General features: G+C 71.0%; 50 protein-coding genes (2 of these 50 only partly in view). 25 read left to right on the top strand and 25 right to left on the bottom strand.

Annotated features, from left to right (window positions below; translation table 11 throughout):
• A protein-coding gene (locus AC068D_RS31180) for a pseudouridine synthase (protein WP_478826456.1) crosses the window boundary here: on the top strand, positions 1-131 show its final stretch. The gene continues 805 nt to the left of window position 1, outside the view; only the last 131 of its 936 coding nucleotides appear in the window; the start codon falls outside the window, past its left edge; it ends in the stop codon at positions 129-131.
• Positions 132-140: 9 nt separating this feature from the next.
• Here AC068D_RS31180 and AC068D_RS31175 read toward each other — a convergent pair whose 3' ends face one another.
• The 3 genes from AC068D_RS31175 to AC068D_RS31165 all read right to left on the bottom strand — a co-directional run bounded on the left by AC068D_RS31175 (position 141) and on the right by AC068D_RS31165 (position 3,773).
• Positions 141-1,238, bottom strand: a complete 1,098-nt coding sequence (locus AC068D_RS31175) for an S-(hydroxymethyl)mycothiol dehydrogenase (protein ID WP_478826455.1) — start codon at positions 1,236-1,238, stop codon at positions 141-143.
• A 147-nt stretch (positions 1,239-1,385) separates the two neighbouring features.
• On the bottom strand, positions 1,386-2,849 hold the full coding sequence (locus AC068D_RS31170; RefSeq protein ID WP_478826454.1) for an amino acid permease: 1,464 nt from the start codon (positions 2,847-2,849) through the stop codon (positions 1,386-1,388).
• A gap of 222 nt (positions 2,850-3,071) precedes the next feature.
• Positions 3,072-3,773, bottom strand: coding sequence for a FadR/GntR family transcriptional regulator (locus tag AC068D_RS31165; RefSeq protein ID WP_478826453.1), 702 nt, complete (start codon positions 3,771-3,773; stop codon positions 3,072-3,074).
• A gap of 162 nt (positions 3,774-3,935) precedes the next feature.
• Between AC068D_RS31165 and AC068D_RS31160 the strand changes: the two genes are divergently transcribed.
• Positions 3,936-4,445 (top strand): gluconokinase, encoded by a 510-nt coding sequence (locus AC068D_RS31160; protein WP_478826452.1) that lies wholly within the window; start codon positions 3,936-3,938, stop codon positions 4,443-4,445.
• A gap of 9 nt (positions 4,446-4,454) precedes the next feature.
• Positions 4,455-5,852, top strand: a complete 1,398-nt coding sequence (locus AC068D_RS31155; RefSeq protein ID WP_478826451.1) for a GntP family permease — start codon at positions 4,455-4,457, stop codon at positions 5,850-5,852.
• 30 nt (positions 5,853-5,882) lie between these two features.
• Here the strand turns inward: AC068D_RS31155 and AC068D_RS31150 are convergent, their stop codons facing one another.
• From AC068D_RS31150 to AC068D_RS31130, 5 genes are all read right to left on the bottom strand, one after another.
• Complete coding sequence (locus AC068D_RS31150) at positions 5,883-6,554, bottom strand: cytochrome b/b6 domain-containing protein (protein WP_478826450.1); 672 nt, start codon at positions 6,552-6,554, stop codon at positions 5,883-5,885.
• Positions 6,496-7,233, bottom strand: a complete 738-nt coding sequence (locus tag AC068D_RS31145; protein ID WP_478826449.1) for a molybdopterin-dependent oxidoreductase — start codon at positions 7,231-7,233, stop codon at positions 6,496-6,498. The genes AC068D_RS31150 and AC068D_RS31145 overlap by 59 nt, the downstream gene beginning before the upstream one ends.
• Before the next feature lie 63 nt (positions 7,234-7,296).
• Positions 7,297-8,868, bottom strand: a complete 1,572-nt coding sequence (locus tag AC068D_RS31140; protein WP_478826448.1) for an APC family permease — start codon at positions 8,866-8,868, stop codon at positions 7,297-7,299.
• 20 nt (positions 8,869-8,888) lie between these two features.
• Entirely contained in the window at positions 8,889-9,848 is a 960-nt protein-coding gene (locus AC068D_RS31135) for a hypothetical protein (RefSeq protein WP_478826447.1), read from the bottom strand.
• 174 nt (positions 9,849-10,022) lie between these two features.
• Positions 10,023-11,678, bottom strand: coding sequence for an FAD-binding dehydrogenase (locus AC068D_RS31130; protein WP_478826446.1), 1,656 nt, complete (start codon positions 11,676-11,678; stop codon positions 10,023-10,025).
• A gap of 177 nt (positions 11,679-11,855) precedes the next feature.
• Between AC068D_RS31130 and AC068D_RS31125 the strand changes: the two genes are divergently transcribed.
• The 3 genes from AC068D_RS31125 (at position 11,856) to AC068D_RS31115 (ending at position 13,294) form a co-directional block, all read left to right on the top strand.
• Complete coding sequence (locus AC068D_RS31125; RefSeq protein ID WP_478826445.1) at positions 11,856-12,404, top strand: NUDIX hydrolase; 549 nt, start codon at positions 11,856-11,858, stop codon at positions 12,402-12,404.
• A 186-nt stretch (positions 12,405-12,590) separates the two neighbouring features.
• Positions 12,591-12,980, top strand: a complete 390-nt coding sequence (locus AC068D_RS31120) for a YidH family protein (RefSeq protein WP_478826444.1) — start codon at positions 12,591-12,593, stop codon at positions 12,978-12,980.
• On the top strand, positions 12,977-13,294 hold the full coding sequence (locus AC068D_RS31115) for a DUF202 domain-containing protein (protein WP_478826443.1): 318 nt from the start codon (positions 12,977-12,979) through the stop codon (positions 13,292-13,294). The genes AC068D_RS31120 and AC068D_RS31115 overlap by 4 nt, the downstream gene beginning before the upstream one ends.
• Positions 13,295-13,321: 27 nt before the next feature.
• On the opposite strand, the gene AC068D_RS31110 is transcribed toward AC068D_RS31115, so the two are convergent.
• A complete protein-coding gene (locus AC068D_RS31110; protein WP_478826442.1) occupies positions 13,322-14,257 on the bottom strand; it encodes an NADP-dependent oxidoreductase in 936 nt (311 codons plus the stop codon).
• Between the two features lie 580 nt (positions 14,258-14,837).
• Between AC068D_RS31110 and AC068D_RS31105 the strand changes: the two genes are divergently transcribed.
• The 4 genes from AC068D_RS31105 to AC068D_RS31090 all read left to right on the top strand — a co-directional run bounded on the left by AC068D_RS31105 (position 14,838) and on the right by AC068D_RS31090 (position 18,875).
• Positions 14,838-15,134 (top strand): hypothetical protein, encoded by a 297-nt coding sequence (locus AC068D_RS31105; RefSeq protein WP_478826441.1) that lies wholly within the window; start codon positions 14,838-14,840, stop codon positions 15,132-15,134.
• A gap of 98 nt (positions 15,135-15,232) precedes the next feature.
• A complete protein-coding gene (locus tag AC068D_RS31100; protein ID WP_478826440.1) occupies positions 15,233-16,144 on the top strand; it encodes an MBL fold metallo-hydrolase in 912 nt (303 codons plus the stop codon).
• Positions 16,145-16,630: 486 nt separating this feature from the next.
• Positions 16,631-17,653 carry a phosphotransferase family protein gene (locus AC068D_RS31095; RefSeq protein ID WP_478826439.1) on the top strand — a complete coding sequence of 341 codons (1,023 nt, stop codon included), beginning with the start codon at positions 16,631-16,633 and terminating at the stop codon, positions 17,651-17,653.
• Positions 17,654-17,660: 7 nt separating this feature from the next.
• Positions 17,661-18,875, top strand: a complete 1,215-nt coding sequence (locus AC068D_RS31090) for an acyl-CoA dehydrogenase family protein (protein WP_478826438.1) — start codon at positions 17,661-17,663, stop codon at positions 18,873-18,875.
• A 510-nt stretch (positions 18,876-19,385) separates the two neighbouring features.
• On the opposite strand, the gene AC068D_RS31085 is transcribed toward AC068D_RS31090, so the two are convergent.
• Genes AC068D_RS31085 through AC068D_RS31075 form a run of 3 tightly spaced genes read right to left on the bottom strand, consistent with a single transcriptional unit; the run spans position 19,386 to position 22,470 of the window.
• A complete protein-coding gene (locus AC068D_RS31085) occupies positions 19,386-19,979 on the bottom strand; it encodes a TetR/AcrR family transcriptional regulator (protein ID WP_478826437.1) in 594 nt (197 codons plus the stop codon).
• A gap of 38 nt (positions 19,980-20,017) precedes the next feature.
• A complete protein-coding gene (locus AC068D_RS31080; RefSeq protein WP_478826436.1) occupies positions 20,018-21,709 on the bottom strand; it encodes a class I adenylate-forming enzyme family protein in 1,692 nt (563 codons plus the stop codon).
• A complete protein-coding gene (locus AC068D_RS31075; protein WP_478826435.1) occupies positions 21,706-22,470 on the bottom strand; it encodes an SDR family oxidoreductase in 765 nt (254 codons plus the stop codon). The genes AC068D_RS31080 and AC068D_RS31075 overlap by 4 nt, the downstream gene beginning before the upstream one ends.
• A 162-nt stretch (positions 22,471-22,632) precedes the next feature.
• On the opposite strand from AC068D_RS31075, the gene AC068D_RS31070 reads away from it, so the two are divergent.
• Both AC068D_RS31070 and AC068D_RS31065 read left to right on the top strand, forming a co-directional pair.
• On the top strand, positions 22,633-23,874 hold the full coding sequence (locus tag AC068D_RS31070) for an exo-beta-N-acetylmuramidase NamZ family protein (protein ID WP_478826434.1): 1,242 nt from the start codon (positions 22,633-22,635) through the stop codon (positions 23,872-23,874).
• A gap of 583 nt (positions 23,875-24,457) precedes the next feature.
• Entirely contained in the window at positions 24,458-25,651 is a 1,194-nt protein-coding gene (locus AC068D_RS31065; RefSeq protein ID WP_478826490.1) for an alpha/beta fold hydrolase, read from the top strand.
• Positions 25,652-26,102: 451 nt separating this feature from the next.
• On the opposite strand, the gene AC068D_RS31060 is transcribed toward AC068D_RS31065, so the two are convergent.
• Positions 26,103-28,928, bottom strand: coding sequence for a penicillin acylase family protein (locus AC068D_RS31060; RefSeq protein WP_478826433.1), 2,826 nt, complete (start codon positions 28,926-28,928; stop codon positions 26,103-26,105).
• 246 nt (positions 28,929-29,174) lie between these two features.
• Between AC068D_RS31060 and AC068D_RS31055 the strand changes: the two genes are divergently transcribed.
• The 3 genes from AC068D_RS31055 to AC068D_RS31045 all read left to right on the top strand — a co-directional run bounded on the left by AC068D_RS31055 (position 29,175) and on the right by AC068D_RS31045 (position 31,978).
• On the top strand, positions 29,175-29,786 hold the full coding sequence (locus AC068D_RS31055) for a hypothetical protein (RefSeq protein ID WP_478826432.1): 612 nt from the start codon (positions 29,175-29,177) through the stop codon (positions 29,784-29,786).
• Between the two features lie 275 nt (positions 29,787-30,061).
• Positions 30,062-31,129, top strand: coding sequence for an RNA ligase (ATP) (locus AC068D_RS31050; RefSeq protein WP_478826431.1), 1,068 nt, complete (start codon positions 30,062-30,064; stop codon positions 31,127-31,129).
• A 126-nt stretch (positions 31,130-31,255) separates the two neighbouring features.
• Entirely contained in the window at positions 31,256-31,978 is a 723-nt protein-coding gene (locus tag AC068D_RS31045) for a YoaK family protein (protein ID WP_478826430.1), read from the top strand.
• A gap of 22 nt (positions 31,979-32,000) precedes the next feature.
• Here AC068D_RS31045 and soxR read toward each other — a convergent pair whose 3' ends face one another.
• Positions 32,001-32,480, bottom strand: a complete 480-nt coding sequence (soxR, locus tag AC068D_RS31040; RefSeq protein WP_478826429.1) for a redox-sensitive transcriptional activator SoxR — start codon at positions 32,478-32,480, stop codon at positions 32,001-32,003.
• A 130-nt stretch (positions 32,481-32,610) separates the two neighbouring features.
• Between soxR and AC068D_RS31035 the strand changes: the two genes are divergently transcribed.
• Positions 32,611-33,072 carry a MaoC family dehydratase gene (locus AC068D_RS31035; RefSeq protein ID WP_478826428.1) on the top strand — a complete coding sequence of 154 codons (462 nt, stop codon included), beginning with the start codon at positions 32,611-32,613 and terminating at the stop codon, positions 33,070-33,072.
• Here the strand turns inward: AC068D_RS31035 and AC068D_RS31030 are convergent.
• From AC068D_RS31030 to AC068D_RS31020, 3 genes are all read right to left on the bottom strand, one after another.
• Positions 33,060-33,698 (bottom strand): TetR/AcrR family transcriptional regulator, encoded by a 639-nt coding sequence (locus AC068D_RS31030; protein WP_478826427.1) that lies wholly within the window; start codon positions 33,696-33,698, stop codon positions 33,060-33,062. The genes AC068D_RS31035 and AC068D_RS31030 overlap by 13 nt on opposite strands.
• Positions 33,699-33,765: 67 nt before the next feature.
• A complete protein-coding gene (locus AC068D_RS31025; protein WP_478826426.1) occupies positions 33,766-34,053 on the bottom strand; it encodes a YiaA/YiaB family inner membrane protein in 288 nt (95 codons plus the stop codon).
• A gap of 72 nt (positions 34,054-34,125) precedes the next feature.
• Positions 34,126-35,277: an acyl-CoA dehydrogenase family protein gene (locus AC068D_RS31020; protein WP_478826489.1), complete on the bottom strand. Its 1,152-nt coding sequence runs from the start codon at positions 35,275-35,277 to the stop codon at positions 34,126-34,128.
• A gap of 65 nt (positions 35,278-35,342) precedes the next feature.
• Here AC068D_RS31020 and AC068D_RS31015 point away from each other — a divergent pair, with 65 nt between their 5' ends.
• The 3 genes from AC068D_RS31015 (at position 35,343) to AC068D_RS31005 (ending at position 37,936) form a co-directional block, all read left to right on the top strand.
• Positions 35,343-36,020: a TetR/AcrR family transcriptional regulator gene (locus AC068D_RS31015; RefSeq protein WP_478826425.1), complete on the top strand. Its 678-nt coding sequence runs from the start codon at positions 35,343-35,345 to the stop codon at positions 36,018-36,020.
• A 207-nt stretch (positions 36,021-36,227) separates the two neighbouring features.
• Complete coding sequence (locus tag AC068D_RS31010) at positions 36,228-36,920, top strand: ArsR/SmtB family transcription factor (RefSeq protein WP_478826424.1); 693 nt, start codon at positions 36,228-36,230, stop codon at positions 36,918-36,920.
• Positions 36,921-36,967: 47 nt separating this feature from the next.
• Positions 36,968-37,936, top strand: a complete 969-nt coding sequence (locus AC068D_RS31005; RefSeq protein WP_478826488.1) for a DMT family transporter — start codon at positions 36,968-36,970, stop codon at positions 37,934-37,936.
• Here AC068D_RS31005 and AC068D_RS31000 read toward each other — a convergent pair.
• From AC068D_RS31000 to AC068D_RS30965, 8 genes are all read right to left on the bottom strand, one after another.
• Complete coding sequence (locus AC068D_RS31000; RefSeq protein ID WP_478826423.1) at positions 37,899-39,230, bottom strand: MFS transporter; 1,332 nt, start codon at positions 39,228-39,230, stop codon at positions 37,899-37,901. The genes AC068D_RS31005 and AC068D_RS31000 overlap by 38 nt on opposite strands.
• 197 nt (positions 39,231-39,427) lie before the next feature.
• Positions 39,428-40,507, bottom strand: a complete 1,080-nt coding sequence (locus tag AC068D_RS30995) for a zinc-binding dehydrogenase (protein WP_478826422.1) — start codon at positions 40,505-40,507, stop codon at positions 39,428-39,430.
• Positions 40,508-40,660: 153 nt separating this feature from the next.
• Positions 40,661-42,052, bottom strand: a complete 1,392-nt coding sequence (locus tag AC068D_RS30990) for an aldehyde dehydrogenase family protein (protein ID WP_478826421.1) — start codon at positions 42,050-42,052, stop codon at positions 40,661-40,663.
• Between the two features lie 189 nt (positions 42,053-42,241).
• Positions 42,242-42,610, bottom strand: coding sequence for a hypothetical protein (locus AC068D_RS30985; RefSeq protein WP_478826420.1), 369 nt, complete (start codon positions 42,608-42,610; stop codon positions 42,242-42,244).
• A complete protein-coding gene (locus tag AC068D_RS30980; protein WP_478826487.1) occupies positions 42,607-43,806 on the bottom strand; it encodes an MFS transporter in 1,200 nt (399 codons plus the stop codon). The genes AC068D_RS30985 and AC068D_RS30980 overlap by 4 nt, the downstream gene beginning before the upstream one ends.
• A gap of 70 nt (positions 43,807-43,876) precedes the next feature.
• Entirely contained in the window at positions 43,877-45,316 is a 1,440-nt protein-coding gene (locus AC068D_RS30975) for a CitMHS family transporter (protein ID WP_478826419.1), read from the bottom strand.
• A gap of 134 nt (positions 45,317-45,450) precedes the next feature.
• Positions 45,451-47,670: a molybdopterin-dependent oxidoreductase gene (locus AC068D_RS30970; RefSeq protein WP_478826418.1), complete on the bottom strand. Its 2,220-nt coding sequence runs from the start codon at positions 47,668-47,670 to the stop codon at positions 45,451-45,453.
• Between the two features lie 110 nt (positions 47,671-47,780).
• Positions 47,781-48,431 carry a TetR/AcrR family transcriptional regulator gene (locus AC068D_RS30965; RefSeq protein ID WP_478826486.1) on the bottom strand — a complete coding sequence of 217 codons (651 nt, stop codon included), beginning with the start codon at positions 48,429-48,431 and terminating at the stop codon, positions 47,781-47,783.
• A gap of 110 nt (positions 48,432-48,541) precedes the next feature.
• Between AC068D_RS30965 and hmgA the strand changes: the two genes are divergently transcribed.
• From hmgA to AC068D_RS30935, 6 genes are all read left to right on the top strand, one after another.
• Complete coding sequence (gene hmgA / locus AC068D_RS30960; RefSeq protein ID WP_478826417.1) at positions 48,542-49,870, top strand: homogentisate 1,2-dioxygenase; 1,329 nt, start codon at positions 48,542-48,544, stop codon at positions 49,868-49,870.
• Between the two features lie 24 nt (positions 49,871-49,894).
• Positions 49,895-50,644, top strand: a complete 750-nt coding sequence (locus AC068D_RS30955) for a GntR family transcriptional regulator (protein WP_478826416.1) — start codon at positions 49,895-49,897, stop codon at positions 50,642-50,644.
• A gap of 6 nt (positions 50,645-50,650) precedes the next feature.
• Complete coding sequence (locus AC068D_RS30950) at positions 50,651-51,817, top strand: type ISP restriction/modification enzyme (protein WP_478826415.1); 1,167 nt, start codon at positions 50,651-50,653, stop codon at positions 51,815-51,817.
• Between the two features lie 104 nt (positions 51,818-51,921).
• Entirely contained in the window at positions 51,922-52,509 is a 588-nt protein-coding gene (locus AC068D_RS30945) for an ABC transporter permease (RefSeq protein WP_478826485.1), read from the top strand.
• Positions 52,510-52,543: 34 nt separating this feature from the next.
• A complete protein-coding gene (locus AC068D_RS30940; RefSeq protein ID WP_478826414.1) occupies positions 52,544-53,746 on the top strand; it encodes a CaiB/BaiF CoA transferase family protein in 1,203 nt (400 codons plus the stop codon).
• A 324-nt stretch (positions 53,747-54,070) separates the two neighbouring features.
• Positions 54,071-57,055 carry the 5' portion of a Pls/PosA family non-ribosomal peptide synthetase gene (locus AC068D_RS30935; protein WP_478826413.1) on the top strand. The gene runs 1,461 nt beyond the window's last position, so only the first 2,985 of its 4,446 coding nucleotides appear in the window; the start codon lies at positions 54,071-54,073; the stop codon falls past the right edge of the window.

The raw sequence follows: 57,055 nt of genomic DNA, 5'->3' as shown, positions 1-57,055 counted from the left end.
CGGAAGAGCCCGCCGGAGGCGCGGAGTTCGCGCGGCCGTTGCAGCTCCTCGCGCGAACGCTGGAGTTCACCGATCCGCTCACTGGGCGGGAGTGCCGCTTCGAAAGCGGGCGGCGGCTGGCCGCCTGGTGATCCCGCTGATCACAGCAGCACCACCGAGCGCAGCACATCACCCTCGTGCATACGGGCGAAGGCCTTCTCCACGTCGCCGAGGCCGATCGTCTCGGTGACGAACGCGCCCAGGTCGATGCGGCCCTGCCGGTGCAGGTCGATGAGCATGGGGAAGTCCCGGGACGGCAGACAGTCGCCGTACCAGGAGGACTTGAGCGCGCCGCCGCGGCCGAACACGTCCAGGAGCGGGAGTTCGAGCTTCATCTCGGGGGTGGGCACACCGACCAGGACGACCGTGCCGGCCAGGTCCCTCGCGTAGAAGGCCTGCCGGTAGGTCTCGGGTCGGCCGACGGCCTCGATGACGACGTCGGCGCCGAAGCCTCCGGTGAGCTCGCGTACGGCCTCGACAGCGTCGGTCGACCGGGAATTGACGGTGTGGGTGGCGCCCATGGAACGGGCGGTCTCCAGCTTGCGGTCGTCGATGTCGACGGCGATGATGCGGGCGGCTCCGGCCAGGCGGGAGCCGACGATCGCCGCGTCGCCGACGCCGCCGCAGCCGATGACGGCCACGGAGTCACCGCGGCCGACGTTCCCGGTGTTGAGGGCGGCGCCGATACCCGCCATGACGCCGCAGCCCAACAGGCCGGCGACGGCCGGGGCAACGGAGGGGTCGACCTTGGTGCACTGACCGGCGGCGACCAGGGTCTTCTCCGCGAAGGCACCGATACCGAGCGCCGGGGACAGTTCCCTGCCCGCCCCCGGGCCGGAGGCCAGGGTCATCTTCTGGCGGGCGTTGTGGGTGTCGAAGCAATACCACGGCCTGCCGCGCAGACAGGCACGGCAGCGACCGCAGACCGCACGCCAGTTGAGGATCACGAAGTCCCCGGGGACGACGTCGTTGACACCCGGGCCGATCGATTCCACGAGGCCGGCGGCCTCATGACCCAGCAGGAAGGGGAAGTCGTCGCTGATGCCGCCCTGTTTGTAGTGGAGGTCGGTATGGCAGACCCCGCAGGCCTGGATCTTCACCACGGCCTCACCTGGACCCGGGTCGGGAACCATGATGTCCACGACCTGAACGGGTTCGTTCCTGCCGGGGGCGACGACCCCCTGGACCTGCTGCGCCATCGCAGTGCTTCCCTTCCTCGGGGCAGGTGTGTACTCCATGTGTACGGCACCACCATGCCCGTGCGGGTGCTCCACGGCGAGGCCCCCCGCCGGAAGTCTCCTGCGGGGGGCCTGCGAGTGGACGGCCCGATGGAGGGCCTGCGGGCGTCAGCCCTTGGCGTGGCCTGCGGCGATCTTCTTGACCTTGCCGCGCACCAGGTACCAGCCGCCGACGAGCGCCAGGGCGATCAGCGGCAGGAAGTTGATCGTGGTGCGGCTGATGCCGCCGTCCATCCACATCAGGACCAGCACGGAGGCCAGGAAGGCCAGCGTGACGAGCTGTGTGTACGGGGCCCAGGGCAGCCGGTAGCCCGGGCGGGTGACCCGGCCGTCCTTGGAGCGGTTCCAGAACAGCAGGGAGCAGACCATGATCATGCCCCAGGTGCCGATGATGCCGATGGACCCGAAGTTCAGCATGAGCTCGAATGCGTCACCGGGCATGACGTAGTTGAGGAAGACGCCCGCGACACCGAAGCCCGCGGTGAGCAGGATGCCGCCGTAGGGGACTCCGCCCTTGTTCATCACGCCGGTGAACTTGGGTGCGGAACCCGAGAGCGACATCGAACGCAGGATGCGTCCGGTGGAGTAGAGGCCGGAGTTGAGGCTGGACATCGCGGCGGTGAGCACGACGAGGTTCATCACGCTGGCGGCACCGGGGATGCCGAGCTTGTTGAAGACGGTGACGAACGGGCTCTGGTCGCCGGTGAAAGCGGTGTAGGGCAGCAGCAGGGCGAGCAGGACGACCGAGCCGACGTAGAAGATGCCGACGCGCCACATGATCGAGTTGATCGCCTTCGGCATGATCTTCTGGGGGTTCTCGGTCTCGCCCGCGGCGACACCGCAGAGCTCGACGGAGGCGTAGGCGAAGACGACGCCCTGGATGAGCAGCAGCATCGGCATCATGCCGTTCGGGAAGATGCCGCCGTTGTCCGCGATGGTGGACAGACCCGGGGTATGGCCGCCGACCTCGTGCTGGGTGACGACGAGGAAGATGCCGATGAGCATGAAGATCACCAGTGCGGCGACCTTGATGATCGCGAACCAGAACTCCATCTCACCGAAGTACTTCACCGAGATGAGGTTGGCCGCGAGGACCACGGCGAGCGCGATCAGGGCGAGCACCCACTGCGGGATGTCGCTGAACATGGACCAGAACTGGGCGTAGATCGCCGCCGCGGTGATGTCCACGATGGCGGTGGTCGACCAGTTGAGGAAGTACAGCCAGCCGGCCGTGTAGGCACCCTTCTCGCCCATGAACTCGCGGGCGTACGAGACGAAGGCACCGGAGGACGGCCGGTAGAGGACGAGCTCGCCGAGCGCGCGCACGACGAAGAAGGCGAAGACACCGCAGACCGCGTACGCGATGAACAGCGAGGGGCCGGCGCTGGCCATGCGGCCACCTGCGCCGAGGAAGAGGCCCGTCCCGATGGCGCCGCCGATGGCGATCATGTTGATGTGCCGTGACTTGAGGTCCTTGCGGTACCCGGCGTCACCGGCGTCCACATGGGGGGTGCCCGTGGCCGGGGTGCCGGCCAGGGGCGTATCGGCCGCAGTCAGGGTGCGGTCACTCATAGAGCTGTTCGCCTTCGTGAGGGGATGTGCGGTAGCCGGTCGGATGCCGGCGGCCTTCCCGGGGTGAGGAAGACAGTCACCACGGCCGGCCTGGGGCGCAGAAGGGCCCAGAAGCTCATAGTCACGGCAACCCTGGGATTTTGGCAGTGGTGCACCTCACTCAGACATAGATCTGAGGTATTTCAGAGGTTTCAACAAGGTGAAGCAAGGAAGCCTTGATCATCAAGGCGCGAGTACGTCCAGCTCGTGGAGGGCCCCTACGGCGATCTCGCGCGTGAGCCGCTCGGCCCGCTCGGCATCGCCTTCGCGAACGGCCTCGGCGACCTGGACATGAAGGGTGACGGCCGCCGGATCCGGGTCCTCGAACATCACATGGTGGCGGGTTCTGCCCGTGAGGACCTCGGCGACGACATCGCCGAGCCGGGCGAACATCTCGTTGCCCGAAGCGTTGAGCACGACACGGTGGAAGGCGATGTCGTGCTTCAGGTAGCCCTCCAGCTGGTGGCCGCGGGAGGTGGCGACCATACCCAGGGCGCACTCGGTGAGCTCGGCGCACTGCTCGGGCGTCGCACGACGGGCCGCGAGGCCGGCGGCGACCGGCTCGATCGCGGAGCGCAGCACGGTGAGGGAGCCCAGCTGGCGGGGGCGGTCGGCGCCGGCGAGCCGCCAGCGGATGACGCGGGGGTCGTAGACGTTCCAGTCCGCAGTGGGACGTACGGTCACGCCGACGCGCCGCCGCGACTCGACCAGATGCATCGACTCCAGGACGCGGACCACCTCACGGACGACGGTGCGCGACACGTCGAAGCTCTCGGCCACCTCGTCGGTGCGAATCACACTGCCCGGCGGATACTCACCGGCGGTGATCGCAAGGCCGAGGCTGTCGAGGACGCGTGTGTGCAGCCCGTGGCCCTCTGTGGTCATGAAGGCAAGAGTACGGTGCACGATCAACGTTCAAAAAGTATGACGTTTATATCTCGGACTCTTGAATAAGTCATACCTAATGCGTTTCAGTGGCGCGACGGCTCGACGTCGGACCGATGTCGATGGCGTCTGACCGATGTCGATGAAGACAGCGAGGCACCGATGAGCACCCCTCATGTCGTTGTGGTGATGGGCGTGGCAGGGACCGGCAAGACCACGATCGGCTCCCTGCTCGCCGGACGCCTGGGCGTTCCGTACGCCGAAGGAGACGACTTCCACCCCGCGGCGAACGTCGCCAAGATGTCGGCCGGCGTTCCGCTGGACGACGCGGACCGGCGTCCCTGGCTCGATGCCATCGGCCGGTGGGCCCGGGGAAGGGCCGGGCTCGGCGGTGTCGTCTCCAGCTCCGCGCTCAAGCGGAGCTACCGGGACCGGCTCCGCGCCTCCGCCCCCGGGATCGTGTTCCTGCATCTGACGGGCGACCGCGCGCTGATCGAGCGGCGGATGACGGAGCGCCGGGGCCACTTCATGCCCACCAGGCTGCTCGACTCGCAGTTCGCCGTCCTGCAGCCGCTGCAGGAGGACGAGGCCGGCGTCTGCGTCGACGTGTCCGGCTCCCCCGAAGAAATCACCGACCGGGCCGTCGCCGCGCTGCGCCGGCTCGAGGACTGAGGAAGCACCGTGACCCGTCTCAGCGTCCAGACGGCGGCAGCGGACGCCGTCGAGCCGATCACCTCGGCGGGCAACGCACAACTGGGCATAGCCGTCCTGGCGGGCATCGCCGTCATCGTCCTGCTCATCACCAGGTTCAGGCTGCACGCCTTCCTGGCACTGACCATCGGTTCGCTGGCGCTGGGTGCCTTCGCCGGGGCCCCGCTCGACAAGACGATCACGTCCTTCTCCACGGGCCTCGGCGCCACGGTCGCGGGCGTCGGTGTGCTCATCGCTCTCGGGGCGATCCTCGGCAAGCTGCTGGCCGACTCCGGCGGCGGCGACGAGATCGTCGACACGATCCTCGCCAGGGCGAGCAAGCGGTCCATGCCCTGGGCCATGGTGCTGATCGCGTCGATCATCGGGTTGCCGCTCTTCTTCGAGGTCGGCATCGTCCTGCTGATCCCGGTCGTGCTGATGGTCGCGAAGCGCGGCAATTTCTCGCTGATGCGGATCGGCATCCCGGCGCTCGCCGGACTGTCCGTGATGCACGGCCTCGTCCCGCCGCACCCCGGCCCGCTGGTCGCCATCGACGCCATTGGGGCCAACCTGGGCGTCACCCTGGCTCTCGGCCTTGTCGTCGCCGTACCGACCGTGATCATCGCCGGTCCGGTGTTCTCGAAGTACGCGGCCCGCTGGGTCGACGTCCCGGCGCCCGAGCGCATGATCCCCCAGCGCGCCTCGGAGGATCTGGAGAAGCGGCCGAGCTTCGCCGCCACCGTCTCCACCGTGCTGCTCCCCGTCGTGCTGATGATGGCGAAGGCCCTGGTGGAGATCGTCGTCGACGACCCGGAGAACCATGTCCAGCGGGTCACGGACGTCATCGGCTCACCGCTGATCGCACTGCTCGCGGCCGTGATCGTCGGCATGTTCACGCTGGGCCGCGCAGCCGGCTTCACCAGGGAAAGGATCGCCTCGACCGTGGAGAGGTCCCTCGCCCCGATCGCGGGCGTGCTCCTCATCGTCGGCGCCGGCGGCGGTTTCAAGACGACCCTGATCGACATCGGAGTGGGCCAGATGATCCTGGACTACTCCAGGAACTGGTCCATACCCACGCTGCTGCTGGCCTGGCTGATCGCGGTCGCCATCCGGCTGGCCACCGGCTCGGCGACCGTGGCCACGATCTCCGCGGCCGGTCTGGTGGCCCCGCTCGCCACGGGCATGTCGACGCCCGAGGCAGCGCTGCTGGTGCTGGCGATCGGTGCCGGTTCGCTGTTCTTCAGCCATGTCAACGACGCCGGATTCTGGCTGGTGAAGGAGTACTTCGGGATGAGCGTCGGCCAGACGGTCAAGACCTGGTCGGTGATGGAGACCATCATCTCGGTGGTCGGCATCGTCTTCGTCCTGCTGCTCTCCCTGGTCTTCTGAGCGTCGACCGGTCGCCCACGCTCCGGGGGATCAGCCGTCGTCCCCGTCGGGGTCCCACAGCGGGTGCTCCCGCCGGGCCCAGGGCCGCCCGACCGACCCGGTGCGCATGCCGCGGCGTGCCTCCGGGTCGGCGAACGCCATCCCGATGTGGCCGAGGAGCACCAGACCGATCGTCAGCGCCAGCCAGTCGTGCACGAAGGTCGCGCTCGTGCGCCACACGAGCGGGGTCAGATGCGTGAACCACATCAGCAGACCTGTACCGAGCATGACCAGCACCGCACCGGCGATCCAGGCTGCGTAGAGTTTCTGGCCGGCGTTGAACTTGCCCGCCGGGCGCTCGTGCGGGCCGTACTCCCTGCGCCGTACGGCCCGCAGCCATTTCCGGTCGTGGGGCCCGAAGCGGTTCAGCCGTCGCAGATCGGCCCGGAAGGCGGGCGAGGCCAGTCCCACCAGGAACGGTACGGGGAGCAGCAGTCCGGACCACTCGTGCAGCATCACCACGAGATGGCGTCGTCCCACGAGTTCGGCGAGCCCGGGCACGTAGAGACAGGCCGCGGTCACCACGCACATCAGCATCAGGGCGGCGGTCGTACGGTGGATCCAGCGCTCGGCTCGACTGAACCTCCGTACCGATGAGGGGGGTTCAGACGGTGGGGGCGTCGTCTCGGCCGTTCGACCGGCCGACCCAGGCGTCGACGTCATAACCTCGCTCCTCCCAGTACCCGGGCTGCACTTCGGAGGTCAGGGAGATTCCGGAGAGCCATTTCGCGGACTTGTAGAAGTACATGGGCGCGACATAGAGACGCACCGGGCCGCCGTGCGCATGGCTGAGCGGCTCGTCCTGCATGCGCAGACAGACCATGACATCGGAGCGGCGGGCCTGGTCGAGGCTGAGGCTCTCGCTGTAGGTGCCGTCGAAGCACGTGAAGCGGATCGCCCGGGCTTGGGGCCGTACGCCTGCCGCATCGAGCAGGGCAGACAGCCGCACGCCCTCGAAGGCGGTGTCGGGAACACGCCAGCCGGTGACGCACTGCACATCGCGCACCACGCGGGTCTGCGGCAGTGCACGCAGGTCGTCCAGGGTGTACGTCGTGGGCCGCTCGACCAGTCCGCCGACGGTGAGGCGGTAGCCCGCGGCGCTCTTGCGCGGTACGGAGGCGGCCACCGAGTAGTAGCGGAATCCGCCGCCGTTGGGGAGCAGTCCGGTGAGTCCGGTGGGGTCCTTGTCGGCGGCCGAGCCGAGGAAGGCTTCAAGACCGCGCTGGAGATACGGCGCGGCGGCAACGCCTGCGGCGCCGAGACCGAGCACGGACAGCACGACGCGCCGTCCGACGGGCGCGCCGTCCGAGTCCGGTGACGGGGCTGGGGTCGGATCGTTCACACATCGATTCGAGCACCCGCGGCCGCCGGACACCAGTGGCCGCGGGTATTCGTCAGACTTCCGTCACACCTGCTCGGCAGCCGGGTCCGCGGACTCGGCCGCGCGATCGAGCTGGAAGGCCTCGTTGCCCAGTCCGATACGCGCGTGCACCTCGGGACGGGTTGCCCGGAGGACTGCCCCGTACAGCAGCCCGCCGGCCAGCGCGACCCCGATGATGCCCGGCAGGAACCAGCTCAGCGAGGAGCCGGGGCCGGCACCGATCAGGACGTCGAAGTCCTTGACGGTGTAGACGGCGATCGCCAGGAGGGCGATGCCGGCGAGGGCGGCTGCGACGAGCCGCCAGGCCTGCGCTCCTGCAGCGCCGCGGCGTACGAAGAAGGCGATCACCGCGAACGAGGCCGCGGCCATCAGCAGGATGACGCCGAGGGCGCCGACGTTGCCCATCCAGGTGAAGAGGCGCAGCACGGGTGTGGTCGGGTCGCCCGCCGGCTGGCCGTCGGTGGCCGCGAAGACCACGACGACCAGTACGGAGACGCCGGACTGGAGCAGGGATCCGGTCGCGGGGGCGCCGCTGGCCCTGTTCGTCCGCCCGAAGACGGCCGGGAGCAGCCCCTCGCGGCCCATGGCGAACGCATACCGCGCGACGACGTTGTGGAAGCTGAGCAGGGCCGCGAACATACCGGTGACGAAGAGGACGTGCAGGACGTCGGTGAAGGTGCCGCCCAGCCTGGTCTCCGTGAGCGCGAAGAGCAGACCCGGTCCCTTCTCGCCCGCCTCGCCGACGATGGCGCCGGGCCCCGTGGCCACGGAGAGCGCCCAGGCACTGAGCGCGAGGAACAGCGCGACGAACCCGACCGCGAGGAACAGCACCCGCGAGACGACGACATGGGGGCGGCTGGTCTCCTCCGCGTACACCGGGGACTGCTCGAAACCGGTGAAGGCGGCGATGCAGAAGCACAGGGCGGTACCGAGGCCGGCGCCGGCGAGTGTGTCCGGGTTGAAGGCGGCGAACGACAGTCCCTCGCGGCCCGGTTCGGCGATGGCGCCGAGGTCGAAGATGACGACGAGCGAGCACTCGACGACGAGCAGGACGCCGAGGACCCTTGCGTTGAGGTCGATCTTGAGCCAGCCGAGTACGGCGACGATCGCGGCGGCGGCGAGGGCGGGTATCCACCAGGCGACCGTCAGCTCGAAGTGGGTGGCGAGCAGGGCGGAGATCTCGAACCCGAGAATGCCGTAGATGCCGACCTGCATCGCGCTGTACGCGACGAGGGCGACGAGCGAGGCCCCGGCGCCGGCGGTGGGGCCGAGGCCACGGGCTATGTAGGCGTAGAAGGCGCCGGCGTTGTGGACATGGCGGCTCATCTCGGCGTAGCCGACGCTGAACAGCATCAGGACGATGCCGAGGATGACGTAGAGAAGCGGCTGGCCGACCATGCCCATGACACCAAACACGGTGGGCATCACCCCGGCGACGACCATCAGTGGTGCACTGGCGGCCAGCACGGAGAGCAGCAGGCCGGCGGTGCCGAGGCGGTCGGCGCGAAGGGCGCGTTCCTGTCCCTTGTAGGTGCTGATCTCGCTGGTGCTCGTGCTCGTGCTGATGGCGCTCGTACTCGAACTGCCCGGCGACATGGCGGGTTTGTCCTCTCGGATCAGGCGGTGCCGAGCGCGGCGCTGCGCGCGGCATGGAACGCGTCGTGCGGGTCCTGGTCCGGGTACGACCAGGGGGCCGGGGTGGCATGCGGGCCGATGCGGTGGAAGAGCGCTGCGGCTTCGGCCGGCCTGCCCTCGCAGAACTTTGCGTGTGCGAGGAAGTTGAGGTCGATACGGTTGCGGGGGTGGTCCTCGCTCTCCCACTCCAGCCACCAGTCGAATGCGGCCTTCATGACCTGCCGGGCACGCCGGCCGGTCCAGTGGCCCGAGGCGATCGGGTCGGCGCTCTCGTGTCCGGCAGCCGCCAGCACCCGGTAGCGCTCCGCGTGGGCGACCACGGGGAGGACGGCGAGCGGGGAGTCCGCGGGCGCCTGTTCGGCGGCCCAGGCCGCGAAGTCGTACACCTCGTGCAGTGGGTCCTGGCCGGCGCCGGGGTGGCGCTCGGCGAGTCTGGCCGCCATCAGATGGTGGGCGTGATGGTGTTCGGGGTGGCGGACGCGCACTTCGTCGAAGAGTCGTGCGACCTCGTCCTCGGTGCCGAGGGAGCGGGCGAGGAGCAGCAGGGCGAGCCACGGTGTCGGATCGTGGGGAGCGAGGTCGGCCGCCGCCCGGCATGCCGTACGGGCCCGGTCCGGGCGCTCCTTGCCGCGCAGCGCACGGCAGACGGTGGCACAGGCGAGGAGTGCGGTGGCGTCGGGGTTGCCGGGGTCGGCGACCAGCCAGTCGTGTGCCCAGGCGGCCGTCGACGGGGGTTCACCGAGCACCATGAGGCGGTGCCCTCGGCGATCCCAGTCGTCCTCCGTCGCGGCGAGCAGCGACCGGGCAGCGGTCCATCTGCCCTGGGCCAACTTGGCCCGCACGGAGATGAGTTCGGAGTCACCGAGGGCCGGATCGAAGGTCTGCCCGGAACGCGCGCCGCGACGTCGGGCGCGGCCGAGCGGCGGCGGAGGTGGGGGCATCCGCGGGCTTCCTTCACTGCGATGTGTGCGCGGGACGTGATCGAACGGTCGCGCACAGCAAAGCGGTAGGCAATGCTCCGCGTCAAGGCCGGACCTCCGGGGTGGACTGCACAGGCCGGTTCTCGGTCAACTCCGCACAGCCGGACCGGGTTTCGGCATGGTTGCCGTGGTGCTTCAGGAGACCGCCTTCGCCGCGGCCCGGCCCGCCGCACGTCCCGAGAAGATGCAGCCGCCGAGGAACGTGCCCTCCAGGGCACGATAGCCGTGGACACCGCCGCCTCCGAAGCCGGCCGCCTCGCCTGCCGCGTACATCCCCGGCAGTGGTTCGCCGCCCTCCATGAGGACACGCGAGGACAGATCGGTCTCCAGACCGCCCAGGGACTTGCGGGTGAGGATGTTCAGCCGGACGGCGATGAGGGGCCCGGCCTTGGGGTCGAGCATGCGGTGCGGGGCGGCGGTGCGGATGAGCTTGTCGCCGAGATAGGTGCGGGCCCCTCGGATCGCCGTGATCTGGAGGTCCTTGGTGAAGGGGTTCGCGATCTCCCGGTCACGCGCGGTGATTTCGTCGCGCAGCCTCGCCTCGTCGATCAGCGGCTCCTTGGTGAGCGCGTTCATCCCGCGCACCAGCGCACCGAGATCCTTCTCGACGACGAAGTCCGCACCCTTGTCCATGAACGCCCGGACGGGCCCCGGCACTTCGGTGCGGGCGCGTCCGATGACCCCGCGCACCGACCTGCCCGTCAGGTCGGGGTTCTGCTCGGAGCCGGAGAGGGCGAACTCCTTGCCGATGATGCGCTGGTCGAGGACGAACCAGGTGTAGTCGTGGCCCGACTTCATGATGTGCTCCAGCGTCCCCAGGGTGTCGAAGCCGGGGAAGAGCGGCACGGGCAGCCGGTGCCCGCGTGCGTCCAGCCAGACCGAGGAGGGGCCGGGCAGGATACGGATGCCGTGCCGAGCCCAGATGGGGTTCCAGTTCTCTATGCCCTCGGTGTAGTGCCACATACGGTCGCGGTTGATGTGGTGGCCGCCTGCTGCCTCCGCGATGCCCAGCATCAGTCCGTCGACGTGCGCGGGCACGCCGGAGAGCATTTTCTCGGGCGGGGTGCCGAGACGCTCGGGCCACTGGGCCCGCACGAGATCGTGGTTGCCGCCGATGCCTCCGGAGGTGACGACGACCGCCTGGGCGCGCAGTTCGAAGGAGCCCGTGACCTCGCGGCTGCTCGCCTTGCCCCGCTCGACGCCGGAGCGCTCCAGGATCTCGCCGGTCACGGTGTCCACCGCCCCCGCGGTCCGGCCCAGTCCGGTCACCCGGTGCCGGAAGCGCAGATCGACGAGGCCACGCGCAACACCGGCCCGCACGCGCCGCTCGAAGGGCTCGACGATCCCGGGCCCGGTCCCCCAGGTGATGTGGAAACGCGGCACCGAATTGCCGTGCCCGGTCGCTCCGTAGCCACCGCGTTCGGCCCAGCCGACGACGGGGAAGAACCGCACGCCCTGCGCATGGAGCCAGGCCCTCTTCTCTCCGGCCGCGAAGTCGACGTACGCCTCGGCCCAGCGGCGCGGCCAGCGGTCCTCCGCGCGGTCGAAGCCCGCCGTGCCGAGCCAGTCCTGGAGCGCCAGGTCCCTGCTGTCCTTGATCCGCATCCGGCGCTGCTCGGGCGAGTCGACGAAGAAGAGCCCGCCGAACGACCAGTGGGCCTGACCCCCGATCGACTGCTCGGGTTCCTGGTCCAGCAGAATGACGCGGCGTCCGGCGTCGACGAGCTCCGCGGTGGCCACGAGCCCCGCGAGGCCGGCCCCGATCACGATGACATCAGCGTCGTACGCCATGGGTCGTCTCCCTCTCGGAGCGGGCGCGCGGCAGCGCGGACCTTCTCGGTTGGCTCGGGTCGGTCCGATCTTCGGTACGCGGCGGTAACTCGTCAACCGTTGCGACGGTCCCGACGGAATCGCCGTCGGGATCACACCGCGGGCCGGCCACGACGTGATCCTGATTGGATGGGCGGTATGACTGCCCCTTCGAGTCCTTCCGACGAGATCCTCGACATCGTCGACGAGAACGACGAGGTCGTCGGGCAGGCCCCGCGCGGCGAGGCCTACGCCCGGGGTCTGCGCCACCGCTGTGTGTTCATCCAGGTCCGCGACGCGGAGGGCAGGGTGTTCGTCCACCGCCGCACCGCGGGGAAGCTCGTCTTCCGTTCGCTGTACGACATGTTCGTCGGCGGTGTCGTCGGCGCGGGCGAGTCGTATGACGATGCGGCCCTGCGCGAGGCCGAGGAGGAACTCGGGGTGACGGGGCTCCCCCGGCCCGAACCGCTCTTCACGTTCCTGTACGAGCCCGACGCCGCCGAGCCCGGACAGCCCCGGGGGACCTGGTGGTCGGCGGTGTACGAGGTCCGCTGCGAGCCGGCCGTGAACCCGCAGGCCGAGGAGGTCGCCTGGCATGCCTTCGTCACCGAGAAGGAGCTGGAGCAACTGCTCGGGCAGTGGGAGTGGGTCCCGGACGGCCTTGCGGCCTACGAGCGGCTGCGCGCCCACCGGGAGGCGTCGGGCTGAGCCGCGCCGGGGGCAGGGCCAGGGCCTCGGTCCGGTCCGGGAGGACACCCCGGGCCGCCGGTCGACCGGCGGGTTCCTCGGTCACGGCCAGCTCGAACTCCTGCTCGCATGCGGGCGTGTGCGCGTCTTCGGCCCTGTGGGGATGCCGTCCGCCGGCAGCGAGACCTCGCGGGTAGGGTGCGACGCGTGAGCGAATGGGTACGGAGTCTGCGGCTGTGGGCCTCGCCCCAGCGGATCCGGGACGAGGGCGAGACCCCCGACTACCGCTTCTCGCTCGCCAACGAGCGCACGTTCCTCGCCTGGATCCGTACCGCGCTCGCGCTGATCGCCGGGGGCTTCGCGGTCGACCAGTTCCTGCCGGATCTGCGCTGGGGAGTGCGCGTCGGCCTGTCGCTCGCGCTGATCGGCGCGGGGGTGCTCTGCGCCTTCCGGGCGGTCAACCACTGGGTGCGGTGCGAGCGGGCGATGCGACGCGGCGAGGATCTGCCCGTGTCGCGCTTCCCGACGGTGCTGGCGCTGGTCGTGGCGGCCGTGTCGGTGACGATGGTGGTCGTCGTGGCCTGGGGGCGTGCATGAGTGGTGACGGCCGGGACCCGGGGCTGCAGCCGGAGCGGACGAGGCTCGCTTGGCGACGCACCACCCTGGCCTTCACGGTCGCCGCCGTACTGGCGGCGCGGCAGATCGTGCACCATGACGACGTTTCCGGGGACGACCTCGTCGCGTTCGCTCTGAGCGCGCTGGTCTGGCTGGGCTTTCTGTCGGTGGCCCACCGGCGCATCGAGGCGATGGCCACGCGGCGCCCGCCGGGCGCCATGCCGCTGCGGCAGGCATGGGCAGCCACGCTCTGCACCCTGGCGCTCGCCGTGTTCGCCGTGGCGATCGTGTGGTGAACCGCCGGGTGGGCGGCGCCCGGCGGTTCAGGCCTCCCAGTCGACGGTGACGACGATCTTCCCGCGGGTGTGCCCCTCCTGATTGAGCCGGTGGGCGTCCGCCGCCTGCTCCAGAGGGAAGCTGCGGGCCACGTGGACAGAGATGACTTCCTCCTCGGCGAGTTCGCTCAGCCGGTACAGATCCGCGGTGTTGGGCCGGACGAAGACATAGCGCCCGCCCAGGGTGGTGACCGCCGGATCGGCGATGGACGCGATCCGGCCGCCCTCGGCGAGCAGCTCCGCGGACACGGTCAGCGTCTCGCCGCCGACCGTGTCGAAGACCGACTGGACACCGTCGGGCGCCAGGGCCCGTACGCGTTCGGCGAGGCCGTCGCCGTACGTCACCGGCTCCGCTCCCAGGTCGCGCAGATACTCGTGGGACGACTCGCTCGCGGTCCCGATCACGCGCGCTCCGAAGTGGCGGGCGAGCTGCACCGCCATCGAACCGACCCCGCCGGCCGCGGCGTGCACCAGGAGGGTGTCGCCGGATCCCACGCTCAGCGCGTGAGTGAGCACCTGATAGGCGGTGAGCCCGGTGAGGGGCAGCCCGGCGGCCTCCTCGAAGCTCAGATTGCGCGGTTTGCGGGCGAGCGTACGGACCGGGGCGGCCACGTACTCGGCGAAGGTTCCGCGGGACAGGAAGTCCTCCCGGACATAGCCCATGACCTCGTCACCGACGGCGAACTCCGGAACGGAGACCCCGGGCTGCACGACGACCCCGGAGACGTCCCAGCCGGGGACGACCGGGAAAACGGAGTCGAGCACCCCGTCCAGGTAACCCTCGCGCGCCTTCCAGTCCACCGGGTTGACGGCAGCCGCCCGTACCTTGACCAGGACGGTGTCGGGGCCGACCTTCGGCTCCGGGAGCTCGCCGTACTCCAGGACCTCGGGGCCGCCGTAGCTGCGGTAGCTGATCGCCTTCATACGTCCGACCCTCCGGCGCTGCCCCGGCTTCCGCAAGCCGGGGCAGCCCGGCCGCTGCTCAGGGCCGTTGCGCCGGCCGCGGGCGGAGCGCTGTGCGCGGGGCCAGGGATGCCGCCCTCGGGCCGGTCAAGGCGGTCCCGGGCCCCGGACGGCCGCCGGGCTCGACACCGTCCGCGTCCAGTGGAACGCAGCCGGTGCCACGGGCCGGGGCGGCGGAAGGGCGCATGCTCCTCGTGGCCGTCCTCGCCCAGCGGACGGGCCGGGCCCTCCGCCGGGGCCGGGGGGCATGCGCCGTCCCTCCCCGGCGGGTGGCCGCAGATCTCGCCCCTCGGGCGACCGCACCGGCGGTCCGCCGGGTGCGCCCGGGCCACCCGCCGCCGTCGGGGCGAACCCCGGGGCGGGGGCGCCCCCTCGACGGGGCGAACCCCAGGGCCGGGGCCTCGGGCCCGCTGGTCGGAGGAATACGCAGACGCCTTTGCCACGGCACAGCACCGGAACGCCGGAGAATCGGACATTTCAGACTAGTCTGAGCGGCCCAGGGCTACCTGGGGACCCTTGAACCGCCTCGAAGGTGAGCGCCATGACCGTTCTCCACCAGGAACACTCCACCCACGAGCACGCCCATGGACCGGCATGCGGACACGCCGAGTTCGTGCACGGCGACCACATCGACTACGCACACGACGGGCATGTGCACCGCTCACATCAGGGCCACTGGGACGAGTGCGAGCCCAGCGGCCATGTCACCCACACCGACCACTCCCACCAGCACGGCGCGGGCTGCGGGCACACGGCGGTCAGACACGGGGACCATGTCGACTACATCCACGACGGCCACCGTCACGCCGCCCACGCCGGGCACTGGGACGACCACTGACCCCCGCCCAGGGACCCGGTCCGGCCCCGGCTTCCCCGGAGACACGGCCAACTGGCAGTCTTTCACCACCAGTTCGTCCATTCTCCCGGGAGAGCAAGGTGCCTGCCAGCGATCCGTACACCGTTCAGCTCGCCCCGTCCGTGCATGCCTATGTGCAGCCGGATGGCGGCTGGTGCCTCAACAATGCCGGATTCGTCAGCGACGGTGGGTCCACGATCCTCGTCGACACAGCCGCCACGGAGCAGCGGGCCCTGCGACTGCGCGAGTCGCTGCTCGCCACCGGGGCTCCGCTGCCGCGGACACTCGTGAACACGCACCACCACGGGGACCACACGTACGGCAACGCCGTGTTCCGGCCGGATGCGACCGTCGTCGGTCATGACGCCTGCCGCGAGGAGGTCCTGGCCGCCGGGCACCAGCTGCATCTCATCTGGCCGGAAACCGACTTCGGCGACATCACGATCACCGCGCCGGACATGACGTACAGCGAACGGCTCACGTTGCACGCGGGCGGGACGGAAGTGCGTCTGATCCATCCCGGGGTGGCACACACCACCGGCGACACGATCGTGCACCTCCCGGAGCACGGGATCGTCTTCACCGGCGACCTGATCTTCAACGGCGGTACCCCGTTCATCCCGATGGGCTCGCTGAGCGGATCGCTACGGGCACTGGAGCTGCTGCGCTCACTGGACGCGGGCATCGTCGTACCGGGACACGGCCCGGTCGGCGACCCGTCGGCGTACGACGCGACCGAGCGCTACTTCCGGTTCGTCACCGAACTCGCCGAGACGGGCCACACCAAGGGGCTGACACCGCTGGAGACCGCCAAGGGTGCCGATCTCGGCGAGTTCGGTGAACTCCGCGAATGCGAGCGGCTGGTGGCGAATCTCCACCGCGCCTACGCCGAGCTGGAGGGGCGCCCCGCGGGCTCACCGCTCGACCCGGTCGCCGTCTTCGGGGACATGGCCGTCATGAACGGCGGCGTGCCGGTGGCCTGTCACGCCTGAGCACCACCGAACCGCCGCGGTGCCCGCTCACCAGCGCGGCACTGCGGCACGCCGGCGCGGGTCCACCCCTGCGCATCGCCGCCGCGCCGCCGCATCGGCTCGGCGGCGCGCTCGTCCGCCGTTCCGCGGTTCCGTCCTTCCGTCGCCCAGCCGGTGCAGTGCCGCCGACCGCTCCCGGTCGAGGGCTGCACGGAGGCCCCGTGCACCGGAGACGTACAGCCGCCTCCGCTCGAAGGCGCGGCGCGGTGGGGACGCCCGCGGCCCCCGGCGCAGCGGGTGAAGCACGTGCCGCCGTCGGTCCGGGGCGACGGGAAACCACCGGACCGGGGTGATGGGCAGCCCGGAATACATACATGAACGCCGTGCATGCACGGAGCCGGCGGGCCGTCGGCCGAAGCCGGCCCCCGGCGCACCCTGGACTACATACCGACTGGTCGGTCATCATGAGCGGGAACCGAATCGCCGCCCCCACCGGAGGTGCCCCGAATGAGCTCAGTCCACCCCCCGGGCCTCGACCCCGAGCAGTTGCGCGGCCGTCTCGACCGCGAGCGGCCGGGCCTGGTGAGCGGACCGCTCAGCGCCAGGCTGATCCAGGGCGGCCGCTCCAACCTCACCTACGCCGTCTCCGACGGCACGCGCCGCTGGGTGGTCCGCCGGCCCCCGCTGGGGCATGTGCTGGCCACGGCGCACGACATGAAACGCGAGCACCGGGTCATCAGCGCACTGCACCCCACGGCCGTGCCGGTGCCCGAGCCCGTACTGCTGTGCGAGGACGAGTCCGTGCTCGGCGCGCCCTTCTACGTCATGGAGTTCGTCGAGGGCACGCCCTACCGCACGGCCGAGGAGCTCGCCCCGATCGGCCCCGAGCGCACCCGGAACGCCGTGCTCGGCCTCGTCGACACGCTCGTCGAGCTGCACGCCGTGGACCCTGAGGCAGTCGGCCTGGGTGATTTCGGCCGCCCGGAGGGCTTCCTCGACCGGCAGCTGCGCCGCTGGGGCAAGCAGCTCGACGCATCCCGCAACCGGGAGCTCGGGGGCATCGACGAGCTGCACGCCTCCCTCGGCCGCTCGCTGCCGGCCTCGCCCCGGCCCTGCGTCATCCATGGCGACTACCGCCTCGACAACGTCCTGATCGGCGACGACGACCGGATCAAGGCCATCCTCGACTGGGAGATGTCCACGCTCGGCGATCCGCTCACCGACCTCGGGCTGCTCGTGATGTACAGCCGGAAGCTGGAACTGCCCGACTCCCCCATCAGCACGACGGCCGGGGCCGCCGGGCACCCGGACGCCGCCGAACTGGTCGAGCGGTACGCGGCCCGCTCCGGCCGCGACACCTCCGCCATCGCCTGGTACACGGCGTTCGCCTGGTTCAAGCTGGCCGTGATCCTGGAGGGCATCCACTACCGCTACACCCTCGGTCAGACCGTCGGCCCCGGCTTCGACCGCATCGGCGATCTCGTCCCCGTCTTCATCGAGCACGGTCTCACCACCCTCCAGGAAGGCTGATCACCCCATGGACTTCGCATTCGACGCACGCACCGAGGAGTTGCGGGCCAAGCTGCTCGCTTTCATGGACGAGCACGTGTATCCGGCCGAGGCGGTCGCGCACGAGCAGCACGCGAAGCTCGCGTCCCCGTGGGACACCCCGGAGGTCATCGAGGAGCTCAAGGCCGAGGCCCGCAGGCAGGGTCTGTGGAACCTCTTCCTGCCGGATGCGCAGTACGGCGGCGGGCTGACGAATCTCCAGTACGCACCGCTCGCCGAGATCACAGGCCGGTCCCCGCACCTGGCACCCACCGCACTGAACTGCGCGGCGCCGGACACCGGCAACATGGAGGTGCTCGCCCTCTTCGGGTCCGACGAGCAGAGGAAGCAGTGGCTGGAGCCGCTGCTCGCCGGTGAGATCCGCTCGGCCTTCGCGATGACCGAGCCCGACGTGGCATCGTCCGACGCGACCAACATCGAGACACGGATCGAGCGGGACGGCGACGAGTACGTCATCAACGGCCGGAAGTGGTACATCTCCGGTGCGATGAATCCGAACTGCAGGATCTTCATCGTGATGGGCAAGACCGACCCGGACGGCGACGACGTCCGCCGCCAGCAGTCGATGATCCTCGTCCCGCGCGACACCCCGGGCCTGGAGGTCCGTCGCGCGATGCAGGTCTACGGCTACGAGGACCACCTGCACGGCGGCCACGCCGAGGTCGTCTTCGACGACGTCCGCGTTCCCGCGTCGAACCTGATCGGCGAGGAGGGCGGCGGCTTCGCAATCGCGCAGGCCCGGCTCGGACCGGGTCGTATCCACCACTGCATGCGGCTGATCGGCATGGCCGAGCGGGCGATCGAGCTGATGTGCCGCCGCGCGGTCTCCCGCACCGCCTTCGGCAAGCCGATCGCCCACCAGGGTGTCGTACAGACGTGGATCGCGGACGCCCGTGTCACCGTCGAGCAGCTGCGGCTGTTGGTCCTCAAGACCGCCTGGCTGATGGACACGGTCGGGAACCGGGGCGCACACACCGAGATCCAGGCCATCAAGATCGCCACGCCGCGTGCGGTCGTCGACATCCTCGACAGGGCGATCCAGGTGCACGGCGCCGGCGGTGTCAGTCAGGACTTCCCGCTGGCCGAACTGTGGTCGGGGGCGCGGACGCTGAAGCTGGCGGACGGACCGGACGAGGTGCACCAGCGGTCGCTGGCGCGCCAGGAGCTGAAGAAGTACCTCTGAGGGCCGTACCGCCGTGAGGTGATCGTCGGTCGTCGTGCGACAGCTGCCGCCGGCGCCGGTTCACCGGCGCCGGCCTGCTCCGTCGGGGCCTGTCGCCGACGGAGCAGGCCGGCGCCTCGGTTGTGCGACAGCTGCGCCACGGACGACGACCGCGGGGCTGCTCCCTGCCGCCGCGCCGGTGCTCCTGCTCGGTCCATGCACCATCGGCAGGACGCGCCTCAGCGGTCTGCCGGCCGATTTCGTCGTCCACGGGCACCGGGCTCTCTCCTACGGCCTCCGGCCACGGCGACAGCCCCTGCCCCGTCGAAGGGCTCGGCCTGCGGCCCCGCGCCTCCGGGCCAGTGCCGCGATCGACGAGTACGTCCCCCGTCGGCCGCGGTCCGCTGCCGGCCGGATGCGGCATGAGCGGGCGCACGGTGGCGCGGACCTGAAGGCGCACTCCTGCTCACGGGTGGCGGATCGCCGGCGCGCCGCGCGTGCGGGCCCCGGGGCGGCGCGGTCGGCGGCCCGCTACGGACGCAGAGCGCGCAGCAGCAGGTCGGCCAGGTGATCGGCGACCTGCTGAGGGCTGAGCGGTCCGTCCGGGCGGTACCAGGTGGACAGGTGGTGGACCGAGCCGAAGTGATAGTCCACGACCAGATCCGCAGGGGTCGTGTCGGAGAACACGCCGCTGCTCTGGCCCTCCTCGATGAGCGCCCGGAAGCGCTCGTGGTACCGCCTGCGCTCGGCGCGGACCTGCTTGTTCTTCTCCGGGCTGAGGTGATGCATCGAGCGGAAGAAGATCGCCGCGTCGTCGAGGTTCTCGATCGTGGTCACGACGACATCGGCGGCGGCGTCCCTCAGTCGCTCGTCCACCGGCGCGTCCGCCTCCGCGAAGGCGTCCAGCCGCTCCTGCTGAAGCCGGAGCACACGGGAGTACACCTCCTGCAGGAGGTCCTCCTTGGAGCCGAAGTAGTGGTAGAGCGCACCTTTGGTGACGCCCGCCGCCTCGACGATCTCCTGGACGGACGTACGGTCGTACCCCTGCTCCGCGAAGAGCCGGGTGGCGGCGGCCAGCAGCCTCTGGGGGACGGGAGTGCCGTTCCCGTCCGTCGTCCTGGCCATTGCCGCCACCACCCTTTCACTCGGCTCTGCTGTCCGGATCACGTCGTCTCCGTGCCCGTCCGTGCACGAGAACGCAGTTCCCGTCTGAGGATCTTCCCACTAGTCGTCTTCGGGAGCTCGTCCAGGATCTCGACCTGTCGTGGGTACTTGTACGCCGCGAGCCGGTCCGCGCAGTACCCGGCGAGTTCGTCGGGGTCCACGGTCGCCCCCGGGCGCAGACTGACGTACGCCTTCACGGTCTCCCCCCGGTAGGTGTGCGGGATGCCGACGACGGCCGCCTCACGGACGGCGGGGTGGGTGTAGAGGACGTCCTCGACCTCGCGCGGCCAGACCTTGAAGCCGGAGGCATTGATCATGTCCTTCTTGCGGTCGACGACGTACAGCCAGCCCTCGGGGTCCATGAACCCGATGTCGCCCGTGCGCAACTCACCGTCCGGGAAGGTGGCGGCCGTGGCGTCGGGCAGCTGCCAGTATCCGGGCACGACCTGCGGGCCGCGCACGGCGATCTCTCCGTGGGCGCCGAACGGGACGTCGTGGCCGGCGTCGTCGATGATCCGCACGACCGTGTCGGGGCCCGGGACACCGACGGAGAGCGTCCCGGAGGCGGGGTCGACGGGGGCCTCCCTCTCGGGCGGCACCGAGGCGCAGGGCGCGGTGCACTCGGTGAGTCCGTAGCCGTTGCGGATGTACGGGCCGAAGGCTTCCCGGAACTTCTCCACAAGGGCCGGTGGTACGGGCGCGCCGCCGGACGAGATCACCAGGAAGGACGCGAAGTGGTCGCGCGAGACGCCGGGGTGGGCGGCCAGCGCCATGAAGGCGGTGGCCGGGCCGACCGTGTAGGCGGGCCGGTGCTCGGCGAAGGCGTCGAGGACGACGCCCGCCTCGAAGCGGTACGCGAGAGCGAGCGTGCCGGCGTTGGCGATGCAGGCCGCCATCTCGCAGACCATTCCGGTGATGTGGAACAGCGGCGCGAGCGCGAAGTAGCAGCCGCCGTCCGGAACGGGGTGGCCGGTGCGCTGGCGCTCGGCGTTGTGGATGACGGCGCCGTGCGGGTTGAGAGCTCCCTTGGGACGGCCGCTGGTGCCTGAGGTGTAACTGATCAACGCCACGTCGGACGGCTCGAGTTCACGGCCGCCGGGGGCCGGCCGGCCGGCGCGGGCGACGGTGAGCAGGTCGTCCGTGTCGGCGGGTCGCGGGAGCCGCTCGAAGCCGAGGACGCGGGGGTCGTCGCGGGTCTGCAGTTCCCCCTCGCAGGCCGTGACGGCGAAGCGTACGGGCGAGGCCGCGGCGGTGTCCCGCAGATATGTCTCCCAGGCACGGTCGGAGCAGATCAGCGCCGCCACGTCCGCGTCGTCGAGCACATGGGCGACCTCTGCGGACTTGTACATGGGGTTGAGGGGGACGACGGTCGCGCCGGCCTTCCAGGCGCCGAGCACTGCGAGCACGAAGTGCGGGGTGTTCTGGAGCGCGACCGCGACGCGGTCGCCGCGCCCGATGCCGCGGTCGGCGAGATGGCCCGCGACGGAGTCGGAGAGCGCATCGGTCTCGGCGTAGTCGAGGCGCCCGTCGAAATAGGCGAGGGCCGTGCGCCCGGGCACCCGGGCCACGGCGGCACGGAAGGCGTGCAGAACGGTCGGGGGCGGGGTGACGGGGGCGCGCTGGGCGTCGGTGAGCCGTCCGAGCCAGGGCTTGGTGGCGTAGATCGATTCGCTCCGGACCGCGTCGCTCACTCGCCGGCTCCTTCCCACTTCCGCTGGATGTGGTTCATGCCGCCCAGCCAGCGCTCGGTGTCGGCTGCGCGGGCCTGGTAGTACCCGGCGACCTCGGGGTGCGGCAGGATCAGGAAGCGGTCCGCGCCGATGCCCTCGAAGAGCGCGTCTGCGACGTCCTCGGGCTCGATGGCACCGGGGCCGAGGACGAGTTCGCCGGCCGATCCCGCAGCCGTGAGCATGTCCGTGCGGACGCCTTGCGGGCAGATGGCGTGGACCTTGATGCCGCGGTGACGGTACGTCAGGGAGAGCCATTCGGCGAAGGCGATCGCGCCGTGCTTGGTGACGCTGTAGGGTGCCGCGCCGATCATCGTGAGCAGTCCCGCCGCGGAGACGGTTGAGACGAACCTGCCACTGCCGCGCTCCAGCCAGCCCGGCAGGAGGGTACGGACGGCGCGAACGTGCGCCATGACGTTGACGTCCCAGGCCGACGCCCAGACGTCCTCGCCCGCAAGGGCGTCGCCGGGCGAGGCGAGTCCGGCGTTGGCGCAGTAGATGTCGACGGTGCCGCCGAGCGCGTCACGGGCCTCTTCGACGATCGCCGAGGCGTCGCCGGGGACGGCGGTGGCGCCGATCTCGTCGGCCACGGCCTTGGTCCTGCCGGGGTCGATGTCGTTGACGACGACCCGTGCCCCCTCCGCGGCAAAACGGCGGGCGAGGGCGGCACCGATACCACCGCCCGCGCCCGTGACCACCACGTTGGCGCCCTGCACCGTAACCATGCGACCTGCCTCTCCGTCGTGGCTCCTTCCCGGCAGACTAACCAGTCGGTATGTCATAGGGAAGGGCCCATCGGGAGCCACCGCGTCCGGCCGTTCCTTCGACGGGCAGCGCATACTGACTTACATGGGCATGCCAGATGTATCGAGCACGGAGGTAGTGCGATGAGCCTGTCCAGACGGGGTCTGCTGGCGGCAGGGGGCATGGCCGGCGCCATGGCGGCGGCTTCCACGCCCGCCCTCGGCCACACCGGCCGGGAACGGGTGCGAACGGGCTTCGAGCGGCTCGCCGCCGACGGATACGGGCTGCTCTCCGGCGAGCGCGTCGGTGTCGTCACCAACCCGACCGGTATCACCCGCGACGCCCGTCACCTCGTGGATGTCATGCACGCCGACGACCGGGTGGACCTCGTCGCCGTGTTCGGCCCCGAGCACGGCTTCCGGGGCACCGCCCAGGCGGGCGGCTCCGAGGGCCGCTACGACGACCCGGCGACCGGGCTGCCGGTCTACGACACCTATCTCAAGAGCGGGCAGGCGCTGGCTGACGTCTTCATCGCGTCCGGAGCCGGGACGACCCTTTTCGACATCCAGGACGCGGGTGCCCGCTTCTACACCTACATCTGGACGATGTACGACTGCATGGTGGCGGCCGCACTGGCGGGCAAGCGCTTCGTCGTCCTGGACCGGCCGAATCCGGTCACCGGCCGGACCGCACTCGGACCGGTCCTGGACAGGGCGTTCGCGACCTTCGTGGGACGTGAGCCCATCGCCCAGGCGCACGGCATGACCGTCGCCGAGCTGGCCGCTCTCTTCAACGGCGAGTTCCTGACCACACCGGTGGAGCTGGAGACCGTCCGCATGTCGGGCTGGCGACGCGGCGACTTCCACGACGACACCGGACTGCCGTGGGTGCCGCCGAGCCCCAATATGCCGACGCCCGACACCGCACTGGTGTACTCCGGGACGTGTCTCTTCGAGGGCACCAATCTCTCGGAGGGGCGCGGCACCACCCGCCCCTTCGAGCTCCTCGGCGCCGAGGGCGTCGACCGCTCGTGGGCGGAGACGGCGAATGCCCTGGACCTGCCCGGGGTCCACTTCCGGGAGGCGTACTTCGCCCCTACGTTCTCCAAGTTCCAGGGCAGGACCGTCGATGGTGTGCAGCTGCATGTGCACGACCGCGAGGTGTACAACCCCGTCCGTACCGGGATCGCCCTGCTGGTGACGGCGAAGCGCTGCTGGAGCGGCTTCGCCTGGCGACCCGACCACTGGATCGACAAGCTCACCGGGTCCACTCGGGTGCGCACCATGATCGACGCGGGCGCGGGGACGGACGACGTGGTCGGTGCCTGGCAACAGGACCTCGCCGCCTTCAGCGCCGTACGCCGGGGGTATCTGCTGTACCGGTGACGGCGGGGTTGGCGGGGTTGCCCCCGCCGGGCCCGGGAGCCCGGCCTGCGCGCCGGGTCCGCCGGGTCCGCCGGGTCCGCCGGGTCCGCCGGGTCGTGAGAGCACCAGGCCGACAGCAGTACCAGCGGATCCAGCGCCGTCCTCCTGCGCGACGCGCCGGGGCGCGGCTGCATGAACGTCGGCGTCGCCTCCGGCCGGGGGACGTTCAACGCGCGCAACGCCCGGTATCCGAAGGACGGTGCGGAAGTTCACCGTCGCAGCGCGGCCCGAGCCGGCCAATGGGCACACCCTGGACCGCGTTGCGCCGCGCGGCCACCACGTCGACATCGGCAGCGTCCCTGTGCCTGCCCGCAGTTGGCCGAGCCGGGCCCGGCCGACACCGTCCATCGGCACGGCCTTTCCTGGGGGCTACGACGCTCCACCCGGCTCGCCTCCTCGTACGACCTCCTCGTCCACCTGCGCCGGATGACTGCGGCCGCTCTGCTCCGACCGCCGTGTGCCACGGCTCTGGCCGTCCCTGCGCTCCCGCGGGATGCTGTGGAGGCAGCGACCCGCGGAGCGGAGGGACACGCCCGTGAACGAGATGAGTGTGCGGCCGTACCGGGAGATCACGTTCGACGCGGACGGCGATGCGAATGCCGCCCAGCGCGACTCCTTGGCCGGGCTGAAGGTCACGGATCTGGTGATGTTCGCGCACGGCTGGAACAACACCCCGTCGGTGGCCACCCGTTTCTACTCGCGCTTCTTCGAACCGTTCCCCGAACTCGTCGCGGCCGGCAGACGCGTCGGATACGTGGGGGTCGTCTGGCCGTCGATGATGTTCACCGACGAACCCATTCCGGATTTCGAGGCTCTCACCGGGGTGTTCCCCGGGCAGGAGCCGGTGCTGGGGCGGCTGGCCGTCCTGCTCGCACAGGAACCGGACTCGCGTGCGGCCTTCGATGAATTCTCTTCACTGACAAGGGAGTTGGTCGGGACTCCGATGGACGGATGCGTCGGCGACATGGCCGGGGAGAACCAACCGGCGTTCCTCCGGGAGGACCCCGTCGAAGTCTGCCGGGCGTTCACCGAGGCCCTGGACGGAGCGGAGCTGTCGCAGGGGGCGGGCATCGGGCTGAAGAGGCTCTGGAAGGGTGCCAAGGAGGTTTTGCGCCAGGCCACGTACTACACGATGAAGCGCCGGGCGGGGACCGTCGGTGAGAAGGGGCTCGGGCCCGCGCTGGGACAACTGGCCCGTTCCTCCCCCGACCTGCGGGTACATCTCGTCGGGCACAGCATGGGAGCCCGGCTCGTGTCCTTCGCCCTGCGCGGGCTTCCCGGCGGAGTGCAGCCCGTGAAGTCGGTGACGCTGCTCCAAGGCGCCTTCTCCCACTATGCGTTCGCGCCTTCGCTGCCGCATGCGAGAGGAAGCGGTGGGGTGCTGCGGGACATGCAGCGCCGGGTGGACGGCCCGGTGGTCGCCTGCTACTCGCGGCATGACACCGCGCTCGGGGTGATCTATCCGCTGGCATCACGGATGGCCGGGGACTCGTCGACCGTCGTCGGCCTGGACAGGCGATGGTGGGCGGTGGGGCACGACGGGATCCAGGCGGTCGACGGCACCCGTCGGATCACCCTGGAGACGGCACTGCGGGACGGGCTCCCGACGACGGGCTGTGTCAATGTCGACACGGCGGCCGTGGTGTGCCGTGGTGGCCCGCCGTCCGGGGCCCACAGCGACATCCTGCACCCGGAGCTGGCCCGGATCGTGCTGGCCGCGGGCCGGATCGGGCGCTGACGCGCGGCCCGGCCCCTACTTCGAAGCCGGGGCCGAACACCGTTTCCCGCCTTGTCCGCACCGGCCAACGGCTGTCCCGTAATCTCCGGTGGATCAGCGCGCGGTGTCAGATGCATGGGGTCTCCCCGGGCTCGCCAGGGTCGGGGGGAAGCATCGTCAGGCGGAGGGGTGTCCTCGTACGGGGCGTATTCGGGCACTCCGACAACGCAGCGTGGGGGATGCCTCCCAGCGGCAGCGGGGGGAGTGCCGTAGCTGTCGTCGTGCGCCCGCCGGGGATGACGGACAGCCCTTGAGGCCTCTCGTTCGGATCTTGCCGGGCTCGCCTGCCCCGGTGCGTACGCTCGCCGCGTTGTCGTCAGTCGCCCACGCTCCGCGTGGGCCCCTTCCTCCGCCTTGCGATCGCACGCACCGGACCCCGCTCACCGATCCAGCCCGATCCAAACGAAAGACACTAGCGGTGCGAGGAGAACTCGACGACCTGCTGATAGGTGGGCCGGTTCTGCCAGTTGACCGTCGGATGGGTAATCCCGCCCAGCACCCGGTGCACGATCGCGTCCGCGCACCACTGGTCACCCGCCTTGCAGCTGCCGTCGGCGGGATAGACCTGGGCGGCCGGCTTGGCGACGGCCTGGGCAAGGCTGTCGAGCAGGGCCTGACGGCAGGCGCTCAGTACGCCGTTCCCGCAGTAGGTGCGTGCCAGCGGCCCCTCGACCTTCGCGCCGAGCACCTGGCGGAGGTCCTTGTCGGTGAAACCCCACCAGCCGAACTGGAAGGCGGAGCCGCCATGGGAGCCGGCCGGACCATGGCCGGCCGCAGGTGACTCGTCGGTACCGAGGCTCGCGGTCAGGGCCTCGTAGAGGTCGTCGCCGAGTCCTGGCCCGAATTCGGCCTCGACCAGCATGGGCCACCAGGCGTCCATGATCCGGATCGCGTCCGAGTGGCCGTAGCGGTGCGAACCCGGCGAGGCCTCCTGCCGCTGCGCCCCCGCCGCACGCCAGGACTCCAGCTTCTGCACCGCCGCGCCGAGTTGTGGGTCGGTGACCGGGGCGCTGCGCAGGACGCCGAGCAGTTCGGGCAGCAGCTGCTCGCCGCGCAGATCGGTGACACCGGCCTCGGCCATGGCGCGGGTCAGTGAGGCCCGGGTGACGCCGCCCTGCGCGACGAGTGCCGCGACCCGGCCGTCCAGGAGATCGCCACGATGGACGGCACCGAAGCCGAAGCCCCCGGTGTTGTAGTCCTTGGCCTGCCGGTTGTTCCAGGAGATGTAGTAGTCCTGGCCGGTCGATCGGGGATGCTCGTCGAAGGGCGTGTACGCGGCCGTGTTGGCCGCCGGGTCGAACCCCTGCCACTCGTACGCCCGCTCGGCCCTCACCGGCAGCGCCGGGTCGACGCCGGACGCCCGCACCGGGTTCATCCCGCTGTTGTAGTAGGCGGCGGTCCGGGAGTCCGCGTAGAACCAGTTGAAGGCGTAGTCGATGTGGTGGGCGGCCTGCTGGAAGGACGCGGCGTCCTTCACATGCGAAGGGTCGTTGAGCATCTGGAAGCCGATGATCGAGTCGGCCTCGTGGCGGTAGGTGGTCCGCAGCGCTGTGTACGCGACGGGCTTGCCGGCGATCGTGGCGCGGTGGGTGACGATGCCGTAGTTGGTGCGCCAGACCTGCATGCGGTACGAGCCGGCGGCGGTCCCGTCGGCGACGGTGGGCTTCCAGGCGTTGCGCTTCTCCAGCTTCTCCATCGGTGTGCACACGCCCCGGTAGAGGTAGTGGTGCGCGTCCGGCGCCGGGTTGCCGCCGCCGGGCGCGCACAGCTCGACGGCGTAGGTGTCGGTGATGTCCTGGGCCGCGGAGGTGGCGGACCAGGCGTAGTCCTGGCCGCGGCCCATCTGGACGTACATCCCGACCCCGGCGAAGGAGACTCCCCGGGCGGAGATGCCGGGGCCCTGGAGTTCCTGGAGCATCAGCAACTGGGGCGCGAAATAGCCGGTCTGCGGCCCGAATACGGCGACCGGGTTTCCGCTCGCGGTGTGGGCGCCGGACACCAGCAGCGCGTTCGACATGCCCCGCTTCGGGTCGAGCGAGCCGGGTGGCAGGACGCCTTTGTCGAACATGCCCTGGACGGGCTCGAGCAGCGCGGGAGCGCGCACCGGCGCCCTGGCGCCGGTGCCGGCCGAGCCGGTGCGGTCGTGGACGAGTTGCTCGGCCCTGACCGAGCCCGGATCGGGCATCGCCGTGCCACGCGGGTCCGCCGGCTTCTGCGCGTACGGGAAGGACGTGCCGTCGTGGACGGTGAGGACGGCCTCGGGGTCGTTGCGCTGGCGGAACGACTCCCACACCCGGGTGCCCTCGACGACGCCGTACCGCTGCTGGGCCGCCAGGAGCGAGAGTGCGGCCTGGACCTCGCCGCCTCCGCCACCGCCGAACTGGCCGCCGACCACGGAGGCGATGGAGATCAGGTCGGTGAGCTTGAACGGCTTGATCTCACCGGCGTTGGTGATCGCGTCGACATGGCCGGTGAGGACGTACTCACCGGGGAAGTAGCGGCCGTTCTTCGACTTCTCGCGGTAGGCGTTGATGCCATCGACGTATGCCTGCGCATCGGCCATCGCCTGTTCGCCGCGAGGGCCCTCGCTGCCGCGGATGCGGGCGATCTGGGCCTCGTAGTCGGCCTCGGTGTACGGGGCCTGGGGCCAGAACTGCTGCTCAAGGCCCTGATTGGCCAGTGCACCGCCGGCGAAGGGCGTCAGCTCACCGCGTCCGATGTGCCGGAACAGGTCCATCATCCAGAGCCGGTCCTGGGCGGCGGCGTATCCGGCGCCGAATTCCGTGCCGTAGCGGGTGGTGCCCTTGATGTGCGGGACACCGGTCTTCCTGTCGCGGGTGATGGTGACGTCCGGGCGCGGGCTGGCCACCGACTCGACCTGGTCCGCCGGGACGCCGAAGGAGGCGTCGTTGAAGAATTCGGTCAGTCCGGCGTCCGAAAGACTGCCGTATCCGCCCACCAGGGCGTCGTATCGGCCGAGTTGGTCGGAGCTGTGGCCGGGGCGGGTGCCGGCCACACGGTGGAGAAGGATGTCGGCGAGGGTGGCGTTGCCGTTCTGTCCGGGCGGAAGGATGTCGGCGCACTTGCTGCGACCCTGGCTCAGGCAGTGGTCGACGACGGGTTCGGGCGCGTCGGCGGCAGCGGCCCCGGGCACGGGGGCCGACAGCAAGGTGCCGAGTACGAGGGCGGCGCAGGCGGTTCTGAATCGTCCGACGGGGGATCCGGTGCGTCGTGGCATGGGGGCTCCTCGGAGAGACCGGTGCGCGCAGGTTACTGGCGGTATGACCCATCGGTAAGGTGAGGGACCGTCACTTTTCCGAACCTGCGCACCGCTACGCCGTCATCCGGCCAAAGCCATGGACGGATGTTCGATGGAGCCGGATCGGGTAGTCGTACGTCCATTCCTCGACGCGGAAGTACAAGCGACCGAGTACGAGCGACCGAGTACGAGCGACGACGTACGAGCGACGGAGGTGGCAGTGCGATGGCCGGTTTCCGGAGTCTTGCGAGACAGGTGCGCGACCAGCGGGGCGACCTGGCCCTGAGGCGCTACTCACTGCGCAAGTGCCTGGAGAGGTTCGCCCCTTACGGACACAGGGCGACCTGGAATCATCTGTGCTCCAGGCACGGCATCGATCCCGAGGACCGGGCGCCCGATCCGGCGCGGCTGGTGGCCGCGCTCGACGAGTTGGAGGAAGCACGGGCCGTATGGCTCGTGTACGAGGAGAAGTTCGCGCTGCGCCGCAAACGCGAGAAGCACGACGGGTTGCGGCGGCCGGGATCGATCGACGACTGGCACCGGCGCACCTGGGGCGGCAATGGCATCGCACGCTGTGACGACCCGTCGGTGCATCCGTCGGAGCCGATGGGGGAGGTGCTGCGACGGCTGATCGCCGCGCTGGGGTCGGAACCCGGATCGCGGTGTCCCGTGTGCGCGGGGCAACGGATCGTGTGGCGACAGGATCTCGAGAACGAGCCGTGGTTCGGTCCGGTGTGCACGGGGTGCGGGGTCGTGGTGCCCACGCCCGTGCTGACGACCGAGGCTCTGCGGACCGCCAAGCGGGCGCACGGCAGGGCACTGGCCTCGGTGGCGTGAGGGAGCGCGGGGGCGCGTCGGCGGCACGCATCGGCGGGCCCCCGCGTTGTCAGTGGTGCCTGGCACCATCGACGGCATGATCCAGGTCTGTCTGAACGAGGCACGCGGAGCGGGCGATCCGGCGACCTTGCCGTGTGGCCCGACGCGTCGGCGGGGGCGGCAGACGTCGCCGCAGGTGCGGGGAGCGACGCTAGCAAAGCCATTAATCACTGGCCCAGCGGAATTCCGAGCGGCCACAGTGGCGGCGATGCGAACCACACCCGAGGAGCCCTGACATGTCGACGCTGCGCGTCACCGCCGAACTGCTGACGATCCATGAGCATCCGAACGCCGACGCACTCGAGCTGGCCCAGGTGGGCCTCTACCGCGCTGTCGTCGCCAAGGGTGCCTACCGCAGCGGTGACATCGCCCTGTACATCCCGGAGCAGGCCGTGCTGCCCACGGAGCTGATCGACGAGCTCGGGCTGACCGGGCGGCTGGCCGGGAAGGCGTCCGACCGGGTCAAGGCGGTACGACTGCGCGGTGAGCTCTCCCAGGGCATCGTGTGCCGGCCGAAGGCGCTCGAGGACACCGACCTGGAGCGCGCGGCCGCCGACGGCACGGACTTCGCCGAACTGCTGGGGATCGTGAAGTGGTCGCCGCCGATCCCACCCACGATGAGCGGCGACATCGAGTCGGCCCCGGACCTGCTGCCGTGGGTCGACATCGAGAATCTGCAGCGCTACCCGGACATCTTCACGCCGGGCGAGCCCGTCGTGCTGACGGAGAAGCTGCACGGCACCGCCTGCCTCGTGACGTACGTCGCCGCGCAGGAGCGGACGCTGGTGTCCTCGAAGGGCTTCGGGTCCAAGGGCCTCGCGCTGAAGGAGGATCCGCGGAATCTGTACTGGCGTGCGGTACACGGTCACGACGTGGCCGCAGCCGCGGCACGGCTGGCCGGCAGGCTGGGGGCGAGCCGGGTCGGCATCTTCGGCGAGGTCTACGGCGCAGGGGTGCAGGACCTGTCGTACGGCGCGAACGCCCGCTCCACGGAGCTCGGGTTCGCGGTGTTCGACGTCTCGGCGGAGATCGACGGCCGGGTCCGATGGCTGGACCCCGCCGAACTGCTCGACGGCGAACTGCCGCTGGTGCCGCGGCTGTACGAGGGTCCGTACGCGTTGGAGACGGTCCTGGAATTCGCGAGTGGTCATGAGACCGTCTCGGGCCGGGATCTGCATCTGCGCGAGGGGGTCGTGATCCGGCCTGCCACCGAGCGCCACAGCCCGGTGGTGGGCGGCCGGGCGATAGCCAAGTCGGTCAGTCCGGCCTATCTGACCCGCAAGGGCGGCACCGAATACGAGTGACCGTCCGGCGCATGGTGGCCCGTCACGGGGGTGCGGGCCACCATGCGTTCGGGTGCGCGCAGACCGCCCTGCCCACGGTCGGCGCAATCGATGGGGCGAGCGACGGCGTGCGCCGAGACTCGGCCCGTGAAGCGCGTGCAGCCGAAACGGGAACCGTCCCTGACGTTGGTCATGGTGGCGCTCACCATGACGACGGGGATGGTCGAGGCAGTCAGCTACCTCACGCTGGGACCGGTCTTCACCGCCGTCCAGACGGGCAACATGCTGTTGATGTCCTTCGCCGCCGCCGGTGTGGGCAGCCTGTCCCTGCTCCCCTGTCTGGCCTCCCTGGTGGGATTCACCGTGGGAGCAGTGCTGTCGTCGCGGTTCGAGTCGATGGAGGAGGTGCACGGCCATCGGTGGTTCACGGCTTCCCTGATCGGCGAGGCCATGGTGCTGGCCGTTGCCGCACTGGTGGCCTGGGGGATCGAACACCGCGGTGAGCCGCTCACCGGTCGGCACTACATGGTGGCCGCACTGGTGGCGCTGGCCATGGGAATGCGGAATGTCACCACTCTGCGGGCAAAGGTGCCCGGCATGCCCACCACGGTCACCACACGGGCCTTCACCGCCCTCGTCGGCAGCACTCCCGTGGCGCTCGACGACCGGATCGCACCCGGTGGGCGCAACCAGATCCGGCGCGCGGGTTCGGTGACAGCGATGTTCGCAGGCGGGCTCCTGGGCGCCTGGATGATCCACGACGCCGAGCTCGGCGCCGACGCGGTCCTGCTGGTCGTCGCGGCCTATGTACTGATCCTCGCGTTCGGCTTCCTCCTCGTACCGCAAGAGGGCTCCGAAGGGTCCGGCTGACCGGTCCCGCGGATGCGCGGTCTCAGGCCTCCGCCCCCGGAGCGCATCTGCGTTCCGGCAGCAGCCGCGAGCCCGTCATGCCTTCGCCGAACACATCGTCCGGATTGGACAGCACACAGGTCTCCAGGGACAGGCAGCCACAGCCGATGCAGTCGGTGAGATGGTCGCGCAGCCGCCCGAGCTGCTTGATGCGCGCGTCGAGCTCCGCGCGCCATCCCTGCGAGAGCCGGGCCCAGTCCTCGCGGTTGGGCGTGCGCCCCTCGGGAAGTCCGGCGAGGGCCTCCTTGATGGTGGCGAGCGGAATACCGACCCGCTGTGCCGCGCGCACGAAGGCGACGCGGCGCAGTGCGTCACGCCCGTAGCGGCGCTGGTTGCCCGCCGTCCTGCGGCTGCTGATCAGCCCCTTGGACTCGTAGAAGTGCAGGGCCGACACCGCGGCTCCGCTGCGGGCGGAGAGCTGGCCGACGGTGAGTTCATGGATCTTCCCGGGGATCTGCGGCACTCGCCGAACCCTACGTGACCCTGGCCGACGCATCCGTTGACAGAAGGCCGTCACCCGAGCATGCTAAGCAGTCGCTTAGACATCTGGACGCTGACACGCCCGGACGGGACGAGAGGCAGGGAACAGGGACATGGCAGAGCCGAGGATCTTCACTTCCGCCGAGGAGCTGACCGCAGGGGTCGGCGAGCAGTTGGGGTACAGCGACTGGCTGGAGATCGACCAGAAGCGCATCGACCTCTTCGCCGACGCCACGGGCGACCACCAGTGGATCCATGTCGACACGGGGCGTGCCGCGACCGGCCCCTTCGGCAGGACCATTGCGCACGGCTATCTCACCCTGTCGCTGCTGCCGACCCTCGTCCCGCAGATCATGCGGGTCGAAGGCATGAAGATGGGCCTCAACTACGGGACCAACAAGGTCCGTTTCCCCGCCCCCGTGCCGGTCGGCTCACGGCTCCGCGCCACGGCCGCCATCAAGAGCGTCGAGGCGGCCGGCGGAGGTGTGCAGGTGACGGCCGTCGTCACCATCGAGCGCGAGGGCGGCGACAAGCCGGTGTGCGTGGCCGAGTCCGTGTCCCGCTACTTCTTCTGAGCTCCCTCGGCGCCCACCATGCGCAGCACGAGGTCGGAGTAGAGCGCGCCGACCTCGTCGGGCGTCCTCCGCCCCTGCGTGCTGAACCACCTGGCCACATCGATGCAGAGGGACAGCACCGCAAGGGTCGTTCCCGGGACGTCCGGGACGTCGAACTCCCCCGCCGCGACACCCTCGTTGATGATGCGCCGGACCACCGCGTCGCTCTTGCGCCGCAGTTCCACGATCTCGGCCCGGTGCTCCTCGCCGAGGGCATCGAGCTCGTACTGCACCACGCGTGCGGTGGTGTGCCGCTCGGCGTGCCACCGGACGAAGGAGCGCACGGCGTCGGCGAGCCGCTCGGCCGCCGTGCCCTCACTCGCGGCCGCCGCCTCCAGGACCTCCAGCGCCCGGTCGTGACCGATGCGGCTGATCCGGTGGAGCAGCTCTTCCTTGGTCTTGTAGTGGATGTAGAGCGCGGCCGGGCTCATCCCTGCGCGGCCGGCGATGTCGCGCGTCGTGGTGGCGTGGTAGCCACGCTCGGCGAAGGCTTCCACGGCGGCGACGAGCAGCCTTCTGGCCGCCTCCGGGGTGACCTCACCCCACGGCATGTCCTCGGTGCCGGCCGTTTCCTCCGCCGTACTCATCACTCGCCCCTTCCATCCGCCAGGACGAACACCATACCCCGAACCTGAGCAAGCGCTTAGAACCTGTTCACAGCTTCTGGAACGGGTCGTGCTCGGCGAGCAGCTTCTCCAGCCGCGCCTGGTCGACGCGGCTGACGATCTGCCCGGCCTCCTGCTTGTCCCGCACCACCTTGGCCAGGGTGAACGCCGACGTGGTCAGGTAGAGGACCGCGATACCGAGGAAAGCACGCACCCAGGCATCGGCGTCCAGATTGACGATCCCGATGGCGACGGCCGCGAGGGCGACCGCGAAGGAGGCCACGGCCTGGCTGTAGTAGGCCGCCGTGTTCTGCTGCTTGACCGATGTCTCACTCATGCCGGAAAGGATGCGCGGACGCGGGGGCTGGCCACATCCGTGCGGGTACTCAGACAGATACTCACCCCTGCTTCAGAAGGCGGAGACGCCCGTCAGGGCGCGGCCGATGATGAGCTTCTGTATCTGGCTGGTGCCCTCGTACAGGGTCATCACCCGTGCATCACGCAGCAGTTTGCCGACGGGGTACTCGTCGATGTAGCCGTAGCCGCCGAAAACCTGGAGCGCGTTGTTCGCGGCGCGCACGGCCGCCTCGGAGGCGAAGAGCTTCGCCTGGGACGCGGCGGTGGCGAACTCCTGACCGCGGTCGACCAGATCGGCGACCCGCCAGGTCAGAAGCCGGGCGGCGTCCACGTCCACGGCGATGTCACTGATCAGCTCCTGCACCAGTTGGTACGAGGCGATGGGCTTGCCGAACTGCTCGCGCTCGCCCGCGTAGCCGACGGCTGCGTCGAGCGCCGCCTGCGCAAGGCCGACACACCCCGCGGCCACCGACATACGGCCCTTGGCGAGCGCGGACATCGCGATCGGGAAGCCCCTGCCCTCCGGGCCGAGCAGAGCATCGGCCGGTACACGGACGCCCTCGAGGACCAGCTCCGCGGTCGCCTGGCCACGCAGACCCAGCTTGCCCTGGATCGTGCGGCGGGTCAGTCCGGGCGCATCGGCCGGCACCAGGAAGGCGGACACCCCCTTGTGACCCGGTACGTCCCGGGTGCGGGCGAAGAGCACGACCACATCGGCCCAGGTGCCGTTGGTGATGAACATCTTGCTGCCGTTGATGACGTACGAGCCGCCGTCCCGTACGGCCCGGGTGGCGAGGTTCCCCGCGTCGGAACCGGTGCCGGGCTCGGTCAGCCCGAAGCAGCCGAGGGCGTCGCCGGCGGTGAGCCCGGGCAGCCAGTGCCGCTTCTGCTCCTCGCTCCCCCAGGCCGCAATGGTCTTGGCGACCAGGCCCAGGGAGACCGAGACGATGCCCCGGACCGATGAGTCGCCGCGCCCGAGCTCCTCCGTGACCAGGCAGTACGCAAGGTGGTCACCGCCCGAGCCGCCGTACTCCTCATCGATGGTCAGTCCGAGGAACCCGACCGAGCCGAGCTTCTTCACGATCGACCTGTCGACGCTCTCGGACCGGTCCCAGTCGATGACGTGCGGGGTGATCTCACGGTCGACGAAGTCGCGCGCGAGCCGCCGCACCGCCTTCTGCTCCTCGCCGAGCTCCAGGTTCACCACGGGGCACCCCACTTTTAACTATCACTGCTAGTTTCGGGTTGGCAGGGCCTACTATGTGCCGCATGGCCCGACCGCGCAAGCCCCTCCTCAGCCGAGACCGCATCGTCGGGACGGCAAGCGCGCTCGTGGACGCGGAGGGACTCGAAGCGGTCTCCACCCGACGGCTGGCCGCCGAACTGGGCGTGAGCGGACCGTCCCTCTACAACCACTTCCGCAACAAGGACGAGATCCTGGACGCGGTCGCCGACGCGGTCAGCGCCAAGGTCGATCTGTCGATGTTCGACGAGGCGGATCCCCGCGACTGGCGTACCGCGCTGCACGACTGGGCCGTCTCCTACCGGGCAGCCCTGACCGACCACCCCCATGTCGTTCCGGTACTCGCCCGGGGACCGGGACGCCGCCCCGCTGGTCTGAAGGTCGCCGACGCCGTCTTCGGCGCGATGGTCCGGGCCGGCTGGCCACCGGCCCAGGCCACCCATATCGGCGCGCTGATGCGGTACTTCATCACGGGCTCCGCGCTCGGTTCGTTCGCCCGCGGCTTCGTCGACGACGAGACGGCGTACGACCCGGCCGCATACCCGCACCTCGGCCGGGCCCATCTGCTCGCCGAACACCGGCAGCAGGTCGACGAGGGCGCGTTCGAGACGGGGCTGCGGGCCCTGCTGGACGGGCTGGCCGTGCAGTACGACGCTGGGGTGCGGGGGGCCTGGACGAAGAAGGACCCGACGGGCGGCTCGTAGCGGCGGTGCGGGCGGGGGCGCCGATGTGGTGCGGCCCCTGCGGGAAGCGGGGGCGCACCGACGAGGCGTTCGGGCGGGAGGGACTCCCGGCCCCGGCTTCGCGCACGGCCACCGGCTCCACACCCTCGCGGACCGAAGGCTCGGGGACCTGCAGCGGCGGAGGAAGGTTCGGCCGCCACCGAACCATGGGTGCGTGACCCTGGAGGCATGGCTGCCAAGGATGTCGCCGCCCTCGCGGCACTGCTCGCGGACGAGACCCGCGCGAGCTTCTGTCTCGCCCTGCTCGACGGACGGGCCTGGACCGCCGGTGAGCTCGCGCGGCACGCACGGGTGGCTCCGTCGACCGCGAGCGAGCATCTGGGCAGGCTCGTCGCGGGCGGGCTGCTGGCCGAGGAACGCCGGGGCAGGCACCGGTATGTGCGGCTCGCCGACGAGCGCGCCGCGCACCTCGTGGAGGATCTGGCCGCCCGGTCGGCTCCCGTCCCCGGGGCGGTGCGGTCGCTGCACGCGGCGAGTGCCCGCAGCGCCATGGCCCGCGGCCGTACCTGCTACGACCATCTCGCCGGACGGCTCGGTGTCGGGATCACGGATGCGATGACGGGCCGGGGGCTGCTGCGACAGGACACCGGCTTCGCCCTGACCGACGACGGGCTCGGTTGGTTCCGCGAGGTGGGGATCCCGCTGCCGCAGGGCGGCCGCCGGCCGATCGCGCGACCGTGTCTGGACTGGAGGGAACGCCGTCCCCACCTGGCCGGGGTCGCGGGCGCGCAGCTGTGCCGGCATGCGCTCGCCTCGGGCTGGTGCGTACGGATCGGCTCGGAGCGGGCGGTGAAGGTCACCGAGGAGGGACGGCAGGCACTCGGTGAGCTGCTGGGCATCACGGCGGAGGCGCTGCGATGAGGAGTATTTCGATGGGCACCGACGAGTCGGCGGCGTACGGTCTCGGCATGACCAGCACCCAGTGGCGCGCCTTCGCAGCGGCCGCCACGACCGTCGTCCTCTGGGCCTCGGCCTTTGTCTCGATCCGCAGCGCCGGCGCCGAGTTCTCCCCCGGCGCGCTCGCCCTGGGCCGGCTGCTCGCCGGTGCGCTGGTACTGGGACTGATCTGTGCCCTGCGCAGGGAAGGACTGCCGCCCCGGGCCGCCTGGCCGGGAATCGCGGTCTCGGGGCTGCTGTGGTTCGGGGTGTACATGGTGGCCCTGAACTGGGGCGAGCAGAAGGTCGATGCGGGCACGGCGGCGCTGGTGGTCAATGTCGGGCCGCTGGTGATGGCCCTGCTCGCCGGCTGGCTGCTCAAGGAGGGGCTTCCGCCGCGCCTGCTGGCCGGGATGGGTGTCTCGTTCGCGGGGGCCGCGGTCGTCGGACTCTCGATGTCCGGCGAGGGCTCCGCCTCCGTGCTCGGCGTGCTCCTCTGTCTGCTGGCCGCAGTGTCGTACGCGGCGGGTGTCGTCGCCCAGAAGCCGGCGCTGCGGCATGCGTCCGCGCTGCAGGTGACGACCTGGGGCTGTGCCATCGGCGCGGCGGCCTGTCTGCCGTTCGCGGGTGTGCTGGTGCACGAGATCGCCGATGCGTCGCTGCCGGCGACCCTCAACATGATCTACCTCGGTGTGTTCCCGACCGCGCTCGCCTTCAGCACCTGGGCCTATGCCCTGGCCCGTACGACCGCGGGGAGGATGGGCGCGACGACCTATGCCGTGCCCGCACTGGTGGTGCTGATGTCCTGGGTGCTGCTGGACGAGGTACCGGGCCTGCTCACGATGCTCGGCGGCGTGATCTGCCTGGCGGGCGTGGCGGTCTCGCGCTCTCGGTCCCGTACGCCGGCCCGGAGGGACCGGACCGGCGTCACGGAAGCCGCAGCGGCGGCTCAGCCGGCCGATGTCACGCCCTGGCAGCCGCCCTCTTCCCGAGAATCCTGATCGACACGAGCGCGATGACCGCCAGGCCGATGATGTAGGCGGAGACGGCCATCGACGTGCCGGTCGCCTCCAGGAGCAGCACCATGATGAACGGGGCCAGGCCGCCGCCGAGCACCGCGGCGATCTGGTAGCCGAGCGAGGCACCGGTGTACCGCATCTCCGCCGTGAACAGCTCGGCGAACAGGGCAGCCTGCGGCCCGTACATGATGCTGAGGAAACAGCTGGTGACGAAGGTGCCGACGGCCAGCCAGAGCAGCGACTTGGTGTCGATGAGCAGGAACAGCGGCACCGCCCACACCAGCAGGCCCACCGCACCGGTCGCGTAGATCCGCAGGCGCCCGATGCGGTCGGAGAGGGCGGCCGCCGCGGGTATCAGGGCGAGCTGGGTGAGGCTGACGCAGAGCGAGACGGTGAGGACGGCCGCGCGCTCCATACCGAGTTCACGGGTCGAGTAGTCCAGCACGCCGGTGATGATGATGTAGAACGTGGCGGTGTTCACCGCGAAGGACCCGCCGGCGAGGAACACCGTGCCCAGGTGCTTGCTGAGAATGGTCCGCAGCGGTGATCGCGCCTCGCTCTTCTCCTGCTCGGCCAGCGCTTGTTCGGCCTCCCGGAACTCAGGGGTCTCCTCGACACGTGTGTGGATGTACCAGGCGAGCGCCAGGACGAGGAAGCCGACGAGGAACGGCACCCGCCAGCCCCAGGATGCGAAGGCGGCGTCGTCGGTGAGTGCTCCTGCGGCGAGGAAGACGGTGTTGGCGGTGACCACACCGATGGGCACACCGAGTTGGACGAGGCTGCCGTAAAGTCCGCGCTTGCCTTCGGGGGCGTACTCCGTGGCCATCAGCATCGCGCCGCCCCACTGGGCGCCGACCGCGATGCCCTGCACGATGCGGAGCAGCACCAGCAGCAGCGGGGCGGCGATGCCGATCGTCTCGTACGACGGAAGAAGGCCGATGCCGGTGGTCGCGATGCCCATCAGGGTGAGCGCGAGGACGAGCATCGGCTTGCGGCCGCGCTTGTCGCCCAGCTGGCCGGCGATGATGCCCCCGACGGGCCGGGCGAGGAAGCCGACCGCGAAGGTGGCGAAGGCTGCCAGCACACCGGCCGAAGGGCTGCCCGAGGGGAAGTACAGATCCCCGAGTACGAGGGCGGCGGCGATGCCGAAGACGAAGTAGTCGTACCACTCGACGGCGGATGCGAGGGCGGCTGCGGTGGCCACGCGCCGGCGGTGCCGGTCGGTGGGAGCCGTCGGCGCCTGGCCGGCGAGCGGGGAAGGGGGTGCCGTGTCCATGCGTGCACACTCCGATGGGTGCGGGGGACGAGGAGTGCGGGGAACGTACCGACCGGTGGGTATGGAGGTCAACGGGTCGCACAGCAGGAGTTTTTGCCCGATCATTACTCACCGGTAATCGGTGCGGCGGACACAGCACGACCACCCCGGCCGCGCTCGGGCGGCCGGGGTGGTCGGTGGATCGGTGGTCGGGGGCGCTAGAAGACGATCAGCGCTCTGCCACCCCTTCCCGCGATCATGTTGTCGAAGGCCGCCGGGATGCCGTCCAGGCCGATCCGCTCGGTGACCAGCGCGCTCAGGTCCAGACGCCCCTCACGGATGTGCTCGGCGAGCACCGGCAGATCCCGTGCCGGGTCGGAGTTGCCGTACACACAACCGGAGAGTGTGCGGCCCCAGTGGAAGATCTCGAGGGCGTTGAAGGTGACCTGCTGGTCCTTGCCGCCGATACCGACGACCGTGGTGCGGCCGCCGCGCCTGGTCGAGTCCCAGGCCGTACGGATGGTGGCGGCGCGGCCCACGCATTCGACGGCCACGTCCGCACCTTGACCCCCGGTCAGCTTCCTGATCTCCCGTGCGGTGGTGTCGGAGGCGACGACGTACTCCGTGGCCCCGGCGCCACGGGCCAGAGCCTCCTTCTCCTCCGACACGTCGACGGCGATGACCGTCGAGGCGCCGGCGATCCGGGCCGACTGGAGCGCCGCGAGCCCCACCCCGCCGACACCGAAGACCACGACCGACTCGCCCTCGCGGACACGCGCCGAGTGATGGACGGCTCCGTAGCCGGTGAGGACCGCGCACCCGAGAAGTGCGGCCTCGGTGAGCGGGACACCGGCCGGGACGGGCAGCACACAATTGGCCGCGACGACGGTCTCCTCGGCGAACGCGGCCACGTTCAGCCCCGGGTGGAGCTCGGTCCCGTCCTCGGTGACAGCATGGACACCGGCGACTCCGGTGAGGGCGTCGGCGCACAGCCAGACCTCGCCGATCGAGCAGTGGTGGCATTTGCCGCAGGAGGGCGCCCAGTTGAGCACGACACCGTCGCCCGGGGCGACATGGGTGACCCCCTCCCCCACCGAGACGACGGTGCCCGCGCCCTCATGGCCGAGGACGGCGGGGACCGGGACACGCATGGTGCCGTCGGAGAGGGACAGATCGGAGTGGCAGACCCCGGCGGCGGCGAGGCGGACCCTCACCTGCCCGGGGCCGGGTTCGGGGAGCCGGATGCCGGTGATCTCCAGGGGAGAACCGACGGCGGGCAGGACAGCGGCGCGGACCACGCTGATACTCCTCGGAGATTCGTTCGGGAACTGCTGGAGGACTGCTGGGACTGCGGAGTGCCGGGGACTGCTCAGAACGGCGTGAACCGCGCGAACTGCTCACCTCGTTCGGGGCGTTCGGGGCGTTCGGGCCGTTCAAGCCGTTCAAGCCGTTCAGAACTGCAGCGACTTGGTCTGGAGGTACTCACCGAGGCCGTGCGGCCCGAGCTCGCGGCCGACACCCGACTGCTTGTATCCGCCGAACGGCGCCTGCGGGTTGAACCGGCCCCCGTTGATGTCGACCTGGCCCGTGTCCATGCGGCGGGCGAATGCGACGGCCTCCTCCTGCTCCCCCCACACTGCACCCGCGAGCCCGTACACGGTGCCGTTGGCGATCCGGAGCGCGTCCTCCTCGTCCTCGTACCTCAGGATCGAGACCACCGGGCCGAAGATCTCCTCCTGGGCGATGGTCATCTCGGGCGTGACGTCGGCGAAGACGGTCGGGGAGACGTAGTAGCCGGTCTCGCGCGGGGCCTCGGGTCCGCCGGCCACGATCCGGGCGCCCTCGGCGACACCCTTCTCGATGTAACCGCGGACGCGCTGCTGCTGCCTGGCGTTGACGAGGGGGCCGATCCGCTCGCCCGGTGTGTACTTGGCGACGGCCGCTGCGGCCAGGGCCACGGCCTCGTCGTACTGGTCTCTGTGCACCAGCATCCGGGTCCAGGCGCTGCACGTCTGGCCCGAGTTGGACATGACGTTGGCGATGCCGACATTGACGGCACGGGAGAGGTCGGCACTCGGCAGGATCACATTGGCGGACTTCCCGCCGAGCTCCAGGGCGACGCGCTTGACGGCGGAGCCCGCGGTCGCGCCGATCTGCCTGCCGACGGCGGTGGACCCGGTGAAGGAGACGAGATCCACTCCGGGGTGCTCGGCCAGTGCCTGCCCCGCGACCGGCCCCAGGCCCGTGACCAGGTTGAACACCCCTGCGGGCAGGCCCGCTTCATGCGCGGCCTCGGCGAAGAGCTGCGCGGTCAGCGGGGTGTCCTCGGCGGGCTTGAGCACGACCGTGCAGCCGGCGGCGAGCGCCGGGGCGACCTTGGCGACGATCTGATGGAGGGGGTAGTTCCAGGGTGTGATCGCGCCGACGACTCCCACCGGCTCGAGCAGCACGGTGGAGTTGCCGATCTTCTCCTCGAAGGAGTACGACGCGGCCAGCTCGGCGTACGAGGCGGCGACCAGAATGGGCAGGCCCGCGTGCACGGCCTCGGCAATCTGCTGCGGAGCGCCGAGTTCGGCGGTCACGGTCCCCGCGATCTGCTCCTTGCGCCGGGCGAGCACGTCCCGCAGGGCGGCGATCCTCTCGGCGCGCTCGGCGGGCCGGGTGGCGGCCCAGCCGGGGAAGGCGGCGCGCGCGGCCCGTACCGCCGCGTCGACATCCTCCGCGGTACCGGCCGGAACATGCGCGATGACCTGCTCGTCCGCCGGGTTCACCACAGCGATGGTGTCGTCACCGGCGGCGGGCCGCCATGTGCCGCCGATGTACATCCCGTCGTGGGCCTTCATCCGCTACTCCTTCGAGGCGTGGCTCGGTCGTCAGCCCCAAACTAGCGGTGTTAGTTTTCTGACGCCAGAGGCGCCGGGACCGGGACGGACCGGATGCCGGCGATTCTCCCTCCCGGCGCCCGGATGCACGACAGGGGCCCCCGGCGCGGAGCATTACCGCGCCGGGGGCCCTATGACGTGGACAGCGGATCAGGCCGGAGCCTGGCCGACCGCAGCGGCGGTGGGCTGCACCTGCCGTGCGGGCGGCGGCGATATGGAAGTGACCCTGGCGGCGGGATTCCCCGAAATCGCCGCGGTCGTGGGGGCGGAGGACGTCACCTGGGTCTGGGTCTGCGCCTGGGCGGCCCTGTCGTCAGGAGTCTTCGCCACCGACGACCACGTGCGGAGCCGGTGGCTGGCGGCCTCGTCGAGACTCACCGGGCCCCCGCGCTGTTCGGCCAGCCGACTCGCCTCACGCCCCAGCGCGGCCACGTCGTCCCAGCCCAGCCGCAGCACCACGGACAACTCGGCTCCGCCGTCCGGGAGTCCCTTCATGATCGGCCCGTCACCATTGGTCATTGCCGCTCCTGTCGCTCACGCAGAGTCGATTCACCACACCTGGTCTCCCGGCGCGGGTAGTCACTAGTACGCAGGGCGCGGGTGTCATGTTCAGCACCACCTGCGCACGCCGGGTTCCGGCCGGCCCGCACGCCCGGTCCTGCCGCTGCCAGCAGGAGCGCACCCGGCATCACGAACGGCGCCGCCGTGCCCCCGACGCCCGCGACAAGACCGGCGGACGCGGGCGCCGCGACCTGGCCGAGGCGATTGCCGGTGAGGCGCAGGGCAAGGGCGGTGGAGCGGGCTTCCACGGGTGCGGCCCGTACGACCGCTGTCATCGAAAGGGGCTGTCCCGCGCCGAGACAGAAGCCGAGCACCGCCATCATCACGGCGAGCGCCCACACCGGAACGGGCAGCGCGACGCCCGCGCACAGCAGCGCGGCCGACGCGCAGGTGACCGTGAGCAGTCCGGTGCGGCCGAGGGCCCGGATCAGGGGGGTCATCACCAGCCGGCAGGCGATCGTCGCGGCTGCGCGCAGGCTCAGCAGCAGCCCGACGACGGCCGGATCGATTCCGCGCTGCTCGCCGATCACCGGCAGATAGGCGGTGAGGATGTCGGTCGCCGAGAGCACCGCCAGGCTGATGAAGATCCCGGCCGGGACACCGCGGCTGCGCAGGATCCGGTGGACGGGCACCTTGGTGCGTCCGGTACGGGGTGTGGTCGGCGCGCCGCGTTCGATGCGCCGGAGGGAGGCGCAGGAGACCGCCGCGACGGCTGCCGCGACGAGCAGGGTGAGTCCGCTCGTACGGGCCGTCCCGCCGTCGATGACCAGGCCCGCCGCGACGGGTCCGACGAGCTGGCCGAGCGAGGCGCCGATGGTGAAGTGACCGAAGTTGCGGTCCTGTTCGGCGGGGACCGACCGGCGGGCGACGATCGACTGGGCACCGATCACAAAACACAGATGGCCGAGGCCCATCACTCCGCTCCACACGGCCATGACCTCGAGGGAGCCGGCCAGTCCGCCGAGCGCGCAGCCACCGGAGATCAGGACGACACCGGCCAGAAGGAGGGGCGCACACCGGCCGTGGTCGGTACGGCGGCCGAGCGGTACGGCGGCGAACAGCGGGAACAGCGCGTACACGCCCGCGATCACACCGACCGCCCGTTCGTCCGCCCCGAGGGCCAGTGCCCGGTACGAGACGGCGGGGCGCGCCATCGACACCGCCCCCTGCGCGAGGCCGAAGGCGATGACGAGGCGCAGCAACCAGCTCCTGGAGCCGTCCACGTCAGATGATGCCGAACAGTATTCCGGCGCCGAGCACCACGAGCGAGGTGAGCGCGGCCCACTTGACCGTGAATTTGGTGTGGTCGCCGAACTCCACCTTGGCCATGCCGACGAGGACATAGACGGCGGGGACGAGCGGGCTCGACATGTGCAGTGCCTGCCCGACGAGCGACGCCCTCGCGATCTCCAGCGGTGCGACACCATGGGCGGCTCCGGCCTCCGCGAGAACGGGGAGGACCCCGAAGTAGAAGCCGTCGTTGGACATGAAGTAGGTGAGCGGCAGGCTCAGCAGACCGGTGACGAGCGCCATGTGCGGACCCATGCCTTCGGGAATGGCGCCGACGAGCCAGTCGGCCATGTGCTCGACCATGCCGGTTCCGGTGAGGACGCCGGTGAAGACGGCGGCGGCGAAGACCATTCCGGAGACGTTGAGGACGTTGTCGGCATGGGCCGCGATCCGGGCCTTCTGGTCGGCCATGCCCGGGAAGTTGACGCTCAGGGCGAGCGCGGCACCGATCAGGAACAGCACCGGGATCGGCAGCACCTCCATGATCATCGCGGCGAGCAGGGCGAAGGTGAGCGCGGCGTTGAACCAGTAGAGCCCGGGCCGCAGGGTCGCGCGCCTGGGGTCGAGCCCCTGGAAGCCCTCGTCGGCCCCGCCTTCGCCGTCATCACCGGGGGCGGCGGTGGGGACGGCGGCGCGACGCCCGGAGGCCGGGCCGTCCGTTCCGGCCGTGCCGTCCCCGCCCACGTCGGCGCCCGCTCCGCCTCCGGTCTTCACCAGGACCGTCTCGTTACCCGGCTCCAGCACCTCGTCGAGCGTCAGGCTGCCGACGCGCCTGCGCTCACGCAGGCCGAGGACGTAGGCGAGAACGAAGACGCCGAGCAGACCGACGGCGAGTGCGGGGATCATCGGTACGAAGATGTCGGCGGCGTCCAGCTCGAGGGCGGTCGCGGCACGTGCGGTCGGGCCGCCCCAGGGCAGGGTGTTCATGACGCCGTTCGCGGTGGCGGCAACCCCGGTCATGACGACAAGACTCATCTTGAGGCGCTTGTAGAGCGGGTACATCGCCGAGACGGTGATCATGAACGTGGTCGAGCCGTCGCCGTCCAGCGAGACGATCGCGGCGAGCAGGGCCGTACCCACCACGACACGCATCGGGTCGGCCTTGCAGAAGCGCAGGATGCCCCGGACGACCGGGTCGAACAGGCCGACGTCGATCATCACGCCGAAGTAGACGATGGCGAACATCAGCATCGCGGCGGTCGGCGCGAGATTGCCGACGCCTTCGAGGACGTAGTCACCGAGATTCGCGCCCTGCCCGACGAGGACGCAGAAGAGCGCGGGGACGAGGACCAGCGCCGCGATCGGCGACATCTTCTTCATCATGATCAACGCCAGGAAGGCGGCGATCATGGCGAAGCCGAGGATTGTCAGCATGGGGGACACACCTAACGTTCATCCTTGAACTGCCACCGGAGTCGGCGGTCCGGATGACGTTAGGTCCCGCTCTTCAGCGTCATCAAGGTGTTGACGCGTGAGCAATAAGCGCAAAACCCCAGCTCAGATCGGGGTCATCGAGCCGGCGCAAGATCCACGGCGAAGCCGTTGAGCACGGCGGTGCCGGAGAGCGGGTCCAGCAGTGAGCCGTCGAGCAGCTGGTTCACATTGACTCCGGGCCGGGCCGCCGCCACCGACATCCGGGTGCCGGGGCGGTCGTGTCCCCAGCCGTGCGGAAGGCTCACCACTCCCGTCCGTACGGAGTCGGTGATCTCCACGGGGACCTCGAGCTCTCCGCCGTCCGCCTTGATCCGGGCCGTCGCCCCGTCGGCGAGCCCGAGCCGGGCGGCGTCGGCGGGGTTGATCTGGAGGGTGCAGCGGTTCGAACCGCCTCCCAGCGCAGCGACGTTGTGCATCCAGCTGTTGTTGGATCGCAGATGGCGACGGCCCACGAGGACGAGCCGTCCGTCGCGCTCCCCCAGGGCGCGCCGCAGCCGCGGCAGATCGGCGGCGATGGGGTCCGGCAGCAGCTCGATGCGCCCGCTGCGGGTCCTGAGGACCTGTCCCAGCCGCGGCCTGAGCGGCCCCAGGTCGATGCCGTGCGGATGCGCGAGCAGATCGTCGAGGGTGAGGTCGTACGGGCCGAGGCGCAGCATCATGTCGAGGCGGCGCTCGGGGCCCCTGCGGCCGGTCAGCAGGGCGGACAGCTCCTTGGGGTCCTGGCCGTGGACCGGGGAGTGCGGATCGGCGACGGCCCTGGCGAGCGTGCCGTCGACGACCATGTCGTCGACGGCGGACGGTTCGGCGCCGTGCATCCCGCCGACGGCGAGGATCAGGCGGGCGTGGATCTCGCACTCGTCCATCGCCCCCTCGTCCAGGGAAACCGCCGGCGAGGTGTAGCGGGCCTGGTTGCGGACGGCCAGACCGTTGAAGGAGAAGTCGAAATGGGCGCTGCGGGAGGGCGGCGGCGGGGGCAGGACCACATCGGCGTGGCGCGAGGTCTCGTTCAGATAGGGGTCGATGCTGACCATGAAGTCGAGGCCGTCGCCCAGCGCACGGTCGAGACGGTCGCCGTCGGGTGCGGAGAGCACGGGGTTGGCGGCGATCACGATCAGCGCGCGGATCCGGCCGTCGCCCGGGGTCTCGATCTCCTCGGCGAGTGCTGCGATGGGCAGTTCGCCCTTGGCCTCGGGGTGACCGCTGACCCTGCTCGCCCAGCGGCCGAGCGCGAAGCCCTTGCCGGGGCCGGCCGGACGGGGGGCGCGGTCGTGGGCGGCCAGGGGGAAGAGCACGCCGCCCGGCCGGTCGAGGTTCCCGGTGAGGACGTTGAGCACGTCGACGAGCCAGCTGGCGAGGGTGCCGTGCTCGACGGTGCAGCTGCCGATGCGCCCGTAGACGGCGGCGCTCGGGGCGGCGGCGAGCTCGCGGGCGATGGCGCGGATCTCCTCGGCGTCCATGTCGCAGGCAGCGGCGACGGCTTCGGGCGTGAAGTCCCGCACCGCGGCCCGGACCTCGTCCACACCCTCCACCTGTCCGTCCAGCTCCCCGAGGTCGGTCAGGTCCTCCTCGAAGAGAACCTGGGCGATCGCGGCGAGCAGCAGGGCGTCGGTGCCGGGGCGGATCGCGATGTGCCGGTCGGCGAGCCTGGCGGTCCGGGTGCGGCGGGGGTCGACGACTGTCAGGCTGCCGCCGCGGCGGCGCAGCGCCTTGAGCTTGCCCGGGAAGTCGGGCGCGGTGCACAGGCTGCCGTTGGAGTCCAGCGGGTTGGCGCCGAGGAGCAGCAGATGGTCCGTACGGTCCAGATCAGGCACGGGGATGGCGGCCGCACTGCCGAACAGCAGCCCGCTGGAGACGTGCTTGGGCATCTGGTCGAGGGTGGAGGCGGTGAAGAGGTTGCGGGTGCGCAGTGTCGACAGGAGTACGGGCGGGTAGAGCCCGCCGGCCATCGTGTGCACATTGGGGTTGCCGAGGACTACACCGACCGCGTTCGGTCCGTGCTCCTCGATCAGCGGGCGTATGCGTGCGGCGATGATGTCGAAGGCCTCTTCCCAGGTCGCCTCACGCAGTTCACCGCCCGCGTCCCGTACGAGAGGGGTGCGGAGGCGGTCGGGGTCGGTGTCGAGCTCACCGAAGGAGGCGCCCTTCGGGCAGATGAAGCCATGGCTGAAGATGTCGTCGCGGTCACCGCGTGCGCCGGTGACCCGGGTGCCCTCGATGGTGAGGGTCAGTCCGCAGGTGGCTTCGCAGAGGGGGCAGATACGGAGGGCGGTACGGGTGGCGTCTTCTCGTGTCATGGGGCCCTCCCGGGGGCGGCGGCAGCGGTGACGCACGGGCGGAGCCGAGCATACCGACCGGTACGCATGACGGGGAGGGGTGTTCGGCTGCCGGCCGGTTCCGGGTCCGGCTACGGGGCGGTCCCGAAGGCCCCGGGCCGACGGCCGGGACCGGATGCGGATCGCCAGTCGAGGACCCTGGCGAGATAGGCGCACAGCAGCTCCCTGGTCTCGGCGATGATCTCCGCGTCACCCGAAGGATCGACCCGGAAGGCGAGCTGCAGCAGCGCGTCCGCGGCCTCGACGGCGATGAGCGCGGTGCACCGCAGGGCGGAGCCGAGGGGGCCGGCGAGCGGTTCGACGAGCCGGTCGGCCCACTCGTGGTCGGCTCCCGCGGCCGGTGCCGCCGGCGGAATCCGGTGGCCGAAGTCGACGAGCGCGAATCCGGGGACGGTCCGCTTCATCTCCGGATACTCGTCGAGTACGGCGTCCACCGCGTCCCGCCGGTCACCGCCCGGCAGTCGGGCGACCCGCGCCGCGACACGCCCCGCACAACTTTCCGGATTGCGGTGCGCGAGGGCCTCGGCCATGGCCCGCTTGTTGCCGAAGAAACGGTGGACCGAGCCGATGGGGACGCACGCACGGACGGCGACCGCACGCGTGGCCAGGTCCTCGTGGCCGCTCTCGTCGAGGAGTTCGGCGCAGGCGTCCAGGATCCGGGCCGGCCTCTCGGCGCTGCGCTGCTGCACGGGTGTGCACCGGAGGGAGTCGGCCGGGGCCATCGCCCCGTCACGCCGCCTATGGAGTCGGCCGGGGATGCCGTTGACTGAGGCGCGCTGCAATCCTACTGTCAAGCATAGGATTCCTTGGACCGGACGCATCAGGAGTGCGGATGAGCGGCATCGAGCAGGCGAGGAAGACGGCCGAAGGGCTGGAGTATCTGTCGGGGTTCGGCAATGAACACAGCTCGGAGGCCGTGCCCGGCGCACTGCCGCACGGGCGGAACTCACCGCAGCGCGCCCCGCTCGGGCTCTATGCGGAGCAGCTCAGCGGCTCGGCGTTCACCGAGCCGCGCGCCCACAACCGGCGCTCGTGGCTGTACCGGATCCGGCCCTCGGCCGCCCACCCCCCGTTCGCGCGCGTCGACAACGGCGCCGTACGCACGGCGCCCTTCACCGAGACCGTGCCCGACCCGAACCGGCTCCGCTGGGACCCCCTGCCGGAGCCCTCACCGGGGACGGACTGGCTCGCCGGCCTGTGGACCCTCGGCGGCAACGGGGACGCGGCCCAGCGCACCGGCATGGCGGTGCACCTGTACCACGCCAACGCGGCCATGGAGCGGCGCGTCTTCAGCAACGCGGACGGCGAACTGCTCATCGTGCCGGAGCAGGGCGGGCTGCTCCTGCGTACGGAGCTCGGACTGCTTGCAGCGGAACCCGGAGAAGTGGCGCTGATCCCGCGCGGTGTGCGCTTCCGCGTCGAGCTGCTCGAGGAGACGGCTCGCGGCTATGTCTGCGAGAACTACGGGCAGCCCTTCGTGCTGCCCGACCTCGGACCGATCGGGGCGAACGGTCTCGCCAACGCGAGGGATTTCCGTGCGCCCGTCGCCGCCTACGAGGACGTCGAAGGGCCGGTGGAGGTCGTCAACAAGTTCTGCGGCAATCTGTGGGCGGCCACCTACGACCACTCCCCGCTCGATGTCGTGGCCTGGCACGGCAACCATGTGCCGTACACCTACGACCTGCGGCGATTCAATGTGATCGGCAGCATCTCCTACGACCACCCCGACCCGTCCATCTTCACGGTCCTGACGTCGCCCACCGACACCCTTGGGCTGGCCGGCGTGGATTTCGTGGTGTTCGCCCCACGCTGGCTCGTCGGCGAGGACACCTTCCGCCCGCCGTACTTCCACCGGAATGTGATGAGCGAGTACATGGGCCTCATCGAGGGCGCATACGACGCCAAGACGGCCGGAAAGGGAGGGTTCGTCCCGGGCGGCGGGTCGCTCCACAACATGATGTCGGCACACGGACCCGACCGTGAGACCTTCGACCGGGCGAGCGCCGCCGAGCTGAAGCCGCAGAAGATCGACGACGGCCTTGCGTTCATGTTCGAGACACGGTGGCCTGTGACCGCGACCGAACAGGCCGCGAGAGCGGACCACCTGCAGCAGGGGTACGACGCCGTGTGGGAGGGTCTTGAGCGCCACTTCCGGTCCTGACACCGGATCTGATACGGAGTTGCCGTGACCGCCTTCGCCCCCGACTCGCTCGTCCTGAACCGCAAGCTGCCGCTCTGGTACCAGGTCTCGCAGTCGCTGCGCGCCTCGATACTGGGGCGCAGACTGCAGGATCCCCTGCGGCTGCCCACGGAGGAGCAGCTCGCCGAACACTACGGCGTGAGCGTGCTGACCATGCGGCAGGCACTGAAGGAGCTGGAGACGGAGGGGCTGATCAGCCGGCACCGGCGGCGCGGCACCTTCATCGAGCCGGGGGCGCGGCGGAGCGCGCCGAGGAGGCTGCTGGGCTCGATCGACGCGATCGTGGCCCAGCAGTCGGGTGAGCGGACCACGCTCCTCGGGCACGGGCCCTCCCCCGTGCCCGGCGAGCTCTCCGAGTACTTCACGGACACCGACGAGGTCGTGACCTACCGGAGGCTGCGCTGCGACGGGGAGAGCGGCGAGCCGACGAACTGGGCGGAGAACGCGGTGCGTGCGGACATCGCGGCGGAGCTCGACGTCGGGGACCTCGAACGCTGGCCGATGACGAAGGTGCTGCGGGACGCGGTGGGGGTGAGGATCAGCCGGATCACGGACACGGTCGAGGCGAGGCTCGCCGACCCGGAGACGGCGGAGCTGCTGCAGGTGCCGCTGCTGTCACCGATCCTGCACTACACCGGGGTGACGTACGACGAGGAGGGACGGGTCGTGGATGTGGCGCGGATCCGTTACCGGGGCGACCGGTTCTCGTTCTCGGTGACCGTCGAGGCGGAGTGATCACCCATGCTGCTGGACGATCTGATGCCGTGGTCCACCGGACCGCTGCGGCTCGGCCGCGGCTGGGTGTCCGCTCCCGACGCCCGGACGCTCGGATCCCGTTGGGACGCGCTCCGGCGGGCAGGGGAGGACGAGCGCCGCGCCTTGTTCCGGGAGTCCCGTGCGCGGACCCTGCACAGCGGGGTGGCGGCGCTGCCCGGCCAGTCCACCGGGACCCTGGGGTTCGCCAGGGAGGACGGGCCCTGCCCCGAGCCCGTACGGATCATGCACGGGGCCTTCGACGAACAGTGGCTCATCCCTGATCACCGGCTGATCGATGTCGCCCGGCCGGAGTTGTGGCGGGTGGCCGACGGGCGTCAGCTCTTCGCCCTGGAGCAGCGGCATGCGCCGGCCACGGCAGGGCCGGCGCTGCTTGTGTCGGGTGTGCTGCCCGAGGGGCGCTCCCCGGCGGGCCGGCCCGGCCGGATACGGCCGCTGTACCGGAGGCCCGGCGGGGCGGAGCCCAATCTCGCACCGGGGGTGCTGGGGACACTCCGGGGGCGCTATGGCGATGACGTCGCACCCGGGGACTTGTTCGCCTGGGCCGTCGCCGCCGGCCGGGCGACGGCACGGGGGTGCGAGGTGCCGTTCACTGCGGACCCCGAGGTGTGGATGCGAGGCGTCGCGCTGGGGCAACGCCTGGTGGAGGTCCAGCTGAGGGGCCTGCGCAGCGGCGAGCGGCCCAGACTGCCGGGCGGACGGCGGCCCTACGTGCGGGCCGCGATCACCTCGTGGCCCGGGTCCGTCGAGTACGACGCGGAGGAAGAGGCACTCCTCGTCGGGGAAGGGCGGATCGCGCCCGTCGCGGCCGATGCCTGGGACTTCCAGGTGGGCGGCGTGCGCGTGTTGGAGCACTGGATCCAGCGGCGGAGCGCCCCGGTCGAGCCCGGCACGCTGGAGGCGATCCGGCCCGGCGCCTGGCCGCAGGAGTGGACCTCGGAGCTGCTGGAGCTGATCACCGTACTTGCACTGCTGGGTCAACTGGAGCCCCGGCGGACCGAGTTGGCCCAGGAGACCGCACGGTCGGAATGGCTCGACATGGATGTACCGCCGGTGCCGAGGTCAGCGCGGGCCCCAGCCTCCGTATTCGATCACCAGGAGGAGGGGCCCGAGGGGCAGTTCGCGCTGCTCTAGTGCCGCATCAGGCAAGGTCTGCCCGTCAAGGAGCGGCGTCCGGTGCGGTGGATCGACGATCGGGGCCCGACTGGTCCGCAGAACTGGTGGCCGCGAACGGGATCATGACCGGGATGTTCACCGCGGCCCAGGACTCGCACCGCGGCGTGACGGACCGCTTCCGCACGATGCCGATGAGCCGCGCCGCGGTGCCGCTCGGGCAGGCGACGGCCGATCTTCTGACCACGGCGGCCGGAATGGTGCCACTGCTGCTCGTCGGGCTCGCGATGGGCCGGCGCATCGAGGGCTCGGCCGTCGAAGCGGCCGGCGCCTTCGCACTGTTGCTGCTGTTCCGGTTCGCGACGACCTGGGTCGGCATACTCCTCGGCCTCGCCTCGCAGAGCGAGGAGGCGGCGGGCCGGCTGGGCAGCGCCACGTTCATGCTGCCGCTGCTGTCGAACGCCTGCATCCCGACGGACGATCTGCCGGGCTGGCTGCGGACGGTCGCCGAATGGAACCCGATCAGTGCGGTGACCACGGCGGTCCGGGACCTCTTCGGCAACGCGGCGGTGCCGGCGGACGCCGCCTGGCCGGTCGCTCACCCGACGGTCGGAGCGGCGGCCTGGTGCCTGCTGCTCATCGCGGTCTGCGCACCGCCGGCCGTCCGCCGGTACTCCCGGGGGGTGACGGTCCCCCGGCGCCCCCGGGGGTGACAAACGTGGCAGATACACGATAGGTACGGCTGTCATGAGCCAACTGCCACTGCCCCTCGAAGGCGTCACGGTCGTCGCCGTCGAGCAGGCCGTTTCCGCCCCCTTCGCCACCCGCCAGCTCGCGGATCTGGGCGCGCGGGTGATCAAGGTGGAGCGGCCGGACGGCGGCGACTTCGCACGCGGCTACGACACCGCCGCCCAGGGACTCGCCTCGCACTTCGTCTGGTGCAACCGCGGCAAGGAATCCATCGCGGTGGACCTGAAGGACTCCCGGGGCCTCGACGTGGTCCGCCGGCTGATCGCGGGCGCGGATGTGTTCGTCCAGAACCTCGCACAGGGCGCGGCAGCCCGGCTCGGCCTGGACGCGGCCACGCTCTGCGCCGAGCACCCGCGGCTGATCGCGGTGGACATCTCCGGATACGGCGCGGACGGACCGTACGCCCACAAGAGGGCCTACGACATGCTCGTCCAGTGCGAGGCGGGACTGGTGTCCGTGACCGGCACTCCGGAGCACCCGGTGAAGGCCGGCATTCCGGCGGCGGACGTGGCGGCGGCGATGTACGCGTTCTCGGGCGTGCTGGCGGCGCTGCTGCGGCGGGGCACGACAGGGCTCGGCGGCCCGGTGGAGATCTCGATGCTGGAGTCGCTCGCCGAGTGGATGGGGCATCCCCTGCATCACGGGATGCACGGCGGAACGCCGCCGGCACGCACCGGGGTGGCCCATGCCGTCATCGCCCCCTACGACGCGTATCCGACCGCGGACGGCGGACAGGTGCTGCTCTCGGTGCAGAACGACCGGGAGTGGCGGCGGCTGGCCGAGCAGGTGCTGGGCCGCCCCGAGCTGGGCACCGACCCGGCCTTCGCGACGAACAAGGCGCGCACCGCGAACCGCGAGGGCACCGACGCGGCGGTCGCACGGGGACTGGCCCGGCTGGATGCCCAGCAGGCCGTGGATCTCCTGGAGGCGGCGGGCATCGCCTGCGCCCGCCTGAACACGGTCGCCGACCTCGCGGAGCATCCCCAGCTGGCGGCCCGCTCCCGGTGGCGCGAGGTGCCCTCGCCCGCGGGACCGCTGCGTGCGCTGCTCCCGCCGATCACCTTCCCCGGTGGCCCGCAGCCACGTATGGGCGCCATTCCCGCCCTCGGGCAACACACCGACACGCTGCTGCGGGAGGCCGGCCTGGCACCGGACCGGGTGGCGGAGCTGCACCGGGACGGCGTGGTGGTGACGGGCTGAGCAGCCCCGAGTGCCCTCGGTGACCGATTTGTGCGTGCGCTTCGCCACACGGACGCCGGTTCGGTACCAGCCGGTAAGCAGGCGATGACTGTCCGCGAATACGCCCGTTGACCAGGGACGATGCAGGGCTTCAGACCTGTCGGCAGGCTCCGGCGCATAGACCGGTGGCATGGAGCAGAACAGGCATCTCAAGTGAACGCTGGATAAACTCCTCGTTTGCCGTGCGCGAGCCACGGATTCGCTGCGCATTCTGCACGACGACGGAGAGTGAGAGATGCGTGTGAACGAGCCCTGCACAGTGCCGGCCGACGATCGGCGGGTCATATGACCGTCGCCCCAGAACCTCCGGCCCTCCTCGACCCGCTCCTGGACGAGGCACCCTCGCCGGCACTCTTCGCCGCCGGAGGTGCCCCGGCCGAACGAACCCTCCTCGACATTCTCGACGAGACGGCCGGTCGCCACCCGGATGCACTGGCCGTGGACGACGGCGTCGCACCTCTCACGTACCGCTCCCTCCTCGGGGAGGTCGAGACGCTGCGGCTGCGGCTCGCCGAAGCGGGGATGGGCATCGGCGACCGGGTGGGCGTCCGGGTCCCGTCCGGGACAACCGACCTGTACGTCTCGGTCCTCGCCGTGCTCGCGGCCGGCGCCGCGTACGTTCCGGTCGACGCCGAGGATCCGGACGAGCGTGCCGAGCTGGTCTTCACCGAGGCCGGGGTAGGCGCCGTGATCGGCCCGGACCGGACCGTGGAGACGACCGGAACCCCCAGCGGTGCCACGGGCCGCCGCCCCGCACCGGACGACGACGCCTGGATCATCTTCACGTCCGGCTCCACCGGCAGGCCCAAGGGCGTGGCCGTCACCCACCGCAGCGCCGCGGCCTTCGTCGACGCCGAGGCGCGGCTGTTCCTGGTGGACGCCCCGCTCGGTCCGGGCGACCGGGTGCTCGCCGGGCTCTCGGTGGCCTTCGACGCCTCCTGCGAGGAGATGTGGCTGGCATGGCGGCACGGCGCCTGCCTCGTGCCCGCGCCGCGCTCCCTCGTACGCAGCGGACTCGACCTCGGCCCCTGGCTCGTCGAACAGCGCATCACCGTCGTCTCGACGGTCCCCACACTGGCCGCGCTCTGGCCCGCGGATGACCTCGACGAGGTACGTCTTCTGATCTTCGGCGGCGAGGCCTGCCCGCCCGAGCTGGCCGAGCGCATGGCCGTCCCGGGGCGTGAGGTCTGGAACACGTACGGTCCCACCGAAGCCACTGTCGTCGCCTGCGCGGCCCCGTTGACCGGCGAGGGGCCGGTACGGATCGGGCTTCCGCTGGACGGCTGGGAACTCGCGGTCGTGGACGACCGGGGCGAACCGGTGGCGATGGGCGGGACCGGTGAGCTGGTCATCGGCGGCGTCGGCCTGGCCAGATACCTGGACACGGCCAAGGACACCGAGAAATACGCTCCGCTGCCCGCACTCGGCTGGGACCGCGCCTATCGCAGTGGCGATCTGGTCCGGGCGGAGCCCGAGGGACTGCTCTTCGTCGGCCGCGCGGACGACCAGGTCAAGCTCGGCGGCCGCCGGATCGAACTCGGCGAGATCGACGCGGCCCTCCAGTCTCTTCCCGGCGTGGCGGGCGCGGCAGCAGCGGTCCGGACGACGGACGTGGGCCACCAGCTCCTGGTGGGGTACGTGGTGCCGAGCGTCGGCCCGGACGGGTCCGCCGCCCTCGTCGCAGCAGGCAGCGCGTCCGGGGCCGCCGGTTCCCCAGATGCCGACGGCGAAGGGCCTGCATCGGGCGCCGCCGGCCGGCGGGCCGTCGCGACAGGGGCGCCTGGCACCACGGCCGCCGGTGACGCGCCGGACGGCGACGGCATCCCGGACCCGGGTCCGGCGAGCGCCACGGCTCCCGCGCCCGCTCCCCTCTCCCCGGACCGGGCCGGGCCCCGCACCGCCCCCGCCGGATCCGTGGCTGCTGCGCACGGCACCAGGGCGGCCGCCGGGCCGGTCGGTGCGCCTGCGGCCGTTCCCGACGGCTCCGCATCCGTCACCGCGGACGACACTCCCCGCGCCACGGCGGCCGTGGCCGTCGACGCCGCGTCCGACGGCGCACGCCACGAGGGCTCCCGTCCCGCGCTCACCGCGTCGCCCGCCGCCGGAGACCCGGCTCCCGCCGTGACCGGCGGCGGCACCGAGGACCGCACGGGCGGCGGAGCGCGTGGCCCCCTCCCGGGCGGCTGCGCGGCGGCCGGTGACGCGGCACCGGTCGGCGTCGGGTTCGACCTCGCCGACGCCATGGCGCGGCTCCGCAAGGAGCTGCCCGCCGCACTCGTGCCCGTCATCGCTGTCGTGGACGAACTGCCGACCCGCACCTCCGGCAAGGTGGACCGCAACGCCCTGCCCTGGCCGCTGCCGCACAGCGGCCAGGCAGCAGCCGACGGCGACGCCGGGTTCAGCGGCACCGAGGCATGGCTCGCCGAGCAGTGGGCCGAGCTGCTCGGCAGCCGGGTCGTCGGGACCGACGCCGACTTCTTCGCGAGCGGCGGCGGCAGTCTCGCCGCCGCCCAGCTGGTGTCGAGGATCCGTGAGCGGTACGCGGCCGGGTCCGTTGCCGACATCTACCGGAACCCGACGCTCGGTGCGCTGGCCCGGACGCTGGAGGCCACAACGGACCGTGGCACCGAGGCTTCCCCCGTGAGTCCGGTGCCCCGGCGGACCGGGGTGGTCCAGCTGCTGCTCATGCTGCCGCTGCTCGGCGTGGCCGGACTGCGGTGGGGCGTGATCGCCACGGCCGTCGGCAAGGTCGTGGGGCTGCCCTGGGCGCCCGCCGTGTCCTGGTGGTGGGTGGCTCTCGGCTGGCTGCTCGTCATCAGTCCGCCCGGGCGGATCGTGATCGCGGCGGGCGGGGCGCGGCTGCTGCTGCGTGGAGTGCGTCCCGGCACCTACCCCCGTGGTGGCCGGGTCCATCTGCGGCTGTGGACCGCCGAGCGGCTCGCCGGACTCAGCGGAGCGACGAGTCTCGCCGGTTCCTGGCTCACGTACTACGCCCGGGCGCTCGGTGTCCGCATCGCGGAGGACGTCGACCTCCATTCCCTGCCGCCCGTGACCGGCATGCTGCGCCTCGGCAAGGGCTGCGCCGTCGAGCCGGAGACCGACCTGTCCGGCCACTGGCTGGACGGCGACGGGCTGCACATCGGCACGGTGCGGATCGGGGCGGGCGCCACCGTCGGTGCCCGCAGCACGCTCTTCCCCGGCGCCCGCATCGGCAAGCGGGCCGAGGTCGCCCCCGGTTCGGGCGTGACCGGCACCGTTCCGGCCGACGAG

The sequence above is a fragment of the Streptomyces sp. NPDC043861 genome, assembly GCF_056435905.1.
This window is presented reverse-complemented; position numbering and strand designations above follow the sequence as displayed.

What these genes read in the sequence shown, in the direction of transcription:
- AC068D_RS31175 (WP_478826455.1), bottom strand. Translation starts at nt 1,238, where the DNA reads ATGGCGCAGCAGGTCCAGGGGGTCGTCGCCCCCGGCAGGAACGAACCC.
- AC068D_RS31170 (WP_478826454.1), bottom strand. Translation starts at nt 2,849, where the DNA reads ATGAGTGACCGCACCCTGACTGCGGCCGATACGCCCCTGGCCGGCACC.
- AC068D_RS31165 (WP_478826453.1), bottom strand. Translation starts at nt 3,773, where the DNA reads ATGACCACAGAGGGCCACGGGCTGCACACACGCGTCCTCGACAGCCTC.
- AC068D_RS31160 (WP_478826452.1), top strand. Translation starts at nt 3,936, where the DNA reads ATGAGCACCCCTCATGTCGTTGTGGTGATGGGCGTGGCAGGGACCGGC.
- AC068D_RS31150 (WP_478826450.1), bottom strand. Translation starts at nt 6,554, where the DNA reads ATGACGTCGACGCCTGGGTCGGCCGGTCGAACGGCCGAGACGACGCCC.
- AC068D_RS31140 (WP_478826448.1), bottom strand. Translation starts at nt 8,868, where the DNA reads ATGTCGCCGGGCAGTTCGAGTACGAGCGCCATCAGCACGAGCACGAGC.
- AC068D_RS31135 (WP_478826447.1), bottom strand. Translation starts at nt 9,848, where the DNA reads ATGCCCCCACCTCCGCCGCCGCTCGGCCGCGCCCGACGTCGCGGCGCG.
- AC068D_RS31130 (WP_478826446.1), bottom strand. Translation starts at nt 11,678, where the DNA reads ATGGCGTACGACGCTGATGTCATCGTGATCGGGGCCGGCCTCGCGGGG.
- AC068D_RS31125 (WP_478826445.1), top strand. Translation starts at nt 11,856, where the DNA reads ATGACTGCCCCTTCGAGTCCTTCCGACGAGATCCTCGACATCGTCGAC.
- AC068D_RS31115 (WP_478826443.1), top strand. Translation starts at nt 12,977, where the DNA reads ATGAGTGGTGACGGCCGGGACCCGGGGCTGCAGCCGGAGCGGACGAGG.
- AC068D_RS31110 (WP_478826442.1), bottom strand. Translation starts at nt 14,257, where the DNA reads ATGAAGGCGATCAGCTACCGCAGCTACGGCGGCCCCGAGGTCCTGGAG.
- AC068D_RS31105 (WP_478826441.1), top strand. Translation starts at nt 14,838, where the DNA reads ATGACCGTTCTCCACCAGGAACACTCCACCCACGAGCACGCCCATGGA.
- AC068D_RS31095 (WP_478826439.1), top strand. Translation starts at nt 16,631, where the DNA reads ATGAGCTCAGTCCACCCCCCGGGCCTCGACCCCGAGCAGTTGCGCGGC.
- AC068D_RS31090 (WP_478826438.1), top strand. Translation starts at nt 17,661, where the DNA reads ATGGACTTCGCATTCGACGCACGCACCGAGGAGTTGCGGGCCAAGCTG.
- AC068D_RS31085 (WP_478826437.1), bottom strand. Translation starts at nt 19,979, where the DNA reads ATGGCCAGGACGACGGACGGGAACGGCACTCCCGTCCCCCAGAGGCTG.
- AC068D_RS31075 (WP_478826435.1), bottom strand. Translation starts at nt 22,470, where the DNA reads ATGGTTACGGTGCAGGGCGCCAACGTGGTGGTCACGGGCGCGGGCGGT.
- AC068D_RS31070 (WP_478826434.1), top strand. Translation starts at nt 22,633, where the DNA reads ATGAGCCTGTCCAGACGGGGTCTGCTGGCGGCAGGGGGCATGGCCGGC.
- AC068D_RS31065 (WP_478826490.1), top strand. Translation starts at nt 24,458, where the DNA reads ATGAGTGTGCGGCCGTACCGGGAGATCACGTTCGACGCGGACGGCGAT.
- AC068D_RS31060 (WP_478826433.1), bottom strand. Translation starts at nt 28,928, where the DNA reads ATGCCACGACGCACCGGATCCCCCGTCGGACGATTCAGAACCGCCTGC.
- AC068D_RS31055 (WP_478826432.1), top strand. Translation starts at nt 29,175, where the DNA reads ATGGCCGGTTTCCGGAGTCTTGCGAGACAGGTGCGCGACCAGCGGGGC.
- AC068D_RS31050 (WP_478826431.1), top strand. Translation starts at nt 30,062, where the DNA reads ATGTCGACGCTGCGCGTCACCGCCGAACTGCTGACGATCCATGAGCAT.
- AC068D_RS31035 (WP_478826428.1), top strand. Translation starts at nt 32,611, where the DNA reads ATGGCAGAGCCGAGGATCTTCACTTCCGCCGAGGAGCTGACCGCAGGG.
- AC068D_RS31030 (WP_478826427.1), bottom strand. Translation starts at nt 33,698, where the DNA reads ATGAGTACGGCGGAGGAAACGGCCGGCACCGAGGACATGCCGTGGGGT.
- AC068D_RS31025 (WP_478826426.1), bottom strand. Translation starts at nt 34,053, where the DNA reads ATGAGTGAGACATCGGTCAAGCAGCAGAACACGGCGGCCTACTACAGC.
- AC068D_RS31015 (WP_478826425.1), top strand. Translation starts at nt 35,343, where the DNA reads ATGGCCCGACCGCGCAAGCCCCTCCTCAGCCGAGACCGCATCGTCGGG.
- AC068D_RS31010 (WP_478826424.1), top strand. Translation starts at nt 36,228, where the DNA reads ATGGCTGCCAAGGATGTCGCCGCCCTCGCGGCACTGCTCGCGGACGAG.
- AC068D_RS31005 (WP_478826488.1), top strand. Translation starts at nt 36,968, where the DNA reads ATGACCAGCACCCAGTGGCGCGCCTTCGCAGCGGCCGCCACGACCGTC.
- AC068D_RS31000 (WP_478826423.1), bottom strand. Translation starts at nt 39,230, where the DNA reads ATGGACACGGCACCCCCTTCCCCGCTCGCCGGCCAGGCGCCGACGGCT.
- AC068D_RS30990 (WP_478826421.1), bottom strand. Translation starts at nt 42,052, where the DNA reads ATGAAGGCCCACGACGGGATGTACATCGGCGGCACATGGCGGCCCGCC.
- AC068D_RS30985 (WP_478826420.1), bottom strand. Translation starts at nt 42,610, where the DNA reads ATGACCAATGGTGACGGGCCGATCATGAAGGGACTCCCGGACGGCGGA.
- AC068D_RS30980 (WP_478826487.1), bottom strand. Translation starts at nt 43,806, where the DNA reads ATGGCGCGCCCCGCCGTCTCGTACCGGGCACTGGCCCTCGGGGCGGAC.
- AC068D_RS30975 (WP_478826419.1), bottom strand. Translation starts at nt 45,316, where the DNA reads ATGCTGACAATCCTCGGCTTCGCCATGATCGCCGCCTTCCTGGCGTTG.
- AC068D_RS30970 (WP_478826418.1), bottom strand. Translation starts at nt 47,670, where the DNA reads ATGACACGAGAAGACGCCACCCGTACCGCCCTCCGTATCTGCCCCCTC.
- AC068D_RS30965 (WP_478826486.1), bottom strand. Translation starts at nt 48,431, where the DNA reads ATGGCCCCGGCCGACTCCCTCCGGTGCACACCCGTGCAGCAGCGCAGC.
- hmgA (WP_478826417.1), top strand. Translation starts at nt 48,542, where the DNA reads ATGAGCGGCATCGAGCAGGCGAGGAAGACGGCCGAAGGGCTGGAGTAT.
- AC068D_RS30950 (WP_478826415.1), top strand. Translation starts at nt 50,651, where the DNA reads ATGCTGCTGGACGATCTGATGCCGTGGTCCACCGGACCGCTGCGGCTC.
- AC068D_RS30945 (WP_478826485.1), top strand. Translation starts at nt 51,922, where the DNA reads ATGACCGGGATGTTCACCGCGGCCCAGGACTCGCACCGCGGCGTGACG.
- AC068D_RS30940 (WP_478826414.1), top strand. Translation starts at nt 52,544, where the DNA reads ATGAGCCAACTGCCACTGCCCCTCGAAGGCGTCACGGTCGTCGCCGTC.